Consider the following 57,010-nt stretch of genomic DNA (forward strand, 5'->3'; position numbering starts at 1 on the left):
TTCGCGTTAAGTTAGTATAAAGCTATTTCTATTACGCAGCTAATAATCATTATAGTTAGCCGTTAAAAAAAACAACGAAATCAGAACTGTTTTCGGAACGATGTAGGGGAGATGCCCGTGTTTTTGGTGAAGAACCGAACAAAATAGGCGTCGTCCTCGTAATTTAGGCTGTACGCAATCTCCTTGACCGACAAAGACGTGTGAGCCAAAAGGCGCTTGCTTTCGAGGATGATTCGGTTTTTGATGATGTCGTTGGGGGTGTCTTTGCTAAGTAATCCTATTTTTTTGCTGAGATTTTTGGGCGTGATAAAAAGCATATCAGCATAGTCGGCTACGGTATGGTGGGTTTTGTAATGTTGCTCCACCAACTTGCTAAATTTTCTCAAAAATTGCACATCAGCATGTTGTTCGTTTTCAGCCAATTGGTGTTGTTCCTTCCAAATCCGCGTGGACTTGAGAATAATAAGTTTGAGCAAAATTCGCAACATTTCTTCGGTGCTAGCATCGTCGTTTTCCATCTCATGTTGTATCTCCCTGATGACTTTTTGCATGTACGACGATTGGCTATCTCTTAGCTTAATGAAAGGTACTTCAAACACATTGTTGTACAAAATCCCGTCGCAAGCTACTTCTTGGTCGTGAATTTCGATGCAATAAAAGTCGCGATTGAAGTGCAGTAATATTTCTTTATTATGCTCACTTTGAGAGAATTGTATCACCACTTTAGGGTTGATAAAGAGCATTGCATCCGAGTCCAAGAGGAAATGTTGGAAGTCAACTTGGATGGCTGTGTTTTTGGGCAGAAAAAGAATTTTTATGTGCTCTTCAATGGATTGTAGGGCACTTTCGCTATCCAAAGAACGAAGGTTGCCAAATTGCTTTAATGAAAATTCTTTGAGCATCTATTTTAACGTTTATCGTTCTTTGGTGATAGCCTTCCTTTCCTCAACCGATTTTGAGTGAATGAATTTGGTCGTTTTTAATGTCGAACCGATACGTTAATACAAGTGGACTGCCAGGGAAAGTTCCTGAAATTTCCGCCTTTAACGTTTGGGTAGTTGCCGAATACTCCTGTGGCTGCATGACCGCTTTGTAGGTTTTGTTGGCTTTTTGTATCCAATTCCTGATTTCTGTTTTTCCTTTGTGCGTTCGTCCTTCGTCAAAAACGACGGCTGTTTCGGCAAAACAATTGGCATACGCAACGCTGTCAAAATTGTTTTGTGCTTTGATTAAGTTGGCTAGTACTGTTGGTAAATTACTCATAAGTGTGATTGATAATGGTTGATAAATGTTAAATCGTAGGAATAGTGCCGCCGTCGATGACAAATTCTGTGCCTGTGAGGTACTTAGCTCTTGGCGAAACCAAAAAACCGACCAGCTCGGCAACTTCTTCGGGCTGGGCGGGCCTGCCGAAGGGGATTCCACCCAAGGCATCCATGACGCTCTGGGTAGCTTGTTCAATAGAGCTGTTTGAACTTTCGGCGATGCGTTCCATCATTCTTACCGAGGAACTTGTCATAATCCAGCCAGGCGAAACTGTCAGTACCCGAACGCCTTTTGGGGAAACTTCGTTGGACAGGCTTTTGCTGTAATTGATTAGTCCTGCTTTGGCTGCGGCATAAGGTAAAGTCGAATCGTACAAGGGCAATTTGCCTTGAATGGAGGCAATGTGAATAATAACCCCGTTGCCGCGCGTTATCATTTGTGGTAAGAACCCTCGGTCTAGTCTCACGGGGGCGAGCAAATTGCTTTGGAGCGTTTGTTCCCAGTCATCGTCACTCAAAACGGCAAAGCCACCGCCTGGGGTTTCGGAGCCACCGAGGCTGTTGACCAAAATGTCTAGCCTGCCATATTTTGCTAATACCTCATTGACTATTTTTTGGGTTCCTGAGGACTGGCTTAAATCTGCTGAGATAAAATCCAGTGTTTCGTTGGGTGCTTCGGGGGCATTTCGTGCCGTGATTATCACGGTGGCTCCCGCCTTCGAGAGGCGTTCAGCGATGGCCTTTCCAGCTCCTTTTGTTCCGCCCGTTACCAAAGCAATTTTGCCCGATAGCTCGTTGTTGAAATTAAAATCCTGTTCCATCTGATTGTTTTTTGTGCAAATTTCAGACATACATTCAGGTGAAGCAATTACGGAAATACGATTCGGATAGGGATAAATTTTTCCCCTATTGTACGATTTGGAGCATAGGTCTAATTTTGTGGTATGTATGAAAGAAAAATTTTACCAAGCCTAAACTGCGGCTTAGACTTGATTGGCGAAGTACTATATGGCAAATGGAAAATCCGTTTGCTATGGTTTATCAGTGAGGGGCATCTACGGCCAAGCGAACTGCAACGCAAAATCCCCGATGCCACCAGACGGGTATTGAACATTCAGTTGAAAGAACTGGAAGACCACGGGTTGGTCACTAAAGAAATTTTTCCAGTTCTTCCGCCTAAAGTGGAGTACCGACTTACTGAGTTGGGTGAAACCATCATCCCCGTGATTTCAGCTTTGGGTCAATGGGGCGACACCAATGAAGCGCATTTACGGTCGGTTATTTTAAAACGACTGACGAACGAAAGCTAATTTCAGTCGTAGGGTATTTAATCTATTTGTAATAAATATTTTACCGAGTGTCGGCCGCCTCGATGGGTCTTTGTGGAGGGGCTTGTTTACTTTTTCTACAAAGGTTTCGCCTCTCCGAGGCTATTTGTTTTAATGCATCCAACCTTCAATTTATTGAATCCTTTTAAACTTCATTGTTTTTCCTAAAAGTGAAATACCCAAATACCCACGAAAATGAAGCTCATTTTCGGTTTTTAGTTTGGCATTTAAGCTGTAACTGTTGCCATCACTTGGGTTGTAGAGCTTTCCACCTTCGTATTCGCCGTCGTCGTATTTCAGGTTAGTGACATTGATAATACCTTGTCGCGGGCGGTTTTGTAAGGCTTTGTCAGGATTATTGGAGTCTTTTTTAGACGTTTTTCCGTCGGTTTCAAACATATTGGAAGCCCAAAGAAGCTTTCCGAAATATTTCCCGTCTTGCTTAAAGAGGTCAAACTTCAATTTTACATCGCCATCAATACTTTCCCATTGCCCGATTATCTTATCGGCGGGTTGCTGTGCAAAACTCACCACAGAAAGGAACAATAGTAGTCCCGCAAAAAATACCTTTTTCATCGTTATTAGTTGTTTTTGAGCTTTTTAATTTCTTTAAATTCACGGTGCCCAAAGTTTAATAAAACGTTGGGCATGAGCCTGCTGGCTAATTTGATAATGTTGATGGCAAAAGGTTTTAATTCCTTTTTGTCTTTTAGCAGACCATTAATCGCCACTTTTACCATGTCGTCTGCGTTCATCATCATGCTTTCGTTAGGCTGTTTTATCCAATCGTCTTGCAATTTTGTTTTTACTCCTGGAGGAATCATTTCAAATACCCTTACATTGGTATCTTCCAATTGTAATCGTAAGGATTGGGTGTAGGCGCGAACCCCTGCTTTGGTTGCGCTGTAAATGGGCGCTGCTGAGTAGCTCATAAAAGCAATACCCGATGAAACGTTGACAATTGCGGCTGATTTTTGTTTTAATAAATGGGGCAAAAACTGATGCACCATTTGAACGGTTCCTGAAAGATTAGTAGCAATTTCTCGGTTGATATTTTCCAAGTTCAATGACTGATCTTGTACGTCAATTAAACGCATCAAACCTGCGTTATTAATGATGATGTTGAGGTCGGGAAATTGTAGCGTAATTTCTTTGTATAACTTCTCAATATCCCTTGGATTACTCACGTCACTTTGGAACGTATGTACGTTGGGAAATTGCTTTTTTGTTTCGTTAAGTGCATCCAATTTTCTGCCTGTAACAATGATAGTTGCACCTAGTTCAGTCAATTGTTTTACAAATTCTAAACCGATTCCACTTGTGCCTCCTGTAATAAGGATTGTGCTGTTTTTTAAGTCCATTTTTTTGCGTGTTTTGTTAATGCAAAGGTCAGCACTAACCCGCAAAGGAATGTAGCTAAAAGTCGGTTTGTTGTAGTCAAAAAGGAAGGAGCTTTTTAAATAAAAAAAGCTATAAGGTTTCTACAACCTTATAGCTTTGGCAACGGAAAAATAAATCTTACAGATTTGATGCGGCCTGAAAAGCCAACTGCAAAGGCAGCGACCTTAAACGCTTACCCGTCAGGTCAAAAATCGCATTGGCGATGGCGGGTGCAATGGGAGAAAGCGGAGGCTCTCCAACCCCCGAAGGTACCTCAGAACCTTCGTGTAAAATGACTTCTATTTCGGGTGTATCGCTGAGGCGGACTACTTGGTAATTATGGAAATTGGTTTGTACAAATTGCCCATTTTCTACCGTGCCTTGCTCGTAAAGAGTCGCACTGATGGCCATCATGGTAGCACCTTCTACTTGCTGCCTGATACCGTCGGGGTTAATGATTTTGCCAGGGTCAATGGCCTGTGTCACTTTCACAACCTTAATGGCTCCATCGACGATTTTTACTTCTACCACCGCCGCCGAAACCGTTTTACGGTCGTCGCATACTGCCAAGCCGCGCCCAATCCCTTCCGACTTTGGCAAGTGCCAGCCTGATTTTTCGCCAATGATTTCGAGCAACTTTTTCCGACGAACCAACTGAGGTGTGTCGTCGCAGTGGTCGATTCGCAACTTCAGGGGATTAACGCCTGCTCTATGCGCCAATTCATCCATAAAACTTTCGATGGCGAACGTATTGGCAAACATCCCCACTCCCCGCCATATACTGGTTTCAAAGGGAAGGTTGTTGTGCCATACTGTGGTTTTAATGTTGGTGACATGGTACGGGCACCGCGCGCCGTGTCCTGCCACGATAAAGTCGGCACCCAAAATGGTTTCGGCAATAGCGGGGACGGAGTTAAATATCATCGGCCCCGTGGCAAGATGGTGTTCAAAAGCCAAAATTTTCCCCTCTTTGCTCACTTTCCCTTTTAAAACATGGTGGGTATTGGGCCTTACGTATCCGTTTTGAAACTCTTGCTGGCGGGTAGCAAGCAGGTGAACGGGCTTCCCGACGGCTTTGGATAGTTTGGCCGCCTCCACGGCGTTGCTCTTAAACGCCTTTCTGCCAAATCCGCCTCCCATGTACGTAGGCATAATGGCAACGTCCTCGGTGTTAAGGTCTAACGCCTCCGCAACGGAAGTTTGTAAATAGGCTGGATTTTGGAAAGAAGCGTAAAGCGTTATTTTGTTATCTTTATAATCAGCGACGACAATGGAAGGCTCTAAATTGCCATGAAAACCAATCGGCGTACGAAATTCGCCCGTTAGCACCTCATCGGTTACGCTGCCTGTGTCGCCATCGTTTTGGATATTAACCTCTTTGCCGTTCCCGACCGTTATTAATTTTTCGAGGTCCTTGGTAGAAACGTTGGGGTTGTAGTCCCACTCCGCCTTGATTTTCTCCACCGCCGTTTGGGTGGCGTAGCGAGACGTGGCTACCACGCCAATCCAGTTTGTTTCTTCCACGATTTTTAGTACGCCCGCCGAATTTTTTGCACTACTGGTATCTGCACTTTTGAGCGTTCCTTTCACATAGGGAGAATAAAGCATCGCGCCGTAAACCATATCAGGCAAGGTAGTATCAATGCCGTAAATCGGTTTGCCGAGGACTTTATCGGGCAAATCAATTCGTTTTTGTTGTTTTCCGACGTACTTGAACTGTGAAGACGGCCGTAACGCGGGTGTTTCGGTCGTTTCCCATTTGGTAATTTGTTTGGCCAAGTCGGCATACGATAATTGCTTATCACCTGCCGTCAACATTCCGTCTTTGGTGGAGATGGAAGCGACGGGAATATTCCACAATTTCGACGCCTGAAGTTTGAGGGTTTCTCGCAGGGTAGCGGCCACTTCTCGAATAGTGACATAAAAAGAAGAGGTGCTGTTGCTTCCCCCCGTATTTGAGAGAAGGCCGTTCAGAGAGTTGGCATGAACAACCTTGATTTTTTCCACCGCAATGTCCAGTTCTTCCGCAGCAAGCATGGCAAAACCCGTAAAAATCCCTTGTCCCATTTCGGCTTTGGGCGATTTTAGGGTAATGGTATTGTCGGCATTGACTTCAAACCATAGCTTATGGTCAAAGTTCGAGACATCCGCTGGAATTTCCATTTCGGAAGTGAAGTCACTTATTTTTCTTCTAATAGCTCCTTGTCCGAAATAGAGCAAGGCCAACGTTCCTGCCACACCTGAGCCAGAGATGGCCAAAAATTTTCTTCTCGAAAATCCCTTTTTAGGTTTTTTATCCTTGTTTTCCATCGTTTTTCAGTTTTGCCGCCAAAAGAATTGCTTTAATAATGCGAGGATGCGTACCACACCGACAGATGTTGGAAATGCCGTTTTTGATGTCATCGACTGTGGGGTTGGGGTTTCCTTCCAAAAGCTTAGCCGCTGCCATCATAAAACCCGATTGGCAGTAGCCGCATTGGGGGACTTGAACTTCCAGCCACGCTTGCTGTACGGGGTGCAGATGGGTTTCGTCTTCCGAAAGCCCCTCGATGGTGGTTATTTTTTTGCCATTGGCCATTTGGGAAGGATACGAACAGGAGCGGATTAAATCCCCGTCAACATAAAGCGAGCAAGCGCCGCACTGGGCTTTGCCACAGCCAAACTTTGTCCCTTTAAGCTGGGCTTCATCACGAATGAGCCAAAGTAAAGGCATGTCGGGCTCGACATCCAAAACCGTAGGCTTGTTATTGATGGTTAGTGAAAGTTGCATAGTGATTCAATTGAGAAGTCATTGTTTCTGCTTTTTTACCACGGCAAGTTTCAAAAAAATCAAAGCAATTATGTAGTTAAAAGGCGCAATCTTGTAGCCAAAAGGGAGATAGGAACTATTTTTATTTTCCGATAATCTCTTTTCGGTGTTTTACGCCCCACTCAGCCATGATTTGAATCAGCTCTTTGAACGAATTTCCGTATTCGGTAATGGCATATTCTACCGAAATAGGCTGGGTGTCTTTGACCGTTCTTGAAATTAATTTGTTCATTTCTAGGTCTTTTAACTCGCGGCTCAATACCTTCCCAGAGATACCGTCCACCAGTTTTAATAACTCGCTAAACCTTCTTGGACTAAAACAAAGGCAGGTAACGATGGAGATTTTCCATTTTCCGCCCAATACGTCCATAATGTCTTGAATAGCTCTCATAGAGGTGGTACAAACTTCATTGTCTGCCACGCAAGCGGCTGGTTTCTTAATTGTCACAAGCTGACTCATTGGTAAATTGGTAGATTAAAATAAACTATTACCTTATGACACAAAGTTACAAAATGTCATCAACTTTGCAGCGTACTTTTAAAAAAACACAGCAAATGAGTAACAAAGTTGTATTGATTACAGGGACGAATAGTGGGTTTGGTTGGTTGACCGCCAACACGTTAGCCGAATTGGGGCACAAGGTATATGCTACCATGCGAGATACCCAATCTAAAAATGCCGACAAAGCAAAAGCACTGGCACAGGTGGCCAATATCACGGTGCTAGACGTTACGCTGACGGACGATGCGAGTGTAAAAACTGCTATTGATTCAGTGATTGCCGCCGAAGGGCGAATTGATGTATTGGTCAATAATGCGGGTTTTGCGGCTTCGGGGGTAACTGAGAGTTTTACCACGACCGACGTGGAGGAAATGTTTGGACTGCATGTGGTGGCTTATTGGAGATTGATGAAAGCCGTTTTGCCCGTCATGCGTCAACAAGCCGATGGGCTCATCGTGAATATCTCAAGCGGTGCGGGACGGTTTGCGTTTCCGTTTATGACAGTCTATAGTGCCGCCAAATTTGGGTTAGAAGGGTTGAGCGAAGGATTGCATTACGAAGTAAAACCCTTGGGCGTGGACGTGGCGATTATTCAGCCAGGTGCCTTCCCGACCGATATTTTGCACAAAGTCAGAACGGGTTCTGATGAGTCGGTTGTGGCAGGATACGGCGCATTGGCAGAAATTCCGAATCAGATGGGGAACGGCTTGGCACAATTGTTCGAAACAACCAAACCTAATCCTCAAGAAGTAGCCGATGCCGTAGTAACGCTCATAAACCTACCCAAAGGCGAACGCCCCCTCAGAACGGTCGTTGACCCATCAACGGGCTACATCGTAGAAGCGGCCAACGAAGCAGTACAGGTAGAATATGAAAAAACAATTACCGCATTTGGCATGGGTTCTTTGTTAAATTAAGGCTTCGACGCCTTGAAACGGGTCAAGCAGCATACATGTTGCTTGGCCCGTTTTTGCTATAATTTTTGTCCCAAATAGAGTACGGATGCCTTAATGGATTGCTCTTTGAGGTGTAAAATCTTTTTGCGGTCTTCGTCTTTCATAAAATTTTGGAAGTCTTCGTGGGCGTCAAACTCTACCAGATGGATTTCATAAGGTGCTTCGATTTGCGCTTCAATAAAACTCTCTTTGGGTGGGCGTACCCTAAACAAAAGACGGCCATTGTACTTGGCGATGGTGGGGATGGCCACGCTTTCAAATTCATCAAAAACAGCCTCTTGGCCTTCAATGACGTAAATAAGTTGGGTGATGTGTATCATTTCTTGTTTTTTTATGGGCGTCTGCTACACTTTTAACCAAGTCGGAGAGTCTTCGGTTGGCTGGTTGACTCGAATTAAATGACCGTCTGGGTCGCTAAATTCAATGCTTGTCATCCCCAAATGTGATTTTTTGGGTTCGCTAAAGTTAATTCCATTCGCAGAGAGTCTTTCGATTACCTCTGGCAAATTGTCTGTCAAAAAACTTACAACAGCCGTATTGGGCGATAAATGGGTTGACGTATTAAAATCAATCCCTCCCACTCCCGACTGGAAAACGTTGAGTGCTGCTTGGTCAACCGAAGTCTTTAGACCTAAAATAGCGTTGTAAAATGATTTACTTTTGGCGGGGTCACTGGTGCCCAGCTCAATTTCGTGAAGTCTTATTTTCATTTTATTGGGGGTGATAGTATGAGGGGCAAAGCTGACTTATCACAAAGCGACTTGGGGTTAGGTTTTACTTTTACTCAAAAAAATAAGGGGATTTTGGGTAAAAAAAGAGTGGGTTTACCATTTTAATAGCAAATCTCCTCCACTCTTTTCTAAAGCCCTTCTTCCTACCAAATGAAAAACACTGTTTTGTTTCAGCGTAGCTCCTTCTTAGTCTGCACCGTGCTGTTATTGTATTCCCAAGGCTGTAACGTACCGCAAAAACAAGTAGTCTCCAAAGATAAGTTTGCCGACCACGTTCGCACTACCGAGTTTCGGACGCCCGAGCAAGAGCGCCGAGGCTTTACGTTGCCGCCAGGTTTTGAAATTACGCTTTTTGCGTCCGAACCCCAGATTGCCAAACCCATTAACATGGAATTTGACGACCGTGGACGACTGTGGGTTGCGCACTCGCTCGACTACCCCATGCCTGCGGTTTCGGGCGGAGGGAAAGATAAAATCACCATTTTGGAAGATACCAACGGCGACGGAAAAGCCGATAAATTTACTGATTTTCAGGATGGGCTCAATATCCCTATTGGCATCATGCCCGTAACCGACGGCGCTATTGCGTACAGCATTCCCAACGTCTATCATTTTACCGATGCCAACAACGATGGCAAAGCCGACCGCCGAAAAGTGATTTTGGGGGAGTTTGGCTACAAAGATACCCACGGAATGGTGAGCAATTTTGTGCGTGGGTTTGACGGTTGGATGCACTCGTGCCACGGTTTTACTAACACGTCCAAAATCGCGGGCACCGACGGCGATTCGGTGACGATGGTGTCGGGCAATACCTTTCGCTTTCGAACCGACGGCAGTCGAGTAGAACAAACCACCTACGGGCGTGTCAATCCGTTTGGATATGCCTACGACGAACGCGGGTTTTTGTACTCCGTCGATTGCCACTCAAAACCCATTTACCAGCTCATTAAAGGCGCTGATTATCCGCATTTTGGCAAGAAACCAACGGGAATAGGCTTTGGCCCCGAAATGATGAGCTATGAACTAGGCTCAACGGCACTTTCGGGCTTGGCCTATTACATTGGCGAGCAGTTTCCTGCCGAGTACCGCAACAGTTTTTACAACGGCGACGTGGTTACGTGCCGTATCAACCGCAACACCATTACCTACAATGGCTCAACGCCCGTAGCGCACAAAGAAGCCGATTTTTTGGTCAGTGACGACCCTTGGTTTCGCCCCGTGGATGTGAAAGTCGGCCCCGACGGAGCGCTCTATATTGCCGACTTTTACAATCGAATCATTGGGCATTACGAAGTGCCGCTCAATCACCCAGGCCGCGACCGCACCAGTGGGCGTATTTGGCGGATTACTTACAAAGGTGGCTCAGCCCAAACCCCTTTGAAAGATTGGTCAAAGGCGTCTATCGACGAGTTAGTGGCGGGGTTGGGTCATCCCCAGCTCAACGTTCGTCTAAAAATAGCGGATCGTTTGGTGGATGGCTGGAAAGAAAAGGCGATTCTGCCTGTGTCGCAGTTGCTAACCTCGCCTACGACCGATGCCAAGGTGTTTGTACAGGGTCTTTGGATACTTCACCGCTTGAACGCTCTGTCCGCTTCGGCATTGGACAAAGCCCTGCATCATCCTGACCCGCTGGTGCAAGTGCACGGATACCGCGTACTGGCCGAGTCGGCGGTCATTAGCGATGCCCATCAGGCGTTGGCCGTGGGAACATTGGCCGATAAAGACCCTTTTGTTCGTCGAGTAGCAGCCGAAGTTTTGACCCGTTTTCCTGCTTTGAAAAATATCGCTCCATTGGTGGATTTGTACCAACAAACCAACGACGAAGATTCGCATTTGAAATATACCACCCTGCTGGCTATACGTACAAATTTGGCCGCAAAAGGCATGATTCGTCAGGTGGCAAGCGCCAATTGGAGCGAGACCCAACGGGCCATTTTGTGCAAAGCTGCGGTGGACGTTCCCTCGCCCGAAGTGGCTTCTTTTGTTTTGGAATACGCCACCCAACACCCATTGCCCACCGACGAGTTGGCCAAGTACCTGGAATACACGGCTCGCTACACGGATGCCCCTGCGCTCAACGAAACCATTGGCTCTTTGGAAAAACGTTACGCCGATAACCACGAAACGCAGTTTGCGGCTTACAACGCGCTGCGAAGAGGGCTGGCGCAGGGAGGAAAAACGGTGACTAGCCGTATGCAAGAGTGGGGGACAACACTGGCAAAGCAGTATTTGGAACAACCGTCGGTGGAAAAAGAGACGGCGCAGCAAATGGCGCGTCGGGTGCAGGCGGCCGAGGTGGCGGGCGAGTTTAAAAGCAAATCGTTGGAGCCGTCGGTGCTTCGTTTGTTCAAAAATGCCCAAGCCGACGACCGAGTGCGGGTAGCCGCTGCCAGTGCGCTCATGAGCATGGATGCTTCCGCGTACACGCCGCTCATTGGCGGGGTGTTTTTGGAACGTTCGGAAAAGGTATCCTTGCGGGAAAAACTGGTAGGGGTACTGACGCGTACCCATACGCCCGAAGTAAACGGATGGCTGCGAAAAGGACTAAACGGAGGAGCGCGTAGCTTACAAGGGGTGATTGCGGCGGCGTTGGCCAACTCCGAGTCGGGCATTGACCAATTGCTCAATGCTTTAAAAGAAGAAGAAATCAACGTGGACGTGGTCAGGGAAGGAACGGTGAAAGAGCGCTTGGCGTCGAAGATGACCTCTAAGCAACAAGCGTTGCTCAACGAATTGACGGCGGGGAGCGCCAACGAGTTTGAGGAACGTCAACAACTGATTCAGGCGCGTTTGGCAGGTTTTGAGTCGTCGAAGGCAACGCTGGAGGCGGGCAAAAGTGTGTTTGTGCAAAATTGCAGTTCGTGTCACCAAATCAAAGGTGCAGGTGGGTTGATTGGCCCGCAGCTGGACGGCATTGGTAATTGGGGTAAAAAAGCCCTGACTGAAAAGATATTAGACCCCAATCGGAATATCTCAGAGGCGTTTCGGAATTATAACATTACGCTCAACAACGGCCAAACCATGACGGGACTTTACCGCCGCACGGAAGGGCAAACGATGATTTTTGCCAACAACGCAGGACAAGAATTTTCGGTAGCAAAAAACGACATTAAAGACTACAAAGCCTCCAAATACACCTTGATGCCCGACCAATTCAGGAACAGTATTTCTGAGAAGGACTTTTATGCACTTTTGAGCTTCTTGTTGAAAACGAAGTAGTTATTTGCACTTGGTTAGACATATTGAACGGATAGAGTTGGTGTTAATCCGTTCAATATGCGTTTTTTAATTTCTCTTTTGTTTCGGTTGTGAGCAACCGAAAGCACACATCGTTTGTTATGAGGTGTTGGTTATTTTTCCAAGGATGCCAATAAGTGGTCGAGTTCATCCAAGGTCGCCGTAAATCCTTCTTTGAAGCCCATTTCAATCATTTTCTCCATCCGTTCGAGGGAATCGTTGTAAATGATAATGCTGACTTTTGTCTTGCCGTTTTCTTCACTGAAACTATAATCCCAATCAGAACCCGGTAGCTGAGGGTTTTCGTCGGCATCCGCAAATGCGTTCAAGTACTTAAAATTGGTTTTGGGCGTGATGGAAGTATATTGCTGAACCGACCACATCATGTGCCCTTCGGGACTTACCATGGCATAAAATCTTCTGCCACCAACGGTAAAGTCCATTACTTTGGTTTTAGAGGCCCAAGGCTTGGGAGCCCACCATTGGTCAAGAATTTCTTGTTTGGTGAAGGCATCCCAAACTAGCGAAAGGTGAGCAGCAAATTCGCGGGTTATGAAAACCGTTTTAGCGGCTTTGTCAACGGTAAAGTCAAACAATAAATGGTTCATGTTTTGTATGTTTAATGGTTGAAAATAGGCTTTTTCGTTGGTTTAAGTTGGGAAACTAAACGGTTGCAAATTTATGCGCAACTTTTTGGTTTCGCAAAGTTTGTATTGAAAAAGATTAGGAGAAGTTGAGAGGTTGGAGAAGCCTTTGTTGAATTTTTGAAAGACCAAAGATAGGAAGGCAGACTTTACGTTCGCCCACTTCCCCGAAAAAACAAACCAACTGTGGGTAAAAAAGGAGGGGAGGGACACTTTAATTAAAAATTCTCACCCCTTTCTAAACTCCTTTTTCTCCCCAAAAATGAAAACGTATTCGTTGTCTCTAGCCTTTGGGCTACTTCTAGTGTGGATGAGCTTGCCTGCTTCTGCGCAAACCAACCGCCCCATCAAATTTCAAAAACAAGTGCTCACGAAAATGTTCTTCTCCGAAGGCGTAGCCGTGGGCGATGTCAACCGCGACGGAAAAAAAGACGTGTTGTCGGGGGCGTTTTGGTACGAAGCCCCCAACTGGAAACAGCACGAAATTGCCAAAGGCGATACATTTACGGTCAATGGTGGCTACAGCAATTCGTTTTTGAACTTTAGCATGGACGTCAACCAAGACGGTTGGATAGATTTTATTCGGGTCGATACCCCAGGCGAATCGGTGGTTTGGTACGAAAATCCCAAAAACAAAGCTGGACACTGGAAAGCCTATACCATTCACAAATCCATTGGGAATGAGTCGCCTGCGCTGTGCGATCTCGACGGTGACGGACGTCTTGATATCATCGGTAATGACCCCGAAGCCAAGCAAATGATTTGGCTCAAAGCTCCTTCCAAAAAAGGCGATACCGAATGGAAACGCTACGTGATTAGTACCGACAATATTGGCATTCACAAATATACCCACGGCTTGGGTGTGGTGGACATGAACGGCGATGGGCGGTTGGATGTGCTCATGCGTGAAGGTTGGTGGGAAGCACCTGCGGATCGTACGCAGCCAAATTGGACGTTTCATCGGGCTAATTTGGGGGAAGAATGTTCGCAAATGTACCTACTTGACGTCAATAAAGACGGCCTGAAAGACGTGATTAGCATGTCGGCGCACAAATACGGTATGTGGTGGCATCAGCAAGGCAAAGACGCGCAAGGAAATCCGACTTGGGAAAAACACGAAATTGGGAAGCTATTTTCACAAACCCACGGCTTAGCTTTGGCCGACATCAACAAAGATGGTAATCCTGATTTGGTGACGGGAAAACGCTATTTTGCCCATAATGGCAAAGACCCAGGGGCGTTTGAGCCTGCGGTATTGTACTGGTTTGAGTTTAAACCTGGCCCTAATCCAGCGTGGATTCCGCATCAAATTGACGATAACTCAGGCGTAGGGCTGCATTTGGTAGTCGAAGACATGAACCGCGACGGGTTGCTAGACATCATTACTGCAAACAAAAAAGGAGCCCACGTGTTTCTTCAACAGAAATAAATAAAACAGGTGCGTACAGGACAGAATTTTGAAAGAAGCTGTCGTATGTTTGTCGTATGAAAGTTGGTTTATTCATCCCGTGTTATGTAGATCAGTTTTACCCCAAAGTGGGTATTGCTACACTCCAATTGTTAGAGAAATTTGGTTGTGAGGTGGGGTATCCTGCCAACCAAACCTGCTGTGGTCAGCCCATGGCCAATTCTGGCTATGAACACCTGACGCATGATTGCAACCGCCTTTTTGTTCAAAATTTTGCTGATTTTGATTACATCGTGGGGCCGTCGGGGAGTTGTGTCTTGCACATCAAAGAACACTTGCACACCGAAGGCGAAGGTGAAGCGAAAGCGACGCACATCCGTCAACGGGTGTATGAACTGACGGAGTTTTTGACCGATGTGCTCAAAGTCGAAAACCTATCGGCGCATTTTCCGTATCGGGTGGGGTTGCACCAAAGCTGCCACGGGCAGCGCGGATTGCACCTTTCGCAGATGTCGGAGTTGGTAGCGCCTGCATTCTCAAAACCTGAAAAACTCTTGAGAATGGTCGATGGAATCGAATTGGTTCAACTCACACGTAGAGACGAATGCTGTGGATTTGGGGGAACGTTTTGTGTGGCGGAAGAAGCAGTTTCGGCGCGTATGGGTGTTGACCGCATCGAAGACCACATCAAGAACGGTACTCAAGTCCTGACGGGAGGCGATATGTCGTGTTTGATGCACTTGGAAGGCATCATTCGGCGCCGTGAGTTGCCCATCAAAGTAATGCACATCGCCGAAATTTTAACTGCGAATTAACCATGAATCACTCTGAGGCTGCTGATAAATTTAATAAAGACTTTGACCGCACTACCTGGCACGACGAAACGCTCTGGTGGGTGCGCCAAAAACGCGACCGAGCGGCGTTTGCCATTCCCGAATGGGAAGATTTACGCAACATGGCGTCGCAGATTAAACACAACGTACTGTCTAACTTAGACACGTACTTGATGGAGTTTGAAAAAAACGCCAAGGCCAACGGCGTCACCGTCCACTGGGCCGCCGATGCGCACGAACATAACCAAATCGTTCTTTCGATTCTGAAAGAGCAAGGCATTCAACAAATTGTGAAAAGCAAGTCGATGCTGACCGAAGAGTGTCATTTGAATCCTTTTTTGGCCGAAAATGGGGTTGAGGTCATTGATACTGATTTGGGTGAACGCATCGTTCAATTGGCCGACGAGCCCCCAAGTCACATCGTCATGCCCTGTATTCACTGGAAAAAAGAGGAGATTGGCGTCTTGTTTCACAAACATTTGGGTACGCCCGAAGGTTGCGCCGACCCATCTACGTTGACATTGGCCGCCCGCGAACACCTGCGCGAAAAGTTTTTGACGCGCCGCGTGGCACTGACGGGGGTGAACTTTGCTATTGCCGAAACGGGAGAATTTGTGGTCTGTACCAACGAAGGTAACGCCGACATGGGTACGCACTTGGCCGACGTCCACATTGCGTGCATGGGCATCGAAAAAATCGTCCCTAAACGCAAGCATTTGGGGGTTTTCTTACGGTTGTTGGCGCGTTCTGCTACGGGACAGCCTATTACAACTTATTCGAGTCATTTTGCCAAGCCCCGCGAAGGGCAACAAATGCACATCATATTGGTGGACAATGGCCGCTCTCGGCAGCTGGGACGGGAGGAGTTTCGTAACTCGCTCAAATGTATCCGTTGTGGGGCTTGTATGAATACCTGTCCTGTGTACCGTCGCAGTGGCGGACACAGTTACCACAATGCCGTAGCGGGACCGATTGGATCGATTTTGGCGCCCAATTTGGACATGACCAAAAACGCCGATTTGCCGTTTGCAAGTACGTTGTGCGGAAGTTGTTCAAATGTTTGTCCCGTGAAAATCAACATCCACGAACAACTTTACAGCTGGCGACAAGTACTTACCAAAAGCGGACATTCACCCACTGCCAAAACGATAGGGATGAAAGCAATGGCGGCGGTATTGTCTAGCCCATCGGTGTATCGTTTTTCGGGGAAAATAGGCCGTTTGACGTTGTCAAACACGCCGTTTGTGGTCAACAATTCCCTGAATCCGTGGTATAAACAACGCGAAATGCCAGAGCCTCCCAAAGAGTCGTTTGGCGAATGGTATAAAAAGAATCGGAAGTAAATTCTGCGGTTTGACTATCGCCTACGGTCTGACTATCGTCTGACCTTTGTTTGATGAAAATAATTTAAACAATCATTCCCCCATTGGGGGGCAGGGGGCTAAATAAAATGAGTCGTGAAAAAATACTGGCGGCCGTGGCCAAAAACAAACCCACGTTGACACCGCTACCAGATATACAAGATTTTGGGAATCCTTACAGCGATTTGGTGGCCCAGTTTACGTCGGTACTGACGACCATCGGTGGTACGGTGGTGGAAGCGCGCAGTTGGGAAGAAATCCAACAGTACGTTCAAACGCACTTTGCGGGACGGCGAATGGTTACCAACCTTGCACCATTGGCAGACATGGCCCAACAAAGTTGGCTAACGTCTGATCCTCATTCGTTGGACGACGTAGGGTTGGCCATTTTACAAGGACAATTTGCCGTGGCCGAAAATTCGGCGGTATGGGTTACAGAAGCCGAGATGGGGCAGCGCGTGACGCCTTTTATTGCTGAAACGCTGGCATTAGTGATAAAAAAATCGGCGATTTTGCCCAAGATGCACCACGCCTACGCCCAAATTGGTGCGGCCGAATACGGTTTTGGGGCTTTCATCGCAGGGCCTTCCAAAACCGCCGACATCGAACAATCGCTGGTCTTGGGCGCGCACGGCCCTAAGTCGATGGTGGCCTTTTTGATAGATTGAAAAAAAGGTGAAACTTTGCTAAAAGTGGCTTCCCGAAAGTGCATTAACTTTCGGGAAGTTTTTTTATACAAGCAATTCTTCATTCGTATGCGATTCTTAAAGATTCTTCTCAAAGTACTTGGCGTTATTTTATTGCTAATTGTCGCCTTGTTGGCCTGTATGATCGCCCCCGTCGATGATACGCCTTACCAACAAACCAGCTATTACCAAGACTGGAAAAACTCGGTAAGCGGTTTAACCTCCACTGTCACAGATGCTAGTCATAATTCCTCATCCGTAATTCCTAATTCATTAAAAGTCGGTTGGGCCAAAGTAAATTTTACGCCCAAATCTCCGACTCCTACGGCGGGTTACGGAGTGCGTCGCGGGGCCTTGTACAAATCGGTGCATGATTCTATTTACGTTCGGGCGGTGGTGTTTGACAATGGAAGTACCAAAGCGGCGATGGTGGTGGCCGATTTATTGATTCTTCCCCCCGCCGTGACTGAGCAAGTAAAAACCAAGCTTTCGGCTACGGGCATTCCGTTTGAACAAGTGTATTTTGGTGCTACCCACACCCACAACAGCATGGGTGGATGGAGTGGCGGCATTGTAGGCGAACTCTTTGGTGGAAAATTTAATCCCGACAATGTGAGGTGGGTGGCCGATGCCATCGTAAAAGCCGTGACTTTGGCACAAAAAGACCTAAAACCTGCTACGGTGGCCTATCATCAGTTGGCCGATACGGCAAAAGTACGCAATCGGGCGTTTGATGAAGGAACGATTGACCCGTTTGTGCGCACCATCCAACTCGTCCGCAGCGATGGGCAAAAAGCCTTGATTTGCTCGTACGCGGCTCATTCTACGATTACAAGTTCGGACAATATCGTTTTATCGCGTGACTACCCAGGTGTACTGGTCGATTCGTTGGAAAAAGGCGAAGCTAACTTTGCGGTATTTCTTTCGGGAGCGGTTGGAAGCATGGGGCCTAAGGTGGGTGTAGAGTCAGATTCGGATTGGGTCAAAGTGGCCACCGAAGCCGACAGCTTGGAGTCGGACGTGCAAAAACAATTGGCGCAACTGAAGCCTATCGAAAACCCTGCCCTGCGCATCGAAACGCTCACCATTCCGCTTCGCGAGCCTAATCCCCGCGTTACGTTGGGGTGGCGACTACGTCCGTGGGTATTTCACTGGGCGTTTGGCGATTTTCCCAATTACGTAAAAGCGCTACGCATTGGCAACGTTCTGATGGTAGGTTTTCCTTGCGATTTTTCGGGGGAATTGGTGGCAGAGATGAGCGCCTACGCCGAAAAAAAGGGGCTTAAATTGATGGTAACAAGCTTCAATGGTGGGTATATCGGCTACATCACCCCCGACAAATACTACGGCAGAGACACCTACGAAACCCTCACCATGAACTGGTTTGGACCTTTTAACGGAGCTTATTTTCAGGAAATTGTGCGGGATTTGGTGGATAAGATGTCGTAGGGGAAGCAAAAAAGATAAACGAGCAGGTTGTAAGCAGCCTTGGAAAGGTTGTCAAACCTTTCCAAGGTTCAATGCTACTTCTCAGGTCGGCGGTAGCGAATAGGATGGGGACTTTATGATTTAATCCAACTCATCCAATAGTTCTTTCAATTCTTTTTCAGAAATAGTACCTCTGACTTGCTTATCATAAATAGTTGGTAAAATAACTTCTTCATTGTCAGTAACAACATAAGTAATAATCCTTGCCCCTCCACTTTTGCCCTTACCCTTGCTTTTGATGGCTAATCGTATTTTATAACAATCTTGCCCTAACGGAGTACCAGGCGTTGGGTTTTCTTGAAGTTGTTCGCCCAATGTAGCTAATTCTTGCTTGAGTGAAGCATATTTTTTAATTAATGGCTTGGCTTACCTCTCAAAACTTCGGGCAGCTCTTACGCTATACATCCTCTAAAAATTCGGTCAAAGTTCTCAGTTTTATTTTGCCTTCACGGTGTAATTTGGCATCTTGCAAACCTTCTTTTATGTTAGCTTTTAGCTCTTTTTTACTCATAACAGCACTATCAGTATCTGCATCTGCTTCAATAAGCATCGAAGCCAATTTAGCTCTATCTTTTGGTGGCAATTGCCTTGCCAATTCTACCAACTGACTAAGCGTTAGTTGAATGTTGGCACTAAAATTTAGTGTTGTTTCCATTATTCTAATGAATAAGTTTTTTTGGCTTTAAAATCAGGAATAAGGGCATCAATGACCATAAAAAGCTGCTTACGGTCTTAACAATGGTCTCTATTCAAGTCAAAAATTATGTACAAGTATAGAACAAATCTTATTAGTTTGAAACATAATTAGCCTGTAAAATATTGCCAATTGTTTTTCAATTTGTGCTCCAGTTTATATACCAAACCTTGGTTTAGGACAAGCATGGAATTGTATTTCTAACGAACAAACAATAAACGAGCGAAGCGGATTGTAAATAACCTTGGAAAGGTTGAAAAACCTTTCCAAGGTTCAATGCTACTTCTGCGGTCTTTTATAACGAATAGGAGCTGGAGGCTCGGGTTTGAGCGTTACCCCTTGGGTTTTTAGCAAGTCTAACGCTACTTGCACCGATTTTTCGAGTTGCGGGTCTTCTCCCTTGGCCACTTTAGCGGGGTCTTGGTGTACTTCAATGTCAGGGGCAATGCCTTCGCCTTCTACCGCCCATTTTCCGTCCACATCATAAAAACCTCCGCGCGGAGCCACCATGCGCCCACCGTCGATAAACGGTGGCGTGTCCCACGTACCGACCAATCCGCCCCACGTGCGCGTGCCTACGAGTGGGCCTACCTTGGCTTGGCGAAACAAGAACGGCATCAAGTCGCCGCCCGAACCCGCGCGCTCGTTGACAATCATTACTTTAGGCCCCCACAAGCCCGACATCGGTGTCGTGAAAGGTTTATGGTCGTTAGCGCGGCTGTTGAAATATCCTTGCAGTTTTCGGGCCAATACGTCCACGATGTAGTCGGCAGCCGAGCCACCGCCGTTGTTGCGTTCGTCGATAACTGCCCCTTTTTTATCTTGTTGGGCAAAATAATAGCGGTTAAAATATTCGTAACCACCGTTACCCGTGTTGGGAATCCAAACGTAGGCCAATTGTCCCTTTGAAAGCTCATCCACCTTACGGCGATTCCCTTCCACCCAAGCCCGCGTGCGAAGCTGGGTTTCGTTGGCGACGGGCACCACCGTAAGCGATTTGGCCGTGGCCAAATCAGGCGTAGCATTGACCTTTATTTTGATTTGTCGGTTGGCCGTGCCTTCGAGCAAACTGTAAATATCCACGTCGGCCGTGAGCGGAATGCCGTTGATTTCCAACAAATAATCGCCTTCTTTTACGTCGATGCCAGGGCTAGACAGAGGCGCTCGCAAATCAGGGTTCCAGTTTTCACCCGTCAGAATGCGCTTGATGCGGTAAAAGCCGTTCACAATCGTAAAATCAGCCCCCAAAAGCCCCGCAGGGTTGTTGTTGTCGAGGGTTGGGAAATCACCTCCTGAGGTATAGGAGTGCCCCACGGCCACTTCGCCCCCCAAAATATCCACCACGTAGTTGAGGTCGGTGCGGTGGCGTACATGTTCTACCCAAGGCGAGTACCACTTATAGATGTCGTTCCAAGGAGCACCGTGTACATTGCTGACGTACAAGAAATCGCGCTGATAACGCCATCCTTCGCGGAAAATCTGCTTGTATTCGGCTTTTGGATCCACCCAAAGTTTCATTTCGCTAGTGTTGAGGCGACCGTCGCCCATTTTTGCCGTAGCGGCGGTTGCATTGGCGATTCCCCACGTGCCTCCACTGCGGTAAAGCAAGTTTTTGCGGTCGTGTGAGGTAATTGCTCCCTGAATTCCTTTCAAAAACTCTTCCCGTTTTTGGTCTTTCAAGGTGTATTTGTGCAGCGTAACGCCCGCTTGGTCAGGGACATTTTCGGTAAAAAATAAACTACCTTCAGGCCCTGCAATGATTTCGTCGTATTCTTTCAATGCTACTTTGGGAAGTGCCAAAATCCGCTGGTCGATGCCTTCTAGGTCAATTTTTACCAAAACTTCTTTTTTGGCTTCCGTGGGTTTTTCGTCTTTTTTAGGCTCGGTTTTGGTCTTCTCGTCTGTTTTAGCGGGGGTAGCTTCTTTCTTTTCTACTTTGGGGGCTTCTTCCTCGTCGCTTTTGGGCAAAAAAGGCGAAGGTTCACCTTTGGCCAGAATGACCATATACACGCCGCGCGTAACGGGGCGCTCGTACGAACTCATGTCGAGCCAACCCGTATTGAGGGCAAAGTTGGTACTGGCCAAAAAATACAGATACTTTCCGCTGGCATCCCACACGGGCGACATCGCATCTGACATCCCGTCAGTCAGTTGGTGACTAGCGCCTGTCTCGATGTTATAGACTTTGATGGCTTTGTATTGATTGTCCAAAAGGCGGGCGTAGGCAATCCATTTGCCATCAGGCGACCATACAGGGTTAAGGCTGCGGTTGGGATGGGCGTAGCGCTCGGTGTCTATCTTTTTGGGTTGTCCCGTTTCGGTATTTATCACCCATAAATTATAATCAGTGTCGGTGTAGGCAAGGTGTTTGTTGTCCGACGACCACGCGGGGCGGAAATAAAACGTAGGCGAAGGCAACGAAATCGCTTTGGGTTTTTGAAGCCCTTCTTGGTCCGAAACCATCAATTGATATTCACCGCTCGCGTCCGAAAACCAGGCTATTTTTTGCCCGTCGGGCGACCAAGTAGGATAACGGTCAGCCACGCCTGAACTGTGACTGATGTTGCGCCAGTCACCGTTTTCTTTGGGTACGGTAAAAATATCGCCACGGTATTCAAACAACGCACGCTTGCCCGTCGGAGACAGCGACGCATTGAGTAAACCTCCCGAACGTACGTCCTGCCAACGCGGTGCCGCCCACGTAAAATCTCCTTGAACGTTGATAACGAGCTGCTTGGCTTGTCCCGTTTGGGGGTCGAGCAAATGCAAATAGCCGCCTTGTTCATACACAATGCGGTCGTTGGAGGCGTCTAAGCTTTTTACATCAAAATCTTTGTGAAACGTTACCTGTTTGAGTTCGTTGGTTTTGGGATTAAACGACCATACGTTGTTGGCATAATCGCGTTCTGACAAAAAGTAAACGACGTTTTTGTACCAAACAGGGTCGGTATGGCGTTCGCGATCGGTTTGGGGAGTGGTTTTGAGCGAGAGCGTTTTCAAATCCACAATCCAAATCGGCTGCGATTGTCCGCCTCGGTAGTTGCGCCATTCGGGATCCCAAAAACCAATGGTTTGGTAAGCAGCCATTTGGCCATCGGGCGAGACTTCCCCCGCGTAGGCTTGCGGCATGGGAAGTTCTTCTTGGAAGCCTCCTTTAAAACTCACTTTTAATAATTTGGTTAGGGCCGTTGGGTAGCCGCTTCGTCCCGAACGAAAGACAATGCTGGCGCCGTCGGGTGTCCAACCTTGCACAGCATCTTCGCCTGGGTGCCACGTAAGGCGTTTGGGTTCACCGCCCGTGGCGGGCATTACATACACGTCGGTGTTGCCGCCGTACTGGGCCGAAAAGGCAATCATGCTGCCATCGGGCGAAAAATGCGGGAGCGATTCTGTGCCTTCGTGCGTGGTGAGTCGGCGGGCAGCGCCACCGTCGCGGTCGGCCATCCACAAATCATCGGCATAGACAAAGACCACGGAGCGGTCGCTGACGGTAGGCTGGCGCAACAGTCGTGTGCCTTGGCCAATGGCCGACACGCTGCACAAAACCCCCGCCGCGAGGGAGAGTAAAGAGGTTAGTTTCATAGAAAGTGGTTAGTAGGTTGTTGGAAAAATATACCTCAAAAATACGCTTTTCTCTTTGGGAAACGCAATCGGAGCATACACGATAAACGATTGTTGTTCAGCGGTTACCTGAATTCGGTAGCGACTGCCTTCAAAAATGCTTCGCTCTACCGTTGCCCAAATGCCTTGCGTGCCTTCGGTTTCGGTAATGATCAGTTGCTCAGGGCGAATCAGCAAGGTGTCAGACGGTCGGGGAGGAGTTCCAAAAAACTGCTCAAACGTATTGCGAGGCACAACATTGATTTCTCCCGTCAACTCCGCTACGTACTCACTGATGGGTTGTTGATATACTTCTTGGGGCGTGCCCATTTGTAATAACTTCCCTTGGTATAAAATCCCCATTCGGTCCGACAAACTGAGGGCATCGGGGGCATCGTGGGTGACAAAAATGCAGGCAGTCCCCGTTTCTTCGGCCAGTGTGCGGATGGTTTGGGTGAGGCGACGGCGGTTGGCAAAATCCAAGTGTGCAAACGGTTCGTCGAGGAGCAATACTTTGGCTTCTTCGGCTAGCGCGCGGGCAATAGCGGTGCGCTGTTTTTCCCCGCCCGACAGTGATTTTGCAGGTTTATCGGCCACCGTTTCTAAGTGGCAAAGCTCGATAAGCTCGTCCACCCGCTCGTCGCGATAGGCTTTTTGGTAATACCGAAGCGCGTAAGCAATGTTTTCCCGAACACTGATGGGCAACGATAGATTATAGTCTTGGTGGACAATTTTAATGTCAGGATGCCCAGGAATGAGCTGGTCGCTGGCAAGGCGTAATTTTTCGCCATTGAGCCAAATTTCACCTTCATCGGGGTCAATCAGCCCCGCTGCCAAACGCAATAACGTACTTTTTCCCGAACCACTTTCGCCCAAAAGGCCAAGAATTTCTCCTGTTTGAAGTTCTAGCTGAATGTCGGATAAAACCGATTGAGGTGGGTAGTTTTTAGAAAGATGACGTAATTCTAACAAAGAGTACATTCCGACGTTTAGTTTCTTTTGTTGGTGAACACAAAACAAGTTGATAAAATGCCATTTCTCCGAATTCTTCTCTTTTTGTTGGTTGCTCAACTGAGTTTCTCCCAAGGCATTCCACCGCAGGTACGTCGGGTGTTGTTTGTGGGAAATAGCATTACGTACGCAGGAAGTTACGTGACCGACATTGAAGCCTATTTTGTAACGCATTATCCGCAGCGTTCGATTGAATTTATCAACGTAGGGCTACCCAGTGAAACCGTTTCGGGGCTGTCGGAAGAAGGCCACGCGGGGGGACGTTTCCCCCGTCCCGATTTGCACGAACGCCTCGACCGTGTCCTCAAAGCCACCAAACCCGACTTGGTCTTTGCCTGCTACGGCATGAATGACGGTATTTATCTGCCGTTTGGGGAAGACCGTTTTCAAAAGTTTCGGGAAGGAATCGAGTGGCTGCACGAAGAAGTAGAAAAAACGGGCGCAAAAATTGTTCACCTTACTCCCCCTATTTTTGACGAATTGCGCGGAAAAAATGCAGGCTACGCTGCCGTCCTCGACCGTTATTCTGACTGGTTGCTAAGTTTACGAAAAACCAGAAAGTGGGAAGTTATCGACATTCATTACCCCATGAAAACCTACCTCGACGCCCACCGCAAAATCGACGAGCAATTTGGTCTTTCGGGCTTTGCTTTGGCCGAGGATGGCGTGCATCCTGGCGAGGTTGGGCACTGGATTATGGCCAAACAAGTGCTTTTGTATTTGGGTGAAAAACAGGTCGCTAAAGCGGGGACGCCCAAGAGTGCTTTACCCGACCGCCCCTCGTCGGAAGCGGTTTTTAAGTTGGTTCAACAACGCCAAACGCTGATGAAAGACGCGTGGCTGACGGCCACAAAACACCAACGCCCCGAAATGAAAGTAGGGCTTCCGCTGGAAGAAGCGCAAAAGAAGGCGGCGGAGATAGAGCAAGAAATTAGGGCATTGTTAAAATAAAAAAGAAGCCAAAACTTCGCCTTATCTCTATACAAATTTGGTTTTTATCGCTCTCTTTACCTGATTGGGTAGAAGAGTCACATTTCTTGTAGTAAATTGCCGTGTCAAACTAAAAACCAAACCCAAATGATTCGTCAATTACTCTACGGAGGAGTGGTGGCGTTGGTAGGAATGGCGTCCGTCAGTCAGGCGCAGACGTCCTACAACAATCACGCCCAACTTTCCACTCGTCTCAAAAACCTCTCCACAAAATACGCTGCCCAAGCCACCGTTAGCTCGATTGGCAAGAGCTCGGGCGGGCGCGACCTGTGGTTGCTTACGCTAGGAAAAGGAGATGCTACCAAAAAACCCGCCATTTTGGTCGTTGCAGGTTTAAACGGTACGCACTTGGCTGGAACTGAGTTGGCCATTCAAACGGCTGAAAAAATGCTTGCTTCTGCCAATGCCGATAGTATTGCTAAATTGTTGACTACCAAAACGTTTTATTTTTTGCCAAGCATGAATCCTGATGCCCAGGAGCAGTTTGCGGCAAAGCTAAAATTTGAACGTACTGGAAATGATACCAAAGCCGATGACGATCGCGATGGTCGCATCGACGAAGACCCGTTTGAAGACCTCAACGGCGACGGAATGATTACTTGGATGCGCGTAGAAGACCCAACAGGGTCGTTTGTTGCGAGCAAAGAAGACCCACGTATCATGGTGAAAGCTGACCCTACCAAGGGAGAAGTGGGTAAGTATTTGTTGCACAGTGAAGGTATTGACAACGACAAAGACCGCGTCTATAACGAAGACGGTCAAGGAGGTATCAACCCAGAGCGCAACTTTACATTTGACTATCAAATTTTCGTGACAGGCTCGGGCGAGTACGCTGCTTCTGAACCCGAAGTACGCGCCTTGCTTGACTTCTTGTACCGTGCTCCCAACATTTTTGCAGTATTGACTTTTGGGCCTAACAACAACCTCAGCGAAGCGCCGCGTTTTGATGCGTCTAAAGTAGCTCGTCGTATCATCACGGGGCCGCTATCTAAAGATGCCAAAGCGATGGAGCAAGTGTCGAAGTTGTACAACAGCCGCACGGCTATGAAAGATGCGCCAGCGATGCCACAAACCCGTGGGAACTTCTCGCAAACGGCCTATTTCCACGCGGGTCGCTACAGCTTTACTACCCCAGGTTGGTGGGTGCCTAAAATAGAAGCCCCACGCGACTCTACACGTCGTGGTACTGGCGCTGCTGCTCCTTCGGGTGCAGGGGCTACTCCATCAGGTGCCGCAGCTCCCGCAGCAGGTGGTGGCGGCGGTGGCCGAGCGGGTGGCATGATGGGCGGTGGTGGTGCGGCCGCTGCGGCAGCAGCCGCTGCTTCGGCAAGTGCTGCCAATGCAAGCGAAGACGATACTCGTTTCTTGAAATGGGCGGACAAAGAAAAGTTGACGGGCGTTTTTGTGGATTGGAAAGCCGTTCAACATCCTGATTTCCCTAACCAAAAAGTAGAAGTTGGTGGCGTAGCTCCATTTGTAAAATTGAACCCACCACTTTCTTATTTAGAGCCTGTTGCTGACAAACACCTCAAGTTTTTGTCGGGATTAGGTGCTCAAATGCCAGAAATTCAGTTGGTAAACGTAAAAACCGAATCACTTGGAAATAACTTAACCCGCATCACGGCTACGGTTATCAACAAAGGTTTATTGCCAACGTATGCCGAAATCGGTGATCGCGTTCGCTTTGTTCAAAAAGTAAAAACGGAACTCAAATTGGGTAGCGGCCAAGCGATTGTTTCAGGAAAACGTCTCAACCTTAGAGGTGCTTTGGGCGTAGATGAGTCAGAAGAATATACGTGGCTTGTGTCGGGTACTGGCAAACTTACGATTGAGGCTGGATGCCCAACCGCAGGCGTACAATCGACCGAAGTGACGTTGAAGTAAATTTGTTCCGCAAATCGTTAATCGAAATTTCCAATGAAAAAATACATAAAATCAATCATAACTGCTACGCTTTGCGCTCCCATGTACATGGGCGTAATGGCGCAAACAGCACCCAATATCGACGCTGACCTGACGGGAATGCGGGCGATTGGTTCGCCTGCCAATCCGAAAGTAAAATGGGCTTGGAATTACTACATGGATTACGCGGGTTTCAACAAACTTACCCAAGAGTTGGCCAAAGCGTATCCTGACTTGGTTAAATACGAATCTATCGGAAAGTCGTACCAAGGCCGCGAAATGTACGTCATCACCATCACCGATTTTAAGAGCGGCCGCCCCGAGTCTAAGCCTGCTTTTTGGATTGACGGGAACATCCACGCCAACGAGCTTCAAGGTACACAGTTTGCGATGTACACGGCTTGGTATTTGGCCGAAAGCTTTGGTAAAATGGATTTTGTAACGGACATGCTCAAAGGCCGTACGTTCTACATTTTGCCATCCTTGAATCCTGATGCACACGAAAATTTTATTTACAAAGCCAATACCACAAGTTCGTCGCGTTCGGGTATGATGCCATTGGACGATGACGGTGATGGCTTGGTGGACGAAGATTCGTACGATGATTTGGACGGTGATGGGCACATTGTGAACATGCGCCGCAAGTCGCCAACGGGACGTTATAAACTTGATCCTGATTTTCCTGAACGCATGATTTTGGCAAAACCTGACGAAAAAGGAGAATACGAATTGCTTGGTTTTGAGGGGATTGACAACGACGGCGACGGACGTGTCAACGAAGATAACCCTGGCGCGTACGACCCGAACCGCGATTGGGGCTGGGGCTGGCAGCCTGATTATATCCAAGGTGGCGCATTGTTCTACCCTGGAAGTTTGCCCGAAACGCAAAACGTGAAGAAATTTTTCTATTCTCACCCAAACATCGCAGGAGCACAAAGCTACCACAACTTTGGGGGAATGTTCTTACGTCCTCCTGGCGCGGAAGAAGATGCGATGTACGTTCCACAGTCGGACATCGCTGTGTATGATGTCATCGGAAAAACGGGGGAAAAGATGATTCCTGGGTACCGTTATTTTGTACTTTGGAAAGATTTATACACTGTTTATGGTGGCGAAATCGACTGGATTGGCCTTGGACGTGGGGTGTTTATGTTCTCCAATGAAATCAATACTGCGTACCGCATGTTTAACAAAAATTCAACCGAAAATAGAAATCAAAACGTTGAATTTGAAGAGTTTGATAAGTATTTGTTGTTGGGCGATAGCTACGTAAAATGGAAGCCATTCAAGCACCCACAATACGGTGATATTGAGATTGGTGGAACGAAAAAGAATTATATCCGTAACACCCCAGGTTTCTTGTTGGAAGAAGAAGGACACCGTAACATGGCCTTCACGATGTTGCACGCGTATCACATGCCTAAAATCGAGATTGTGGACATCAAGTCACGCGCTTTAGCCAATGGACTAAGCGAAGTAACGGCCACGATTCAAAACCAACGGGCTATCCCAACGCACTCAGCGCATGACCTTCGTTTCAAAATCGAACGTCCTGATTACATTACCCTGAAAAACGCGCAAGTAGTAGCGGGTATGATTGTGGAAAACGATGATTTGGGTCTTACGCGTGAGCAAAAATACAACCCACAAACGATTGAAGTCCCTAACCTTCCTGGTACGGTTGGTGGTGGCTTTGGCGGCGGCGGTGGGCCTTTCGGCGGCGGTGCTGGTGGTAATGCCGTGAAAGTTCGCTGGATCGTAAAAGGTAAAGCCGACAAATGGACGGTAGAAGTCGATAGCCGCAAAGGAGGGATCGTTTCTAAAACCCAATAAATACTGTCCCGATTGTAGGGAACGAGCAATAACTTTAAAAGCGGTTGACATCACGTCAACCGCTTTTTGTTGTGTCGAGGGTTGCTCATAACCCACGCCTATGTTGTTAGGGGTACATAACCCCGTCGCGCAAAGTAATCGGGTTGTGAGAAACCCTCACCACATAACCCTCAACACAGCACAACGTATTTATCAATCAACCAATTTTTACAATGAAACACTTTTGCTTGACGCTGGCTGCTCTTTTGATACATCTAACGCTTTTTGCTCAACAGTACGATTTGCTGATTCGAGGAGGAAAAGTAGTAGATGGGACGGGAAATGCGTGGTTTTATGCCGATGTGGCCATCAAAGACGGAAAAGTTGCAAAGGTAGGGAAGCTTCCTTCTGCCACGGCCACGCGCATTGTAGATGCCAAAGGTCTCATTGTTTGTCCAGGTTTTATTGATGTTCATACCCATATCGAAGAAGACGAATTTCGTGTCCCCACGGCTGATAACTTTATTTATGACGGTGTTACGACCGTCGTGACTGGAAACTGTGGCTTGTCGAACGTAGATTTAGGCCGTTATTTTAGGCAATTGGACAGCCTCAAAACTTCGGTTAACGTAGCGTCGATGATTGGCCACAACGACGTCCGCCAAGCCGTGATGGGTACCGTCAACCGCCCTGCCACGCCTGACGAACAAAAAAAGATGGAAGCCCTTGTCGAAAAAGCGATGAAAGACGGAGCCGCAGGGCTGGCAACGGGCTTGATTTACATTCCTGGGACTTTTTCGACTACCGACGAAATCGTGGGACTAGCGCGGGTAGCGGCTCGCTATGGCGGCGTGTATGCGTCGCACATTCGTTCGGAAGGTGATGACGTTCTCAAAGCCATCGAAGAAGCAGTGCTAATAGGCCGCGAAACGGGCATTCCTGTTCAAATTTCACACTTTAAAGTAAGTGGACAAAACAACTGGGGGCGCTCGAAAGAAACCTTGGCGGCGGTCGAAAGTGCGCGCCGCGAAGGCATCGACGTCACGATTGACCAATACCCTTATACCGCCAGTAGCACGGGTTTAACGACTTTGCTGCCGAGTTGGGCACTGGCGGGTGGGCAAGATTCTATCAAAGCCCGCGTGGCTAATCCTATCACGCACGAGCGGATGGTGAAAGACATGGTAGCCACCCTCAAACGCCGCCAACAAAAACATTTTACGTATGCGGTGGTGGCTTCTTACGACCCCGATCCGACGCTTAATGGGAAAAACTTAGAGGAAATTAATCTCCTCAAAGGGCGTAAACACAAAGCGGAAGCCGAGGCCGAAACCATTCTAGAATTGGTGCTGAAAGGCAACGCCAGCATGGTTTTCCACGGAATGGGTGATTGGGATGTGGAAAACATCATGCGTTATCCCCAAAATATGTTTGCTTCTGATGCTTCGATTCGGGTCTATAACTTTGGTGTCCCTCATCCACGTGGGTATGGTACCAACGCGCGCGTGCTGGGCTACTATGTTCGTCAAAAGAAAGTCATTCCCTTGGAAGAAGCTGTTCGCCGTATGACGTCGCTTCCTGCCCAAAAGTTTAGATTGCAAGGAAGAGGCTTGTTGCAATCAAACATGGAGGCAGATGTAGTGGTTTTTGACGAAAATACCATCATTGACGCCTCAACCTACGACCGCCCTCACCAGTATTCCAAAGGGATAAAATACGTGGTAGTGAATGGTCAATTGGTGGTGGATGAAGAGAAACACACGGGGCTTCGGATTGGAAAAGTGCTTCGATTGTTTAACTGATTGACCACTAACTAAATTGTTGTAGCTAGGATGGAAGAAAATTAGGAAATTCGCCTAATAAAATCTGAAGAGAAAATTCTTGTATGATACTTAGGCGATATATCGGAATCGTGCTCTGGGCGTTGGGAACGGTGGTGTGTGCTCAGAATAAAATGGTCGATAGCTTACGGCATTGGCTAGATACGCATCCAGCACTCGATAGTGCGCGGGTAGTGACCTTACACCGCCTTTCGTATCGGTTGTCAGAAATCGATCAAGCTGCTGCTTGGCGTTATGCCAACGAGGCCAATCAGTTGGCCAAACAGCTTAATAATCAGGTGAATTTGGGTCAAAGCTTTATCAATTACGCCATTTTGGAGTCGTTGGAAGGGAATTATGCCAAAGGACAAGAGTATTATTTAAAAGCCCTTCGACTGTTTGAACAATCGGGCTGGGAGCGGGGACAAGCGATTTGTTTGAATAACATTGCCGAAAATTATAAGTCGATGAATCAGCTTCCCAAAGCGTTGGAATATACTTTTAAGGCACTGGAACTGAACCAAAAGCAAGAAAAGCCCGAAAAACGAGGAATGGCCGTGAATCACGAACAAATTGGGGACTTGTATCGACGAATGGGACGTTATGAAGAATCGTTAAAATACCTCCAAAAAGGCTTGGTTTTGGCCAAGGATGCCGATCAAAATTATCAGATTTTGCCCCAAATTTTGCTCGGCATTGGCCGTAATTACAACCACCGCCGAGAGTTTAGTACGGCGCTCGACTACCTCAACCAAGCCATTGAACGAAGCCAAATTCACGGCGAAAAACTGCTTCAAATTCAGTGTTATCAAGAAATAGCCCAAACGTACCGACTGCAACAAAACTTTGAAAAGGCCAAAGAATATTTACAAAAGGCGTTTGAGACGGCGCAGGAATTTGGGTCGTTGGTTGAAACGGCCAAACTGAACAAAGAATTGGCCGCTTTGGAAGAACTGCAGGGAAATTTTCGCGAGGCGCTGGCTTATTTTCAGAAATATAAAGTACTCAACGATTCGATTGAACAAAAGAAAAATGTGGTGCGGGCGGAGTTGGTGGAATTGAAATACAACGCATTTGAAAAAGACAAAGAAAACCAACGTTTGAAGCAGATTAAGGCTGCTCAAGAGGCCGAATTACACCAAAAAACGGCATTGATTGTAGCTTTGGCGCTGATAGTGGTGTTGTTGATGGGCTTTATTGGTTATGCTTTTTACCAAAATCGCTTGAAGGAAATCCGAGATGCTCAGAAAGTTCAGGCTGAAACCATCCGCCAAATGCAATTGTCGGACAAAATTCGGACCCAAATTGCCCGCGATTTGCACGATGATTTGGGCGCAACCTTGAGCGGCGTCGCTATGCTGAGTCAGGCCGCCAAACGCCAAGTGAGAGAAACCGACAGTCAACTGCGGGAACTGCTGGATTTGATAAGCGTTAATTCCCAACGGACGGTTGCAACGATTCGCGATATTATCTGGACCACCCGCCCCATGAACGACAGTTTGGAGAGTATGTTGAACAAAATGAGAATTTTTGCCTCCGAAATGCTCGATCCCAAAGGGATAAATTACGAATTTTGTGTCGCGAACGACCTAGAAGAGTACAAACTCCCGTCGAACCAACAGTACAATTTCTATTTGATTTTTAAAGAAGCCATCAATAACGTCGCCAAATACGCCCAAGCCCGACACGTTTGGGTGCAAGTGTTCAAAGAAAACGACCGCCTGCATCTGCGTATCAAAGACGACGGCGTAGGCTTTGATAAAGAGGCGGTGCGGGGCAGCGGCAATGGCTTGTTTAACATGGAAAAACGAGTAGAAGAACTGGATGGGAACTTACTGGTGCGCTCGGCCATTGATGAAGGAACGGTGATTGCCCTTACGCTGCCCTTGGCGGCCTAATCATTGTTTCGTAACTATTTCAACCAAAAACGTGCCTGTGTTACTTCCCCTTTCGGCGGTGATTATTACCGTAAACCAAGAGAAAAAAATCGCTAAAACGATTGAAGCCCTCAAAACCCTGACCGACGACATCGTGGTGGTGGACTCAGGTAGCAAAGATGCCACCCGCACTGTGGCCGCAGCCTTGGGTGCGCGCGTGTTTGAGCGGCCGTGGCCTGGGTATTCGGAGCAAAAAAATTTTGGAAACGACCAAGCTAAGTACGATTGGATTTTGTCGGTGGACGATGACGAGGTCGTCAGCGACGAACTTGCAAAAAGTATTCGAGCGGCGTTTGCTTCGGAGCCGAAGGCCGACGCGTTTAATTTACCTTTCCGAACCGTTTTTGCGGGAAAACTCATTCGTTTTGGCGGCTGGAATCCCGAAGCCCACATTCGGATTTTTAACAAGAAAAAAATCCATTGGAACACCGACGCCGTCCACGAGGGACTCACCATTCGCCCTGAACATTCGGTTCAAAAACTCTCGGGATACGTGTATCATTATACGGTAGATACTTTGGAGCAGTTTGCCCAAAAGACGAACCGTTATAGTACGTTATTTGCCGAAAAAGGAGTAAAAGCAGGAAAAAAAGCAAGTTTTGTAAAGATTTACCTCAGCCCAGCCTTTCGCTTTTTAGTAGAATACGTGGTGAAATTGGGTTTTTTAGACGGGTACTACGGCTGGTTTATCGCCAAAGAAAACGCGCGCTATACGTATTTGAAGTATAAGAAGTTGGGGGAGGGGTAAAGTAGTTACTAGCGTAAATTAGTAAGTTTAGATTTGAAAGCGATTGTAAATTCACCTACTCTGAGCCAATTTACTTTTGGAAATGGTAGCTTCTTTAAGACTTTAAAATGCCCATCTTCCGAAACTATACAAACCGCGTCTGAAGCTACCGCACAATCTACAAACTTATCATCATCAGGGTCAGCTTTGATGGCTGACCAGCGATAATAACGAGTAATCAGTTTGACATTTGGTAAGTGGTCGAAGGTACTTAAAACTGTTTCAGAAACCTCGAAACCAAGTTTTTGAGTCATAATCTCAGCATATTCATCTAAAATATCAGTAGTTACGCAGAGAGTAATCGTGCCATCTAAAATAGCTCGAAAAATCCAATGCGTTTCAGAACGTCGAGAGATAGAAACCCACAGGATATTTGTATCTAGGACAATTTTCAAGAAGCTTTCGATTGACGGTTATGTTCTTTTAGAAAGGCAGCTGTGTCTTCAGCTTTCCAGCCGTTTTTATCCCAAACTTCATCGGCCAAATGGATAGCTTTTTCACTAAAATACGTAGCTAACATTTTTTGGATTGCAACCATATCTTCATCAGATACGTGCCTAGAGTAAACTCGTAATAGTTCTAATTGAATGTTACTTAATGTTGATGTAGTAGCCATTGCTTTACAGATTATGCTATGTTCTAAACAAACAAATATACTACTTTCTTATTTCTTAAAAAAAGCGTCAGCTGATTCAGAATCGGCTGACGCTTTGAGTGTATATCAACAAGAAATTACGCCTTCACAATCCAGCCAAACGGGTCTTCAGTTTTACCTGTGCGGAGGTCAGTTAAGAAAGCTTTTACTTTTGCTACAAAAGAGTCTTCGGTCACGGCAGGGAGTTCGTAATCCACGCCTTCGTAACCGATAACGCCAAACGGCGACACTACTACGGCTGTTCCAGCGCCAAAAGCAGCTTCCAAACGACCTTCTTTCAAAGCGTCGATTATTTCTTTTACCGCCACTTTACGCTCTTCGACTGGAATCCCCCAATGACGCGCAATGTCCACGATGCTCTTGCGAGTCACGCCGTTGAGGATAGTGTCAGAAGTAGCAGGAGTGATGAGTTTGCCATCCATGAAAAACATCACGTTCATCGTACCTGATTCTTCCACGTACTCGTGGTCGCGGGCATCGGTCCAGATGATTTGGTCGTAGCCTTGTTGCTGAGCCAAACGTGCAGGATATAACGAACCAGCGTAGTTGCCAGCGCATTTTGCATAACCTACGCCTCCTTCTGCCGCGCGGATGTAGTGTTGTTCTACTTTCACACGAGGAGGTTTTGAATAGTACTTGCCTACGGGGCTAGTGAAAATGATAAACTTGTACGTGTCAGAAGCTTTTACGCCAATGTACGCATCTGTCGAAAACATGTACGGACGAATGTAAAGCGATGTATCAGGAGCAGTAGGAACCCAAGCAGAATCCAAACGGAGCAATTCTGTGAGGCCGCCCATAAAAATTTCTTCTGGGATTTCGGGCATGCACATCCGTACGGCGGATTTGTTGAAACGCGCCCAGTTGTCCAATGGACGGAACATGAGCACTTCACCCGCGTCGTTTTTGTAGGCTTTCATACCTTCAAAAATCGCCTGTCCGTAGTGGAGAGAAGCAGTAGCAGGGCTGAGGCTGAGGTTGGCGTAGGGCACAATTTGAAGGTTAGTCCATTCGCCGTTGACGTAATCGGCGACAAACATGTGGTCAGCATAATGGCGACCAAATACCAAATTGTCGAAATCTACTTCATGGATACGCGAAGCTTCTACGCGTTGAATTTCCATGGCCAATGTGTCCGTTGTCATTGTAATTGGTGGTTTACTGTATAGAGATTGACTGAAATTAGTTGTCAATGCAAATATTTTTATTTTTCCTCGAAAACCCAAGAAAATCTTGATTTACTTATTAAATGGGGGGAAATTGACAAGGGGCAAGTTTGCAAGGAGCAAATAGGCAAGAGGCAAATAGGCAAGGGGCAAGTTTGCAAGAGGCAAAAAAGAAAAACTTGCTTTTTGCCCTTTGTTAATTTGCTTCTTGCCCTTTGCGAACTTGCCTACTTCTTCCGCCCAGCCCATTTAATTTCTTCTATCCCCAATTCTTGTGCCATTTTACGCGAAAGCACAAACAAATAGTCAGAAAGGCGATTTAAGTACCGAATGACCTCCGATTCTACTGTTTCGGCTTCGTTGAGGGCAATCACCAAACGCTCAGCTCGGCGGCATACTGTGCGAGCCACGTGCGCAAACGATACCGATTGATGTCCGCCAGGCAAAATAAACGCCCGCATTGGTTCTAGCTCGGTGTTCATTTCGTCCATGGCGAGTTCGAGGGCGGTAATGTCTTCTTCGTGCAGGTCGGGGATGAAATGTTTTTTGTTGTCGGGTTCCGAAGCCAAAATAGAACCAATTGTGAACAAGCGGTCTTGGATGTATTTCAAAAAATCGCGCCGAGCGGCGTTGACTTCTTGGTCGCGCACCAAACCGATGTACGAATTAAGCTCATCGACGGTACCATACGTATCAATGCGCAAGTCGGCTTTGCTCACCCGCGTTCCGCCCACAAGCGAAGTCGTGCCTTTATCTCCCGTTTTTGTGTAAATTTTCATAAGTAGTACGAGCGTCTCGCCCGTCAAAAAGATGATTCAAAAAGTAGAATATGGTATTCCAAACAACAAACTTACCCCAAAAAGGGTTTTAGGTACAAACGCTAAAGCTCAGTTAAACGATGGAAACCGCCTTTCAAATTGCCAATCTGTTGGTATTCCCGCAGTGGATGCTCATGATTTTTGCCCCCCAATGGAAAGGAACGCAATGGCTGGTCAAAAGTTATCTAGTGCCTGTGCTACTAGCTTGTATCTATGCGTATTACATTTTTAGCGGAGCACCGCTTGATTTTCAGGATTTTAGTAGTTTTTCTGGAATCAAAAATCTATTTGCCAAAGGGGGAGATACGGCGTTGTTGGCAGGATGGATTCATTACTTGGCCTTCGACTTGGTGGCAGGAAGTGCGGTGCTTCAAGATGCTAAGCAAAAAAATATCCCCCACCGTTGGGTGGTTTTACCGCTATTTTTCTGTTTTATGTTAGGGCCTGTGGGGCTGCTAATGTATTGGGTGGTGCGTTTGGTCTTGACTAAACAAGTTGCAGGTCAAAATTAGGCAGCTGGTGAATTGGATTCGTCGGTAGGGGTTGGTAGCTGAACTTTTTTGTAGATAACTGATAGAGGCAGTTGAATATTCAATGCGGGTAAATCAATTCGTTCGTTAATGTCACTGTAAAACTCTACATACCAGCGCTTTCCTTCACGGTTGAATACTTCGACCAAACATTCTTCTTGTTCAATAATTAAGTAATACTCCAACGTAGGTAGTTGGGTGTATTCGGCCAATTTCGTCACACGGTCGGTATTGATACTGCTTTCTGACAATACTTCTACAATGAAAATAGGCTCGGTTGCGTATTTTTTTTGATTGCCTGTTTCATGAAAAATAAAAAAGTCAGGGATGCGGAAAGCTTTCCCATTTTTGACTTGAAGTTTTACGGCATTTTGGACAAAAATAAAAGGTTGATCTTCTAAAAGATTTCCTAGGTAGCGGTGAATATTACCCGCAATCTGATTTGCTGCTACTGATTCGCCTGACATTTCAATAATTTCTCCGTTTACGTATTCAAAACGACCTTCATTTTTTTCGCAAAAAGCGAGATACTCTTCCACTGTATATAGTTTTTCGGCTACCCCTTGCATGGCTAGTAAGTTGATTTGTTCAAAAATACATCTTCTGTCTCAAAACTACAACTATTAGATTTTGCACCTTTTTGCCTTTTGTAAATGAACTCAGGGCTTGTTACCTGGCTACTTATCAGTGTCACTACAAACGGTGCAATCGCACTTTTCAGAATTAAATGGAACAGAAACTACGCAGCCAAGACTGGTTTGGCAAAGAAGGTAAAGACGGTTTTATTTACCGTAGTTGGATGAAAAACCAAGGCCATGCGCCGCATCAATTTAAGGGAAAACCTGTCATCGGGATTTGCAATACATGGTCAGAAGTAACGCCTTGTAACGCTCACTTTCGTGATTTGGCACAAAGCGTGAAAAACGGGGTGTACGAAGCAGGAGGCTTTCCTTTGGAGTTTCCAGTGATGTCGCTGGGGGAAACCTTGATCCGTCCTACGGCTATGTTGTATCGCAATTTGGCAAGTATGAGTGTCGAAGAAAGTATCCGTGCCAACCCGTTTGACGCCATTGTGCTGTTGACAGGTTGTGATAAAACCACTCCGTCGCTCATCATGGGGGCCGCGAGTGTCGATTTACCGACGATTGTATTGCCAGGTGGGCCGATGTTGGCAGGACGTTTTCAGGGCAAAGCCATTGGTTCGGGTACCGACGTATGGCGTTTTGCGGACGACGTAAAAACGGGTAAAATGACGCCCGAGGAGTTTGAAGAAGCCGAAAGTTGCATGAGCCGTAGTATAGGTCACTGCTCTACGATGGGAACTGCTTCTACGATGGCTACCATGGCCGAAGCGCTTGGATTGACGCTCCCAGGCTTGTCGGCGATTCCTGCGGCCGATTCCCGTAAAAAAATGAACGCGCACATGACAGGGATGCGCATCGTTGAGATGGCGAAAGAAAACCTGACGCTCTCAAAAATATTGACGCGCGAAGCGTTTGAAAACGCCATTATGGCCAATGCTGCCGTGGGTGGTTCTACCAACTTCGTCTTGCATTTGTTAGCCATTGCAGGACGAGTGGGGATTGATTTGACACTGGATGATTTTGACCGTGTAGGCTCACGGATGCCTTTTTTGCTGAACGTGATGCCTTCAGGAAAGTATTTGATGGAAGACTATTTCTACGCGGGAGGTTTGCAGGTGGTGATTAATGAGATAAAAGAATTTTTGCACAAAGATGTTATCACGGTCAATGGTAAATCGTTGGTAGAAAACTCAGAAAGCGCTAGAAACTGGAATCCAGATGTGATTGCTTCACGCGCTGAGCCAATTTTGGAAGAAGGAGGTATTGCGGTAATCAAAGGTAATTTATGTGAAAATGGTGCGGTGATTAAGCCTTCGGCGGCTTCGGCGCATTTGATGAAACACACGGGGCGTGCGGTGGTGTTTGAAACCATCGAAGACTACCACGCGCGCATTGATGACCCTGAGTTGGACATCGACGAAACTTGCGTAATGGTGCTCAAAAACGTAGGGCCAAAAGGCTATCCAGGGATGCCCGAAGTAGGAAATATGGCCTTGCCGAAAAAGATTTTGGACAAAGGTGTTTCGGACATGGTGCGGATTTCGGATGCGCGCATGAGCGGAACGGCCTACGGAACGGTGTTGCTGCACGCGTCGCCCGAAAGTGCCATTGGTGGTAACTTGGCTTTGGTCAAAGACGGTGATTTGATTGAAATCGACATTCACGAACGCTACATTCACTGGCACGTATCTGACGACGAAATCGCCCGCCGCCGCGCCGAATGGAAGCCGATTGATTTGGGCTATAACCGTGGTCACAACAAATTATACATCGAGCACGTGACGCAGTCGCACGAAGGCTGTGATTTTGATTTTCTCGTGGGTAAATCGGGTAGCGAAGTAAGCCGCGAATCGCATTAATTGTTCGGTTTCGGTAAAGTTTCCCCGCAGATAGCGCGGATTTAAAAAGCGCAGAGTTTCGCAGACTTTGTTCTGTGGAACTCTGCGCTTTTATTATTCAGCGAGTAAAAAACAGATACACTACCCCAGTGCCCACTGCATCATCCCTTCCTTTAGGGCGTAAGTCGTACTGCGTATGTGCTTGATTTGCAGGCTACGTAGTACGTGCGCAATCAGCACTACCCCTGGTACAATCATATCAACTCTCAATTCAATCATGCCAGGGATTGCCATGCGTTCTTCGCGAGGGAGGGTAGTAAGTAAATCGTAAGCACGGTAAAATTCGGCCAGGGGCAATTCAAAACTCGTCTGCGTAGGGGAGGGGAGTTGGCCTAATCGGTGCATAAAATCCATGTCAACGAGTGTATCAAACGAACCCGATGACCCTACTAATGTTTGGGGGGCATACTGATGGGCGGCGTTGACAAGAGGCAATAGTTGTTCTTGAAAATAGCTGTGCATTCGCTGAATCGCGGATGGGGAAATGGGGTCTGTCAAAACAAATTTCTCTAACAAACGCTGACCACCGATTTCAAAACTTTGCTTCCAAAATGTGCGCGAAGCATTCCCAATGATAAACTCAACGCTGCCGCCGCCAATGTCCATCAGCAGTGATGGAGCTTCGCCAAGATCAATGCCTAGCCGAACGCCTTCATAAATGAGCTCAGCCTCGCGAGCTCCGCTGATGACTTCGATAAGAATACCCGTTTCGCGGGCGACAATCTGACAAAATTCCGCTCCGTTTTTAGCATTGCGAATGGCACTCGTTCCTACTGCTTTCACGTTTTGCAGTAAAACGCCGTGCGCGTCGATGTGTTGGCGGAACAATCGTAGTACCGTCAACGCGCGCTCAGTCGCCTCTTCTGTAATTTGCCCTTGATTGATTCCAGCTTTCGCGATTTTAGTAGGAAGCTGTTCTTTGAAGCATTGTTGGAGGGTATCCCCTTGTTTTTCAACAATCAATAGGTGGAAGGTGTTGCTTCCAAGGTCAATAATGGCGTATTTCATGCCTGCAAGAATGTACTCAGGGGAGTGTTATGAATAAGTTGAAAGAAAAAGTACAAAGAAAATTGATTTTTTAAAAGGAGACACTTATTTTTGCACTCCGTTTTATAAAAAGAGAAAAAAACACTAACAAATATGTTGCTTATACAAGTTAAAGAAAACGAATCAATTGACAAGGCACTTAAGCGTTTCAAAAAGAAATTTGAAAAAACTGGTGTTTTGAAAGAGTTGCGTTCACGCTCGGCTTTTACGAAAAAATCTGTACAACGTCGCAAAGAAGTAATTCACGCAACTTACGTGCAGAAAATGCGCGAAAACGAAGTAATCTAAGTCGATATTCTTCCTTAGAAAATATACTTTAAGGCACTACGCTACGGCGCAGTGCCTTTTGTTGCTTCTATACATCTGCTTTCCGAAACAGCTTGACGTCTATCTTCTCCCAGACTTTGCCCGTTACGTAAGGGTCGTTTTGTAGCCACTCGTTCATTTGGCTTTCGGTGTCAAAATCAACGACCATCATCGAACCCATCATTTTCCCTTCGGGACTAAGCAAAGCGCCTCCCATTACAAAATGGCCACCTGCCTTTAAAATTTTAGCCCCCTCTAAATGACGCTCCCGAACCGACATGCGGCGCTCAAGGGCCTGCTCGTCGGTATAATCATAAGCATGTACTACGTAAAGCATATTGGTTAAGTTTAATAAATGTGAAAGATACGCATGTTGGAAGAAAGGAGTGAAATAAAAAAAGGTTAGAGAACAGGATGCTGTTACTCTAACCTTTTAAGAAGTGAACGAACTACCTTTTAGGCGTTATTTTCGGTCGAATTTTCTTCTTTAGATTTGCTATTCATGAACTCTTGGTAAACCGTTTCTCTTTCAAAAGGACGTTTGCCAATCAAGCGCTCTAGGTCGCTTTGGAACAAAATTTCTTTTTCCAAAAGCTCTTGCGCGATGATTTCAAGAGCAGCAAGGTGCTGGGTAAGAAGTGCCTTACTACGGTTGTAGGCTTCGTCAATGATTTTGCGAACTTCTTCGTCAATCATACGCGCAGTTTCTTCCGAATAAGGCTTGTTGAATGAGTACTCCGACTGTTTAGAGTCGTAATACGACATGTTACCGATTTTATCGTTTAAACCATAGACCGTAACCATGCTGTGAGCAAGTTTTGTTACACGCTCAAGGTCGCTAAGGGCACCTGTCGATACTTTTCCAAATACGACATCTTCAGCGGCGCGACCTCCAAGGGTCATACACATTTCGTCTAAAAGCTGTTCTGAACGGTACAAATACTGTTCGCGAGGTAAATACTGGGCATATCCCAAAGCCGTCATACCACGTGGTACAATCGTCACTTTGACCAATGGATCAGCATGTTCCAAGAACCACCCTGCTACGGCGTGACCTGCTTCGTGGTAAGCCACAATTTTCTTCTCGTCGGGCGAGATAATTTTGTTTTTCTTTTCCAAACCACCAATAACGCGATCCATCGCATCTTGGAAATCTTGCATTGTTACTTCCTCACGGTCGCGACGAGCGGCAATAAGGGCAGCTTCGTTACAAACGTTGGCAATTTCTGCCCCTGCAAAACCTGGCGTTTGGGTAGCCAATTTTTTAGGGTCAACGTCTGGAGATAATTTAATAGGTTTCAAATGCACCTTGAAGATGGCCTCACGACCAACAATATCGGGTTTGTCCACCGAAATCTGACGGTCGAAACGGCCTGGGCGTAGAAGCGCAGAATCGAGTACATCAGGACGGTTGGTGGCCGCCATAATGATGATACCAGAGTCGGTAGCAAAACCGTCCATTTCAACCAAAAGCGAGTTAAGTGTATTTTCGCGTTCATCGTTTGCGCCTGGCATACCACCACGGCCACGTGAGCGACCCACGGCGTCGATTTCGTCAATAAAGATAATACAAGGTGCTTTTTCTTTGGCTTGTTTGAAAAGGTCACGTACACGAGCGGCACCTACCCCTACAAACATTTCAACGAAGTCAGAACCAGAAAGCGAAAAGAAAGGTACACCTGCTTCTCCTGCTACAGCTTTGGCGATAAGGGTTTTACCTGTACCTGGAGGGCCTACTAGAAGAGCGCCTTTTGGGATTTTAGCACCAAGCTTTGTGAATTTGGTAGGGCTTTTGAGGTAATCCACGATTTCCATGATTTCCTCTTTGGCTTCTTCCAAACCAGCCACGTCATTGAAGGTAATCTTAACTTTATTTTCAGCGTCAAAGAGCGTTGCTTTTGAGCGTCCAATGTTAAAGATTTGACCACCAGGGCCACCTCCACCTGTCATGCGACCTAGCAAGAAGTACATGGCCAAAATCATAATGATAAGGAAGCCCCAAGTACCTAAGAAGCCTGTCCAGTCGCTTCGACGATCAAAATCGTAATCAATGGAATCACTGTCGGGTTTGAGTTTTTGAAAATCGTCCAAAAATTTGTCGGCCGATGTCACCTCAAACTGAAAGTGAGGCCCGCCGTTGTTGAAGTACGCCTTGTTATCAAAAAGAGCGCGGTATTTCGGATCTTCGAGGGCTTTGGTGTTAAGGGTTACTTCTACGTATTCACTATTAACGATAACGATGCTTTGCACTTCGTGCGCTTGCACCATCTTCTCAAATTTCTTTTGCGTAATGGGGCGAATGGCCGTATTGCGACTGAAAAAGGTGATTCCCAAAATCGCTAACACCAAGGCCGCAATAATCCATCCCTGATAGCCCGTACGGCGTGGATTGCGGTTGTTGGGGTTTAGCGGGTTGCCATTGTTTTCGGACATGATTATTTATTGAATTAAATTAACGGGTTTTGTGGTGTATTCGCCTGAATAGGTTTGGAGTGGTAGGTAACTACAAACGTATTATCAGACCAACACTATTTTTAAGGGTAATGTTCAATTAGGCGAACTCTTCCTCCACCAGTGTGATTTTGGCGTCACCCCAAAGTTGTTCGAGCCCATAAAATTCGCGCCGTTCTTTCTTGAAAACGTGAGCAACTACGTCCACATAGTCAATGAGTATCCACTCTTTGGCTTCTTTGCCTTCGCGCTGCCAAGGGTGTTCTGAGATAATTTTATATACCTCTGTCTCAATAGAATCGGCGATGGCATCGACTTGGGTGTCGGAGTTACCAGTACAAATTACAAAGAAGTCCGTAATGGCGTTTTTAATGTCGCGCAGGTCCATCACTACTACGTCCACTGCCTTTTTTTCCTGCATTCCTTTTACTACAAGATGGCACAGTTGTTCTGAAGATATACTATCTGATTTGCGTTGTTTCATGCGTTAGTCTTAAATTGCATCCCTAAAAATAAGAAATATTGTACAAAATTAAGTCCAAAACGCTTTTTATTGGAAAAAATTTGATTTATCTGCCAACTTGTCAGTCAACAAACGATGAAGCGGCGGATTTGGTGCGCCTTGGGCAGGGCTGGGAAGGTACTGTTGTCATAACTGACTTCCAAACGGCAGGCCGTGGGCAGCGCGGAAATCAATGGTTGGCGCAGGCTGGAGAGAACTTTATGCTCTCGCTCATTCTACGTCCTCATTTTTTGAGTCCATCTCAACAGTTTCGTCTCAACGTCGCCATTTCAGTGGGGATATACGAATTCTTTAAGCCTTATTTGGGAGAATCTCTTAAAATAAAATGGCCTAATGATGTCTATGTGGGCGAGCAAAAGCTGGGTGGAGTATTGATAGAAAATTCTATTCAAGGCGGCCGACTGGAAGCGTCTGTTGTGGGAATGGGGCTAAATATCAACCAACTTTTATTTGAAAACCCACGGGCTACCTCCTTGCGTAAAGCCACCCAAAAAGAATACGTGCGGGAAGAGCTTTTGCCCGATTTGTTGGCCTCGCTTGAAAAAAACTACCTGCTTCTTCGCAATGGCCATTTTGATGCTTTGAAGATGCGTTATTTACAAAGTTTGTTTCGTTATCAAGAACAACACAATTTTCGGCAGGCAGAAAACGTATTTACGGGGATGATTGTGGGCGTAACCGATGCAGGACTCTTGGCGGTTCAAATTGAGAACCGATTGGTGTATTTTGACTTTAAAGAGATTAGTTACGAGTTTGAGCGTTAAATTCGGTTGTAAGCAACCTCATGCACGTTTGTGAGTTAAATTCGGTTGTGAGCAACCTCATACACGTTTGGTTGTGAGCAACCAAACACACTGTATGAGCTTTATTGGTAAAAATAAATAGTTTTGATAGAATAAAATGGTAAATGTCAGCAAAAGATTGGTTAAAAAAATGGTTTGGGCAATCATGCCACTTTGCGCGAGCATGGGCGTGAGTTGTTCTTCTTCTGAATCCGATTATGTCCCCAAACCCAAAGGATTCCCTCGCCTCGATTTGCCTGCCCAAGTTTACCAACCGATGAAAGAAGACCATCCGTACTCGTTTGAATATTCAAAAAGTGCGGTGATATTGCCTGATACCTTTAGCGACGCCGAACCTCACTGGATATTTATTGCGTATCCTTCCCTGAAAGCCAGTATTCAGCTAACCTACAAACCTGTCCAAAACAATCCACAGCGCCTTGGTGGATTTATCAATGATGCCTATAAATTGGCTGGTCGGCACCAGATTAAAGCGACAGGGATTCGGGAACAAGTAGTAAAAACAAAGTCGGGGCAGCGGGCCGTGATGTTTGATTTGGAGGGTGATGTGCCAAGCTACGTCCAATTTTTTACCACCGATACCACCACCAACTACCTTCGTGGGGCGCTTTATTTTTCGGTAGCCGATAAGCAAGATTCGTTACAACCCGCCATCGACTACCTTCGCAAGGACATTGTTCACTTGCTGAATACCCTGAAGTGGAAGAAAAAAAACTAATACGCTAACCAGATCATACTCAGCATTCCGATAAGCATAACAAGTTTACACAAACTACTTAACGAACCAAATTCTTTTTTGGTGTCGGCGCGGATAAGACGATACACCAGCCAGCCAATGAGTCCAAGAAGCCCTACAAACATCCACGTCAATTGGGAGTTTTGTAGCCAATGCGCGGCCAGAAACAAACTGGGAACAAAAATTGCAATGAGCCCGTAAAGAAAGACCTTGGTGCGTCGAATTCCCCAAATGATAGGCAGGGTTTGACAGCCGTGGGAAGCGTCGCCGCGTACATCTTCCATGTCTTTGATGATTTCACGAATGAGTGAGATACCAAAGGCAAACAAGGCATACAAAATAACCAACGAGCGATTTTGGGGATAATAAACAGCTAGAATAATGAGGGAAAGACCCGTTAGAAGGGCAACAATAAAATTGCCAATGAAAGGTCGTTTCTTGAAATAAGAGGCATAGACCCAAAGAAGCGTGACCGACAGTACACTGAGCAGAAACACCCATTTATTCACCAATAGCCCTAAGCCACAGCCCAGAATATTAAAAGCTTGGTGGGTGGTCATGGCGACACGTCGCTTGAGGTATCGCCCAATGATGACGCGGTCGGGTTTGTTGATAAGGTCGATTTTGATGTCAAAATAGTCGTTGATGACATAACCTGCTGCCGCGACAAGTACGGTAGAAAGTGTAATAAGAAAAATCTCTTTTTCGAGCAGAATACTTTTCCAGTCGCTGATGGGGCCAATTAAAAACAGGCGGGTCATGTATTGCGTCAGGGCAATCATGAGTAAGTTAGGCCAGCGGATAAGCCGCATAAACCCAAACGAAATGTCTTTGATGGTAAGGCGGCGTTTCACAAATAGGACGAATTATGGGTTGGTGGATGTTTTCAAAGCTGTATGCAAAACAACGGATAAGTTAGATGCGTTTCGGGACTTCACAAAATCTTTATACAGAATGTGGAGAAAAAATTGCATTTTTTTTGTTGTGCCGAATAATACCTCAACTAACTCCCCGTCCGCGAATGAAAATCGGAATTGTTTGTTATCCAACATTTGGTGGTAGTGGCGTAGTCGCTACTGAACTTGGAAAGGCGCTTGCTGCCGTCGGACATCAGGTTCACTTCATCACTTACTCACAACCTACGCGCTTAGATTTTTTCAGTGAAAATATTTTTTACCACGAAGTTCATATTCCCAACTACCCCTTGTTTCAGTACGCCCCGTACGAGTCGGCGCTGTCGAGCGCGATGGTGAACGTGGTGAAGACCGAAAAACTGGATGTTTTGCACGTGCATTATGCCATCCCGCACGCCTCAACGGCCTACATGGCAAAGCAAATTCTCAAATCTCAAGGCATTCATATCCCCGTCATCACGACTTTGCACGGAACCGACATCACGCTCGTGGGCAAAGATCGCTCGTACGAACCCGTGATTACGTTTAGTATCAACCAATCGGACGGTATTACGTCGGTGTCGGAGTTTTTAAAACAAGCTACCTACGATTATTTCCCCATCACCAAAGACATTGAAGTGATTCCTAACTTCATTGACTTAGATCGTTTTAAGAAACAGAAAAAAGACCATTTCAAGTTGGCAATTTGTCCCAACGGTGAAAAGTTGCTGGTGCATACCTCCAATTTCCGAAAGGTAAAACGGATTGAAGACATTGTGTTGATGTTTGAAAAAGTACGCCACGAAGTACCCAGCAAATTACTGTTGGTGGGTGATGGCCCCGAACGTGCCAAAATAGAAAATATGTGCCGTGACTTGGATTTGATGCAATGTGTTCGCTTCTTGGGGAACTTAGATGCGATTGAGGAAGTACTTTCGGTGGCCGATTTGTTTGTAATGCCCTCTGAAACAGAGAGTTTTGGCTTGGCAGCGTTGGAGGCAATGGCTTGCGAAGTTCCTTTGATTACATCCAACGCAGGTGGATTGCCAGAGTTGAACGTGCAAGGTGTCACTGGTTTTATGAGCAACGTGGGCGACGTTGAAGACATGGCAAAAAATGCAGTTTACATTTTACAAGACGAAAATTTGCCTCGTTTTAAAGCCAACGCATTGGCCCGGGCCAAAGAATTTGAGTTGGCGAATATTTTGCCACAGTACGAAGCCTATTATGAAAAAGTAGTGGCCGAAAGTCTAAGCGCATTAGAACCATTGGAAGCATCAACCGACCGCCCAATGCGTGAAGTATTGGTAGGTAAACACTGAGGAATCAATAAACAAAAACCATGAGAAAAATTGTATTACCGTTGGTGTTACTGGCTCTTTCTTTAGGAGCTTGTACGCGCTATTTTGTAGGAAAGCCCGTTAAGCTTCAGCCGATTGCAATCAGTGACACCGTCACTGCACCGTCTTCAGCTTTGTCACAAACGGTGGATAAATACCTCAAACCTTACCACGACACTTTGGATGCCCAGATGACGGCAGTGCTGACGACTTCACCTCGTCGGCTGACAAAAGGTACGCCTGAATCAGAATTGGGGAATTTGATGGCAGATCTTTTTCGGGAAATGGGACAAGAACGTTTTGGTAAACCCATTGACGTGGCCGTGACCAACAACGGGGGAATTCGTACAGACTTGCCTCAAGGAAATATTACCCTTGGAAAAGTATATGAAGTAATGCCTTTTGATAACGATTTGGTGGTGCTTACGCTTTCGGGCACAACCATGCAAAAAGTGGTTGACTATTTGGCACAACGTAAAGAACCGCAGTCGGGTCTGAAACTTGTTGTTGACAAGGCGACTAGCAAACCAAAAGAAGTGCTGATTGGGGGAAAACCGCTTAATACGGAGCAAACTTATACGCTCATTACGAGCGACTACATGGCAATGAGTAGTGACTTAGCTCCTATTGTGAAGAATAATAAGGGGTATCAAGCACTCAACTACCTCATGCGCGATGCGATGGCGGACTATCTGCGCCGAAAAGGAAAACAAGGGCAGTCGATTGACCCTAAAAAAGACGGCAGAACGACCGTCGTTGAGTAAGTAGTCATATTTGAATCAACTTGTTGCTTTATCATTATCATGCAAAGACGTATATTTCTTCAACATATTTTTGGGGCCACGGGAGCAGTAGCTTTAGGGTCGTTACCTTTTGAAACATGGGCGTCGCCTCAGGCAAAAGAAGTTAAAATCACTATTTTACATACCAACGACCAACACAGTCGCCTAGAGCCATTTCCAAAAGGCGACCGCATGGCGGGGCGCGGTGGCGTGGTGAATCGGGCGCGAATTTTGAGCAAGATTCGTTCGGAAGAACAGAACGTGTTGCTTTTTGACGCGGGTGATATTTTTCAGGGAACGCCTTATTTTAATTTCTATAAAGGTCGTCCCGAAATCGAATTGATGAGCCAAATGGGCTACGACGCTGTGACAATGGGCAACCACGATTTCGACGGTGGACTCGACCTGTACGTGAACCAAATCAAGGCGTATGCCAAGTTTCCTGTGCTGGTAGCGAATTACGATTTTGCGGGGACGTCAATGGAAGGCTTGGCGCAGCCGTACAAAATTTTCAACGTTAAAGGTGTGAAAGTGGGCGTTTTTGGGATTGGAATTAGCCCCGATGGCTTAATTCCGCAGAAACTATTTGGTGGAACCAAGTACCTCGACCCCGTAAAAACTGCGAACGAAACCGCCGCGATGCTCCGCAATGAAAAGAAGTGTAGTTTGGTGGTTTGTCTTTCGCATTTGGGATATAAAATGAGTGATGGTGAAATGTCAGATTTAGTGATGGCACCGCAAACCAAAGACATCGATCTGATTATCGGAGGACATACGCATACGTTTTTAAACGAACCTACAATACTCAAAAATCAAGCAGGAAAGTCGGTGATTATCAACCAAGCAGGTTGGGGCGGTGCAAGCCTTGGACGTTTGGATTTTAGATTTGACCGCGTTTCTAAAAAAGTCTATTTCGAAAGTCAAGCCGTACCTGTCCAATAATGGTGTCGCGGGTATTCATTCGTGCGGGTTCTACAAACGTTGCGCATCTCCGATGCTTGAAAATGATGTTCATCTGTGCAGCAGGTTTCTCAAAACCTGCTGACTACAAACGTTGCGCATCTCCGATGCTTGAAAATGATGTTTATTCGTGCAGCGGGTTTCTCAAAACCCGCTTATTACAAATGTTGAGCATCTCCGATGCAAATCCTGCTTATTTTGTTGGTCAAAATGACTCAATGAGTTGAAATAAAGTAAATTGTTTTTTCTAAAAATTAGAATTTTACGTCTTTTTGTCTTATAAATCCTTTGTTTTAAGTCAAAAGTGTATTTTGCGAAAAAACAAAAAAACACTGCGGCTTATCAAGCTCTTTTCACCAAGTTTTCCTTATGACATTCGACAATCAACTCAGAGTATCGTCCGAGGTAGGGACGCTTCGTAGATTGCTTATTCACAGCCCCGACCGTGGTTTGGGTAAAGTTGTTCCCTCTAAAGCGCAGGACTGGCTTTTTGAGGACATAGTTCACCTCGATACCATGCGTCGCGAAGAGTACGATTACTATGTCAAAATCTTGCTCTATTTTCTGGATCCTGAAAAAGTACGAGGAAAAATAAAAGAGATAGATGCGGACCCTAAGCGTTTGTTCTACAAACCAGGAAGTCCCGAATATTTTAACTCTGATAAAGTCGTAGATATACAAAAACTGTTAGCGGAAATCCTTGAAGACGACGCCATTCGGGTAAAACTCATTGCTTCTATTTGTGCTGTCGAACGTTGTTCGTTTCGGATTCAGGAAAAACTCAAAGAATATGACCCAATTGAGTTAGCGAAAATCCTGATTTCAGGCTCTTTACCTGACCGTCACATGATTTTTGCCCCGCTGCCCAACTTCATTTTTACGCGTGACATTGGCATTGTAATTAATGACCATGTGCTACTTAACAAACCCGCGAAGACGGCCCGTACGCGGGAGTCGTTGTTGACCCAATATATCTTTTTTTACCACCCGCAGTTTGAAAGTTATCGCAATAATATCATCGAAATTCCTGACAATGAACACCATTTCTTACTGACGGAAGACGAGCTTAAAAGTGATTATCTCCGATCTACGCTCGAAGGAGGCGACGTGATGATGGTCGCGCCAAGGCATTTGTTGATTGGATGCAGCGAGCGTACGACCTTGTACGCAGCCCAGCAGGTGATGAAATCTTTGTTTGAACGTAACGTGGTGGACACCATTACCATCGTGAAAATCCCTAAAAAAAGGGATTATATGCACATCGACACGGTTTTTACGCAAGTAAAACGCAACGTCTGGGTATTGCTAGGTTCGATTGCTCGTCAGGGCGATGAAGCCAAAAAACGAGATGTACTCCACTTTTTTGCCCCGAAAGAAGACCCCGACCGTTTGCAAATCATGCAATTCAACAAAGGCTGGGAAAACAAACCTACTGAAATCGAGAATTTGGAAGACTTGTTGACTGACATCAGCAAAAACGACTTGGGTTGCAATGAGCCCGTGGAGTTTATTTATTCGGGAAACAACGAATTCCCGTTTGGCGCCCGCGAACAATGGACCGACTCCTGCAATTTGTTGGCGCTTAAAGATGGCGTGGTGATTGGCTACGACCGCAACGACAAAACCCTTGAAGCATTTCGGGCCAAAGGCTTCCGTACGATTCGGGCCAAAGATCTATTGGAAGAATTTGAAGCAGGAATTTCATCGCCCGAAACGATTCAAAATACATTCATTATGCTTCCTTCAGCCGAGCTTTCGCGGGCGCGAGGTGGTTCACATTGCATGAGTTTACCGATTTTGCGGGACGGATTTTAAGCACCCTGCCTTTTTGATTCATTGGCTTTATCATTAACTTTAGGATAAAATCAAGCAAGTTATGATTACTACACTGGTTCAGACTGACGTATTACCAACCGATCTTCAAACAGTCGAAGCGTTTGAAAATTGGCAGCGCCAACACGTGGTGGAAGGTAGTTTTGAGTTTTTAGATGGTAAAATCATTCAAAAGGAGGCTATGAAACAAGATGAGGCTTTTATTGCCAATTTTTTATTACGTGTTTTTATACAAACAACCGCATTTCAAAAAGGGGATGTATTATTACCAGAGCTAGATTCTTACGTAAGCCAAACCCGCAAGCGAGTGCCTGATTTGACCTATTTTACTGCGGATGAAATCAAACAAATGCGGCAAGGAGCACGAATAAAAACGCGATTTGCCATTGAAATCTTGTCGGATTCGGAGTCGTTTGAAGATGTGATTGAAAAAGTACAGGACTATTTCGACGCAGGAGGAGAGTTGGTATGGTACATTGCGCCAAAACAGCAAAAAATATACGTCTATACTAATCCTGATGAATCAAAAGCGTACAAAGGAAACGACTTGATTGTGGCTACACCCGTCGTCTCCGATTTTCAATTTGAAGTTTCCCAATTATTTTCCTAAAAATCAGCAACGAGAGATGAGCAGTATGTCGTACAAAATGCAACCTCAAGCCACCACGCACATTATGATGATTCGGCCTGTGCGTTTTGGGTTTAATGAAGAAACGGCCGAAAGTAACGCGTTTCAAGACGCTGCCTTGGCTGCGCAAACCAAAGACAGTGCGCAACAAGATGCCTTGGCCGAGTTTGAAAACATGGTAGCACAACTCACAGCCGCAGGCGTGGATGTGATTACGTACGAGGATACGCCTGAACCTTATACGCCCGACTCTATTTTTCCAAATAATTGGATTTCGTTCCACCAAAGCGGCAAGGTGATTTTATACCCAATGCAAGCCGAAAATCGCCGTTTGGAGCGTCGTATGGACATTGTTGAGGGCCTGAAAGAGCATTTTCAAGTGGATGAAGTCATTGATTTGACCCATTTTGAAAAGGAAGGAAAGTTCTTGGAAGGAACGGGAAGTATGGTGCTCGACCGTCGGTATAAAATAGCGTATGCCTGCCTTTCACCACGTACGCATCCCGAGGTTTTGGACGCATTTTCGGAAGCGACTGGCTTTAGCGTTGTGAAATTTAACGCGGCTGATGCCAACGGAAAGGCAATTTACCATACCAACGTCCTTATGTGCGTAGGTGACGCGTTTGCGGTAGTTTGTTTACAAGCCATCACCGACCCCGACGAGCGCCTGTACGTGCGCGAAGAGCTTGAAAAAACGGGCAAACAAGTGATAGAAATTACGCTGGAACAGATGAACAGCTTCGCAGGAAATATGTTATTGGTATATAACAAACGTGGCGAAAAACTGCTCGTGATGTCCACGCAAGCGTTTGAGTCATTGACCGCCAAACAGCGTGATGAACTCGATGATTATGCTGTATTGCTCCACTCCGATTTGTCAATTATCGAAAGAAATGGCGGTGGTTCTGCGCGCTGCATGATGGCCGAAGTGCATCTTACTGAGAAATAAGTCGTACCTTTGTGGCTTATTACGATGAATAAGCCACATGAAATTTGACGAACTAAATCTGAACAAATCCCTGTTGAAATCCCTTGATGACTTGGGTTTTACGACGGCAACAACCATCCAATCGAAGGTTTTTCCAGTCGTGATGTCAGGGAAAGATGTATATGGAATTGCACAAACTGGTACGGGAAAGACCTTTGCGTACTTGTTGCCATGCTTGCGTCTGTTTCAGTTTTCCAAAGAGAAATCTCCGCAATTAGTGATATTAGTACCCACCCGCGAGTTGGTGGTGCAGGTCGTGGAGTCGGTAAAACAGCTAACGACCTACATGAACCTACTCGTGGTGGGTGTCTATGGAGGGGTAAATTTTAAACCCCAAGTGGCTGAGGTGTCCAACGGCGTTGATGTGCTGGTTGCTACGCCAGGCCGACTGGTCGATTTGCTGTCGAGCGGGGTGGTAAAGCCAAAGAATATCAAGCGATTAGTGCTCGACGAAGCCGACGAAATGCTCAACTTAGGGTTTCGAGCGCAGTTGAAGTTAATTTTGGATACCCTGCCCGAACGCCGCCAAAACCTTCTTTTTTCGGCTACCATTACCGACGAAGTAGAAGCGTTGATGAACAGCTACTTTGAAAGCCCCGTGCGGGTGGAGGCGACCCCTGTAGGAACACCTTTGGATAATATTTACCAAACGGCCTACGATGTTCCCAATTTTTATACCAAAATCAATTTGTTGACATTGCTTCTTGGTCACGACCCCGACATGACAAAAGTGTTGGTGTTTGTGGCAACCAAGCAATTGGCCGAGTTGGTGTACAACGAATTGTCGGTAGAATTTGGCGAAGAATTAAGCGTTATTCACTCAAATAAAGCCCAAAACCAGCGTTTTGAGGCCGTTAATCGTTTTGAAAAAGGCGAAGCACGTATTTTGGTGGCGACCGACGTGATTGCGCGCGGCTTGGACATTGCCGAAGTGTCGCACGTCATTAATTTTGACATGCCTGAATTTCCCGAAACGTACATTCACCGCATTGGCCGTACAGGGCGGGTGGATAAAAAAGGCGTGGCCATTAGTTTTATTACCGAAAACGAGAAAGAACAGCAGTTGGAGGTAGAAGTGCTAATGCAGCAAGAAATTCCAATGCGGCCGTTGCCCAAGCACCTCGAAATTTCGGATGAACTGATTGAGGATGAAAAACCGAAACAAATGATGAAACTGCCGCAAGTCAAGATTGCGTTGAGCGAATCGTTTGGGGGGGCGTTTCACGAAAAATCGGAGAAAAACAAAAAAGTAAACGTGCGCCGCGACCATGCCAAGGAAATGATGAAAAAGTACGGCAAACCCATCAGAAAAACGCGCCCTAATAATGGGTAATAGCTCACGGCTGTGTGCTTCTGGTTGCTCTTAGACGTGCCTCTGGTTGCTTACAACCAGAGGATGTGAGATGTGTTTCTGGTTGTGAGCAACCAGAAGATTAAAAAAATAAGCCTCTCTATTGACATGTATGGAGAGGTTTTTATATGTTTGTAGTGTATTAGTTAAATAGTACACTAAATCTCAAAGATTCCATGATTCATTTAGACGCTATTTCGTTCAGCTATGAAAAGAAACCCCTGTTTTCGGGGTTGACAATGCACTTGCAGCCAGGGCATATTTATGGGCTTTTGGGGGCAAACGGGGTGGGAAAAACGACTTTGCTCAAGTTACTGGCAGGATTGGTTTTCCCAAAAGGAGGGATGTGCAAGGTGTTGGAGCAGGAGCCACGCCACCGCAAGCCTTCGTTGATGAGTCAGCTGTATTTTGTGGCCGATGAGCCTCATTTGCCGCACGCAACGGCGGCGCGGTACGCGGATACCTACGGCGTTTTTTACCCAAATTTTGACAAATCGCTGTATTTGGAGTACTTAAAAGAGTTTCAAGTCCCTGCCGAACAGGTCTTTTCTAAACTGTCGTTTGGGCAGCGGAAAAAGGTGGTCATCAGCTTTGCATTGGCGACCAAAGTGCCGCTGGTACTCATGGACGAACCTACCAATGGCTTGGACATTCCTTCAAAAAGTACCTTCCGAAAGTTGGTAGCGGGGGCCATGACCGACGAACGCTGCATCGTGATTTCGACCCACCAAGTGCGCGATTTGGATAGCTTGATAGACGCCGTTTTGATTCTTCATCAGGGCAAAATCGTTTATAACGAAGACCTCAATGCCTTGGCCGCCGAGGCAACCGCGCAGCCCAACCTCGAAAGTTTATTCCAAGAAGTCATTCAATTCCACTAATGATGAACGATACGTTTGACCTTCGCCGATTTGGGTGGTATGCCCAGAGAGAGTTACGCGAAAACTGGAAAGCCTATGCGTTGGGTTTAGTCGGAATGGTGGCATTAATGGCCTTTTTCATCTACTCAGAAAGAAGTAAAGTGCCAGAAAAATATCGGGCGCTTCCCATTGACATCTACCCTTCGTTGGTGATAACAATGGGTATGATGGTATGGGTAAGCAGTGGATTTAGCCTGAGAGGTTTTTCGACGGCAGACGAACGTTTTGGGACGTTGCTTTTGCCCGTTTCCAACCTTGAGCGTTTGCTGTATGCGTGGTTGGTGTCGCTACCCGTGCCGATGTTGGTTTGTGCGTTTGTGTGGAAAATAAGTTGGTTGCTAATCATTGAACAATGGAAACAAGACATTCCTACCTTAAAAATCAACACTGATTTTGCCTACTGGGCCGACGCTTCTTACTTTTCTATTTTTATCTTGACGGGTTCGGCGGTTTTTATGCTGGGTGCAATGACCCTCGGCAAACTCAATTTCCTCAAAACGATGGGAGTTTTATTGCTCGCTGGCGTTGCGGTACTTCAATGGGGGCAAGGGTATTTGTTGCGTGCGATGTTTCCTGCCGAAGGGTTGCGACAACCTACGCCCGCGCCTTGGGTACCTCCAACGATTACGGTGCGTAGCCCAGAAGGTATTTCGGTCGAACGTATTCACTCTGTGTATGAGAACCTTTATCAGTTTTGGTGGGTACTATGTTTACCGATTTGTTTGTACGTTATCGTATTTCTAAAAATGAAAGAACGAGAGGGGTAGAGGATTTTAAAACAAATTAATCTTATTGATGATGAATGACCTATTTGATATTCGACGTTTCGGACTCTATGCCCGAAAAGAGTTTCGTGAAAACTGGAAAGTGTATGCGCTGTTTGCCGTAGGCATTGTGGTAATGCAGCTGGTATTCATTTATTTATTGTGTAAACCGCTAGAGAATAAATTTTATTATAACCAGTTGAAAGGGTATGATTTAAACCCTTTTGCTGGGCTTTTTAACTCTGCCGTAATAGCCACCTGGATTTCAGGAAGCTATGCTTACTCTTATTTTTCTTCTTCTTCCAAAACTTTTTCTTCTCTAACATTGCCCGTTTCCCCCTTAGAACGATTTTGTTTTGCTTGGCTTCTTACTATCCCTTTAAGCTTGATCATAACGGCTATTTTATGGCGAGTGACTTGGTTATTTACAACCCCATTTGTTCTTTCGACCTTTCCTAAAGTAAGCATTGTAATGGATTATTCGAAGGCATTTAGGAATGTAGTTCAAACAAGTTTAGCGATTGGAGTTTTCGGCATTTCGGGAGCGTTTATGTTGGGAAGTTTGGTTTTTAGGAAATATAGCTTTTTTAAAACATTGGCAATTGGGTTAGGAGCGATATTACTTCTCTATGCGTTTCAACAAAATGTACTAACAGCAATTTTACCAAATGCCGATAGAGTGGAAACCTACCCTTATCCAGGTTTTATATATGCAAGTGTAAGAACCATTTCCAAGCTTCATATCCAATTTGGTTCGACCCTTGAATTGCCCTACCTCATTTGGTGGGTGTGGTGTTTACCTGTCATCTTGTGGGTAGCGACGTACTTGAAAATCAAAGAAAAAGAAGTTTAACAGCCATGAATTTTCATAACCAAATCCCGATTTATCTGCAAATCGCTGAACACATCGGCGAGCAGATTCTGACCCAACGTTGGAAACCCGATGACAAAATTCCGTCCATTCGGGAATTAGCAGTACAATTGGAGGTAAACCCCAATACGGTGCAGCGTACTTACGATTTTTTGCAAACGCAAGAGGTGATTTTTACCAAGCGTGGGTTGGGGTATTTTGTGGCACCTAATGGCGAACAAAATTACCTCAATTGGCGCAAGGAAACGTTTGTACAAAACGAACTACCGATTTTTTTTAAACAAATTCGCTTACTAAAAATGAGTTTTGAAGAACTCGAAAAACGATTTTACGAATATGAAACCATCTAATCTATTGCTAACCGTGGCCGTCGTTGTGACGCTGGTCGTTCAGGCGCTTTTAGTGTTTGGGTACAAGAGTGCCTATTTGGAACAACTGACCGCCAAACAAGAAAAAGCGCATACGATTTTTGAAGCATTTCGAATTGAAAATAAGCCAATTAAAGTATTGAGAGCCAAAGGTATTCGCTTTGTGTTACATCTAGGAGAAGAAAAACAAGGCTTTCGTCACGATTACCGTCGGGTAGGTTTTGGTTATAGTAAGAGGGGAGACACGCTCGAAATTTCAGCCGTAACGGGACGGCAGGATGATGTCGATTTTTGTGAGTTGTATTTTTCTGAAATGCCCGCGATTGAGCTGTATGATTCAAACGTCAGTATCGTTACTACCAAGCCCATGCAGGCGTCGCTTTTGGTGAAGAAAAATAGCGTGTGTGCGCTGCAAAAAGGGACGTGGGAAAAGCTAGACACACGGGTAGAAGATACTTCTAAACTCCGATTGGCAGAAGGAAGCGAAATCAGCCAGTTGACGGTGAGCTTGGCAGACAAAGCAGGATTGGAGGACGCGGGAGCAACGGTGAAAAAAATTCGATTGGCTTCTCAGTCCGATAGCAGTGAGGTAACACTTTCGGGTAAATCACTGA

At 46.2% G+C, this 57,010-nt stretch carries 56 protein-coding genes (1 of these 56 cut by a window edge); 31 read left to right on the forward strand and 25 right to left on the reverse strand.

Going from position 1 to position 57,010, the window contains the following annotated elements; all coding sequences use genetic code 11:
- Positions 1-80: 80 nt before the first annotated feature.
- Genes DTQ70_RS29390 through DTQ70_RS29400 form a run of 3 tightly spaced genes read right to left on the reverse strand, consistent with a single transcriptional unit; the run spans position 81 to position 2,086 of the window.
- Entirely contained in the window at positions 81-902 is an 822-nt protein-coding gene (locus DTQ70_RS29390) for a helix-turn-helix domain-containing protein (RefSeq protein WP_122934113.1), read from the reverse strand.
- A 43-nt stretch (positions 903-945) separates the two neighbouring features.
- The gene (locus DTQ70_RS29395) at positions 946-1,263 is read right to left on the reverse strand and encodes a nuclear transport factor 2 family protein (RefSeq protein WP_122934114.1); all 318 of its coding nucleotides are present in this window, start codon (positions 1,261-1,263) and stop codon (positions 946-948) included.
- 28 nt (positions 1,264-1,291) lie between these two features.
- Positions 1,292-2,086 (reverse strand): SDR family oxidoreductase, encoded by a 795-nt coding sequence (locus tag DTQ70_RS29400; protein WP_122934115.1) that lies wholly within the window; start codon positions 2,084-2,086, stop codon positions 1,292-1,294.
- A 123-nt stretch (positions 2,087-2,209) separates the two neighbouring features.
- Between DTQ70_RS29400 and DTQ70_RS29405 the strand changes: the two genes are divergently transcribed.
- Positions 2,210-2,575, forward strand: coding sequence for a helix-turn-helix domain-containing protein (locus DTQ70_RS29405; protein WP_122934116.1), 366 nt, complete (start codon positions 2,210-2,212; stop codon positions 2,573-2,575).
- A 150-nt stretch (positions 2,576-2,725) separates the two neighbouring features.
- Here the strand turns inward: DTQ70_RS29405 and DTQ70_RS29410 are convergent, their stop codons facing one another.
- From DTQ70_RS29410 to DTQ70_RS29430, 5 genes are all read right to left on the reverse strand, one after another.
- Positions 2,726-3,169: a DUF2147 domain-containing protein gene (locus DTQ70_RS29410; RefSeq protein WP_122934117.1), complete on the reverse strand. Its 444-nt coding sequence runs from the start codon at positions 3,167-3,169 to the stop codon at positions 2,726-2,728.
- Positions 3,170-3,174: 5 nt separating this feature from the next.
- Entirely contained in the window at positions 3,175-3,954 is a 780-nt protein-coding gene (locus DTQ70_RS29415; RefSeq protein WP_122934616.1) for an SDR family oxidoreductase, read from the reverse strand.
- 157 nt (positions 3,955-4,111) lie between these two features.
- Entirely contained in the window at positions 4,112-6,283 is a 2,172-nt protein-coding gene (locus DTQ70_RS29420) for a xanthine dehydrogenase family protein molybdopterin-binding subunit (protein ID WP_122934118.1), read from the reverse strand.
- A complete protein-coding gene (locus DTQ70_RS29425) occupies positions 6,267-6,743 on the reverse strand; it encodes a (2Fe-2S)-binding protein (RefSeq protein WP_122934119.1) in 477 nt (158 codons plus the stop codon). The genes DTQ70_RS29420 and DTQ70_RS29425 overlap by 17 nt, the downstream gene beginning before the upstream one ends.
- Positions 6,744-6,864: 121 nt before the next feature.
- Positions 6,865-7,242 carry a helix-turn-helix domain-containing protein gene (locus DTQ70_RS29430; RefSeq protein ID WP_229600037.1) on the reverse strand — a complete coding sequence of 126 codons (378 nt, stop codon included), beginning with the start codon at positions 7,240-7,242 and terminating at the stop codon, positions 6,865-6,867.
- Between the two features lie 95 nt (positions 7,243-7,337).
- Here DTQ70_RS29430 and DTQ70_RS29435 point away from each other — a divergent pair, with 95 nt between their 5' ends.
- A complete protein-coding gene (locus DTQ70_RS29435; RefSeq protein ID WP_122934618.1) occupies positions 7,338-8,201 on the forward strand; it encodes an SDR family oxidoreductase in 864 nt (287 codons plus the stop codon).
- A 56-nt stretch (positions 8,202-8,257) separates the two neighbouring features.
- Here DTQ70_RS29435 and DTQ70_RS29440 read toward each other — a convergent pair whose 3' ends face one another.
- Both DTQ70_RS29440 and DTQ70_RS29445 read right to left on the reverse strand, forming a co-directional pair.
- A complete protein-coding gene (locus DTQ70_RS29440) occupies positions 8,258-8,560 on the reverse strand; it encodes a DUF1330 domain-containing protein (RefSeq protein WP_122934120.1) in 303 nt (100 codons plus the stop codon).
- 24 nt (positions 8,561-8,584) lie between these two features.
- A complete protein-coding gene (locus tag DTQ70_RS29445; RefSeq protein ID WP_122934121.1) occupies positions 8,585-8,950 on the reverse strand; it encodes a VOC family protein in 366 nt (121 codons plus the stop codon).
- Positions 8,951-9,121: 171 nt separating this feature from the next.
- On the opposite strand from DTQ70_RS29445, the gene DTQ70_RS29450 reads away from it, so the two are divergent.
- Positions 9,122-12,190, forward strand: coding sequence for a PVC-type heme-binding CxxCH protein (locus DTQ70_RS29450; RefSeq protein WP_122934122.1), 3,069 nt, complete (start codon positions 9,122-9,124; stop codon positions 12,188-12,190).
- A 131-nt stretch (positions 12,191-12,321) separates the two neighbouring features.
- Here DTQ70_RS29450 and DTQ70_RS29455 read toward each other — a convergent pair whose 3' ends face one another.
- On the reverse strand, positions 12,322-12,816 hold the full coding sequence (locus DTQ70_RS29455) for an SRPBCC domain-containing protein (RefSeq protein ID WP_122934123.1): 495 nt from the start codon (positions 12,814-12,816) through the stop codon (positions 12,322-12,324).
- Positions 12,817-13,114: 298 nt separating this feature from the next.
- On the opposite strand from DTQ70_RS29455, the gene DTQ70_RS29460 reads away from it, so the two are divergent.
- From DTQ70_RS29460 to DTQ70_RS29480, 5 genes are all read left to right on the forward strand, one after another.
- Complete coding sequence (locus DTQ70_RS29460) at positions 13,115-14,281, forward strand: VCBS repeat-containing protein (protein WP_122934124.1); 1,167 nt, start codon at positions 13,115-13,117, stop codon at positions 14,279-14,281.
- A gap of 56 nt (positions 14,282-14,337) precedes the next feature.
- Positions 14,338-15,075, forward strand: coding sequence for a (Fe-S)-binding protein (locus tag DTQ70_RS29465; RefSeq protein WP_122934125.1), 738 nt, complete (start codon positions 14,338-14,340; stop codon positions 15,073-15,075).
- A gap of 2 nt (positions 15,076-15,077) precedes the next feature.
- Complete coding sequence (locus tag DTQ70_RS29470) at positions 15,078-16,436, forward strand: lactate utilization protein B (protein ID WP_122934126.1); 1,359 nt, start codon at positions 15,078-15,080, stop codon at positions 16,434-16,436.
- Positions 16,437-16,543: 107 nt separating this feature from the next.
- Positions 16,544-17,122 (forward strand): LUD domain-containing protein, encoded by a 579-nt coding sequence (locus DTQ70_RS29475; protein ID WP_122934127.1) that lies wholly within the window; start codon positions 16,544-16,546, stop codon positions 17,120-17,122.
- A gap of 87 nt (positions 17,123-17,209) precedes the next feature.
- On the forward strand, positions 17,210-18,589 hold the full coding sequence (locus DTQ70_RS29480; protein WP_122934128.1) for a neutral/alkaline non-lysosomal ceramidase N-terminal domain-containing protein: 1,380 nt from the start codon (positions 17,210-17,212) through the stop codon (positions 18,587-18,589).
- A 120-nt stretch (positions 18,590-18,709) separates the two neighbouring features.
- Here DTQ70_RS29480 and DTQ70_RS29485 read toward each other — a convergent pair whose 3' ends face one another.
- The 4 genes from DTQ70_RS29485 to DTQ70_RS29500 form a co-directional block, all read right to left on the reverse strand.
- Entirely contained in the window at positions 18,710-18,943 is a 234-nt protein-coding gene (locus DTQ70_RS29485) for a hypothetical protein (protein ID WP_310588013.1), read from the reverse strand.
- 82 nt (positions 18,944-19,025) lie between these two features.
- Positions 19,026-19,283, reverse strand: a complete 258-nt coding sequence (locus DTQ70_RS29490) for a hypothetical protein (protein ID WP_122934129.1) — start codon at positions 19,281-19,283, stop codon at positions 19,026-19,028.
- Between the two features lie 318 nt (positions 19,284-19,601).
- Positions 19,602-22,904, reverse strand: coding sequence for a S41 family peptidase (locus DTQ70_RS29495; RefSeq protein WP_122934130.1), 3,303 nt, complete (start codon positions 22,902-22,904; stop codon positions 19,602-19,604).
- Positions 22,905-22,913: 9 nt separating this feature from the next.
- Positions 22,914-23,903 carry an ABC transporter ATP-binding protein gene (locus DTQ70_RS29500; protein ID WP_122934131.1) on the reverse strand — a complete coding sequence of 330 codons (990 nt, stop codon included), beginning with the start codon at positions 23,901-23,903 and terminating at the stop codon, positions 22,914-22,916.
- 48 nt (positions 23,904-23,951) lie between these two features.
- Between DTQ70_RS29500 and DTQ70_RS29505 the strand changes: the two genes are divergently transcribed.
- The 6 genes from DTQ70_RS29505 to DTQ70_RS29530 all read left to right on the forward strand — a co-directional run bounded on the left by DTQ70_RS29505 (position 23,952) and on the right by DTQ70_RS29530 (position 33,142).
- Complete coding sequence (locus DTQ70_RS29505; RefSeq protein WP_122934132.1) at positions 23,952-24,884, forward strand: SGNH/GDSL hydrolase family protein; 933 nt, start codon at positions 23,952-23,954, stop codon at positions 24,882-24,884.
- Positions 24,885-25,010: 126 nt separating this feature from the next.
- Positions 25,011-26,807: a M14 family metallopeptidase gene (locus tag DTQ70_RS29510; protein ID WP_122934619.1), complete on the forward strand. Its 1,797-nt coding sequence runs from the start codon at positions 25,011-25,013 to the stop codon at positions 26,805-26,807.
- Positions 26,808-26,840: 33 nt separating this feature from the next.
- The gene (locus DTQ70_RS29515; protein WP_122934133.1) at positions 26,841-28,658 is read left to right on the forward strand and encodes a M14 family metallopeptidase; all 1,818 of its coding nucleotides are present in this window, start codon (positions 26,841-26,843) and stop codon (positions 28,656-28,658) included.
- Between the two features lie 212 nt (positions 28,659-28,870).
- Positions 28,871-30,439 (forward strand): amidohydrolase family protein, encoded by a 1,569-nt coding sequence (locus tag DTQ70_RS29520; RefSeq protein WP_122934134.1) that lies wholly within the window; start codon positions 28,871-28,873, stop codon positions 30,437-30,439.
- Positions 30,440-30,522: 83 nt separating this feature from the next.
- Complete coding sequence (locus DTQ70_RS29525; RefSeq protein ID WP_122934135.1) at positions 30,523-32,355, forward strand: tetratricopeptide repeat protein; 1,833 nt, start codon at positions 30,523-30,525, stop codon at positions 32,353-32,355.
- A gap of 31 nt (positions 32,356-32,386) precedes the next feature.
- A complete protein-coding gene (locus DTQ70_RS29530) occupies positions 32,387-33,142 on the forward strand; it encodes a glycosyltransferase family 2 protein (protein ID WP_229600038.1) in 756 nt (251 codons plus the stop codon).
- An 8-nt stretch (positions 33,143-33,150) separates the two neighbouring features.
- Here the strand turns inward: DTQ70_RS29530 and DTQ70_RS29535 are convergent, their stop codons facing one another.
- The 4 genes from DTQ70_RS29535 to DTQ70_RS29550 all read right to left on the reverse strand — a co-directional run bounded on the left by DTQ70_RS29535 (position 33,151) and on the right by DTQ70_RS29550 (position 35,781).
- Complete coding sequence (locus tag DTQ70_RS29535; RefSeq protein WP_122934136.1) at positions 33,151-33,576, reverse strand: putative toxin-antitoxin system toxin component, PIN family; 426 nt, start codon at positions 33,574-33,576, stop codon at positions 33,151-33,153.
- A complete protein-coding gene (locus tag DTQ70_RS29540; RefSeq protein WP_122934137.1) occupies positions 33,573-33,797 on the reverse strand; it encodes a hypothetical protein in 225 nt (74 codons plus the stop codon). Before DTQ70_RS29540 ends, DTQ70_RS29535 begins: the two co-directional genes overlap by 4 nt.
- 116 nt (positions 33,798-33,913) lie before the next feature.
- Positions 33,914-34,981 carry a branched-chain amino acid aminotransferase gene (locus DTQ70_RS29545; RefSeq protein WP_122934138.1) on the reverse strand — a complete coding sequence of 356 codons (1,068 nt, stop codon included), beginning with the start codon at positions 34,979-34,981 and terminating at the stop codon, positions 33,914-33,916.
- A 248-nt stretch (positions 34,982-35,229) separates the two neighbouring features.
- Positions 35,230-35,781: a cob(I)yrinic acid a,c-diamide adenosyltransferase gene (locus DTQ70_RS29550; protein WP_122934139.1), complete on the reverse strand. Its 552-nt coding sequence runs from the start codon at positions 35,779-35,781 to the stop codon at positions 35,230-35,232.
- A gap of 119 nt (positions 35,782-35,900) precedes the next feature.
- On the opposite strand from DTQ70_RS29550, the gene DTQ70_RS29555 reads away from it, so the two are divergent.
- Positions 35,901-36,332, forward strand: a complete 432-nt coding sequence (locus DTQ70_RS29555) for an ABA4-like family protein (protein WP_122934140.1) — start codon at positions 35,901-35,903, stop codon at positions 36,330-36,332.
- On the opposite strand, the gene DTQ70_RS29560 is transcribed toward DTQ70_RS29555, so the two are convergent.
- Entirely contained in the window at positions 36,329-36,919 is a 591-nt protein-coding gene (locus tag DTQ70_RS29560; RefSeq protein ID WP_122934141.1) for a Uma2 family endonuclease, read from the reverse strand. The genes DTQ70_RS29555 and DTQ70_RS29560 overlap by 4 nt on opposite strands.
- Before the next feature lie 158 nt (positions 36,920-37,077).
- Here DTQ70_RS29560 and DTQ70_RS29565 point away from each other — a divergent pair, with 158 nt between their 5' ends.
- Positions 37,078-38,793, forward strand: coding sequence for an IlvD/Edd family dehydratase (locus DTQ70_RS29565; RefSeq protein ID WP_122934142.1), 1,716 nt, complete (start codon positions 37,078-37,080; stop codon positions 38,791-38,793).
- A 120-nt stretch (positions 38,794-38,913) separates the two neighbouring features.
- On the opposite strand, the gene DTQ70_RS29570 is transcribed toward DTQ70_RS29565, so the two are convergent.
- A complete protein-coding gene (locus DTQ70_RS29570) occupies positions 38,914-39,840 on the reverse strand; it encodes a phosphatase (protein WP_122934143.1) in 927 nt (308 codons plus the stop codon).
- A gap of 132 nt (positions 39,841-39,972) precedes the next feature.
- Here DTQ70_RS29570 and rpsU point away from each other — a divergent pair, with 132 nt between their 5' ends.
- Positions 39,973-40,167 carry a 30S ribosomal protein S21 gene (rpsU, locus tag DTQ70_RS29575; RefSeq protein ID WP_028522494.1) on the forward strand — a complete coding sequence of 65 codons (195 nt, stop codon included), beginning with the start codon at positions 39,973-39,975 and terminating at the stop codon, positions 40,165-40,167.
- 67 nt (positions 40,168-40,234) lie between these two features.
- On the opposite strand, the gene DTQ70_RS29580 is transcribed toward rpsU, so the two are convergent.
- The 3 genes from DTQ70_RS29580 to rsfS all read right to left on the reverse strand — a co-directional run bounded on the left by DTQ70_RS29580 (position 40,235) and on the right by rsfS (position 43,120).
- Positions 40,235-40,522, reverse strand: coding sequence for a YciI family protein (locus tag DTQ70_RS29580; RefSeq protein ID WP_122934144.1), 288 nt, complete (start codon positions 40,520-40,522; stop codon positions 40,235-40,237).
- 119 nt (positions 40,523-40,641) lie between these two features.
- Entirely contained in the window at positions 40,642-42,618 is a 1,977-nt protein-coding gene (gene ftsH / locus DTQ70_RS29585) for an ATP-dependent zinc metalloprotease FtsH (RefSeq protein WP_122934145.1), read from the reverse strand.
- A gap of 118 nt (positions 42,619-42,736) precedes the next feature.
- Entirely contained in the window at positions 42,737-43,120 is a 384-nt protein-coding gene (gene rsfS / locus DTQ70_RS29590; protein ID WP_028522491.1) for a ribosome silencing factor, read from the reverse strand.
- A 38-nt stretch (positions 43,121-43,158) separates the two neighbouring features.
- On the opposite strand from rsfS, the gene DTQ70_RS29595 reads away from it, so the two are divergent.
- Positions 43,159-43,923 carry a biotin--[acetyl-CoA-carboxylase] ligase gene (locus tag DTQ70_RS29595; RefSeq protein ID WP_122934146.1) on the forward strand — a complete coding sequence of 255 codons (765 nt, stop codon included), beginning with the start codon at positions 43,159-43,161 and terminating at the stop codon, positions 43,921-43,923.
- Positions 43,924-44,092: 169 nt separating this feature from the next.
- A complete protein-coding gene (gene gldD / locus DTQ70_RS29600; RefSeq protein ID WP_229600039.1) occupies positions 44,093-44,680 on the forward strand; it encodes a gliding motility lipoprotein GldD in 588 nt (195 codons plus the stop codon).
- On the opposite strand, the gene DTQ70_RS29605 is transcribed toward gldD, so the two are convergent.
- Entirely contained in the window at positions 44,677-45,552 is an 876-nt protein-coding gene (locus DTQ70_RS29605; protein ID WP_409050422.1) for a geranylgeranylglycerol-phosphate geranylgeranyltransferase, read from the reverse strand. The genes gldD and DTQ70_RS29605 overlap by 4 nt on opposite strands.
- Positions 45,553-45,719: 167 nt before the next feature.
- On the opposite strand from DTQ70_RS29605, the gene bshA reads away from it, so the two are divergent.
- From bshA to DTQ70_RS29670, 12 genes are all read left to right on the forward strand, one after another.
- Positions 45,720-46,913, forward strand: a complete 1,194-nt coding sequence (gene bshA / locus DTQ70_RS29610) for an N-acetyl-alpha-D-glucosaminyl L-malate synthase BshA (protein ID WP_122934147.1) — start codon at positions 45,720-45,722, stop codon at positions 46,911-46,913.
- Between the two features lie 20 nt (positions 46,914-46,933).
- On the forward strand, positions 46,934-47,695 hold the full coding sequence (locus DTQ70_RS29615) for a 5'-nucleotidase C-terminal domain-containing protein (RefSeq protein WP_122934148.1): 762 nt from the start codon (positions 46,934-46,936) through the stop codon (positions 47,693-47,695).
- A 39-nt stretch (positions 47,696-47,734) separates the two neighbouring features.
- Positions 47,735-48,655: a bifunctional UDP-sugar hydrolase/5'-nucleotidase gene (locus tag DTQ70_RS29620; protein WP_122934149.1), complete on the forward strand. Its 921-nt coding sequence runs from the start codon at positions 47,735-47,737 to the stop codon at positions 48,653-48,655.
- Positions 48,656-49,042: 387 nt separating this feature from the next.
- Positions 49,043-50,488 (forward strand): arginine deiminase family protein, encoded by a 1,446-nt coding sequence (locus tag DTQ70_RS29630; RefSeq protein ID WP_122934151.1) that lies wholly within the window; start codon positions 49,043-49,045, stop codon positions 50,486-50,488.
- Positions 50,489-50,549: 61 nt separating this feature from the next.
- On the forward strand, positions 50,550-51,116 hold the full coding sequence (locus DTQ70_RS29635) for a Uma2 family endonuclease (protein WP_122934152.1): 567 nt from the start codon (positions 50,550-50,552) through the stop codon (positions 51,114-51,116).
- Between the two features lie 37 nt (positions 51,117-51,153).
- Positions 51,154-52,083: a citrulline utilization hydrolase CtlX gene (gene ctlX, locus DTQ70_RS29640; protein WP_122934623.1), complete on the forward strand. Its 930-nt coding sequence runs from the start codon at positions 51,154-51,156 to the stop codon at positions 52,081-52,083.
- Between the two features lie 37 nt (positions 52,084-52,120).
- Positions 52,121-53,455: a DEAD/DEAH box helicase gene (locus tag DTQ70_RS29645; RefSeq protein ID WP_122934153.1), complete on the forward strand. Its 1,335-nt coding sequence runs from the start codon at positions 52,121-52,123 to the stop codon at positions 53,453-53,455.
- 194 nt (positions 53,456-53,649) lie between these two features.
- On the forward strand, positions 53,650-54,354 hold the full coding sequence (locus tag DTQ70_RS29650) for an ATP-binding cassette domain-containing protein (RefSeq protein ID WP_122934154.1): 705 nt from the start codon (positions 53,650-53,652) through the stop codon (positions 54,352-54,354).
- On the forward strand, positions 54,354-55,160 hold the full coding sequence (locus DTQ70_RS29655) for a hypothetical protein (protein WP_164490266.1): 807 nt from the start codon (positions 54,354-54,356) through the stop codon (positions 55,158-55,160). The genes DTQ70_RS29650 and DTQ70_RS29655 overlap by 1 nt, the downstream gene beginning before the upstream one ends.
- 28 nt (positions 55,161-55,188) lie before the next feature.
- Positions 55,189-56,010 carry a hypothetical protein gene (locus tag DTQ70_RS29660; protein ID WP_164490267.1) on the forward strand — a complete coding sequence of 274 codons (822 nt, stop codon included), beginning with the start codon at positions 55,189-55,191 and terminating at the stop codon, positions 56,008-56,010.
- A gap of 5 nt (positions 56,011-56,015) precedes the next feature.
- Positions 56,016-56,378 carry a GntR family transcriptional regulator gene (locus tag DTQ70_RS29665; protein ID WP_122934157.1) on the forward strand — a complete coding sequence of 121 codons (363 nt, stop codon included), beginning with the start codon at positions 56,016-56,018 and terminating at the stop codon, positions 56,376-56,378.
- On the forward strand, positions 56,365-57,010 hold the 5' portion of the coding sequence (locus DTQ70_RS29670; protein WP_122934158.1) for a hypothetical protein. It continues 14 nt past the right edge of the window; the window shows 646 of its 660 coding nt (coding positions 1-646); it begins with the start codon at positions 56,365-56,367; its stop codon lies off the right edge, out of view. Before DTQ70_RS29665 ends, DTQ70_RS29670 begins: the two co-directional genes overlap by 14 nt.

It is taken from the genome of Runella sp. SP2, from assembly GCF_003711225.1.
In the GTDB taxonomy this organism is placed as follows: Bacteria; Bacteroidota; Bacteroidia; order Cytophagales; family Spirosomataceae; genus Runella.

Bases quoted from the DNA above. Each gene is read 5' to 3' on its own strand.
- DTQ70_RS29390 (WP_122934113.1), bottom strand. From the start codon at position 902: ATGCTCAAAGAATTTTCATTAAAGCAATTTGGCAACCTTCGTTCTTTG.
- DTQ70_RS29395 (WP_122934114.1), bottom strand. From the start codon at position 1,263: ATGAGTAATTTACCAACAGTACTAGCCAACTTAATCAAAGCACAAAAC.
- DTQ70_RS29400 (WP_122934115.1), bottom strand. From the start codon at position 2,086: ATGGAACAGGATTTTAATTTCAACAACGAGCTATCGGGCAAAATTGCT.
- DTQ70_RS29405 (WP_122934116.1), top strand. From the start codon at position 2,210: ATGTATGAAAGAAAAATTTTACCAAGCCTAAACTGCGGCTTAGACTTG.
- DTQ70_RS29410 (WP_122934117.1), bottom strand. From the start codon at position 3,169: ATGAAAAAGGTATTTTTTGCGGGACTACTATTGTTCCTTTCTGTGGTG.
- DTQ70_RS29415 (WP_122934616.1), bottom strand. From the start codon at position 3,954: ATGGACTTAAAAAACAGCACAATCCTTATTACAGGAGGCACAAGTGGA.
- DTQ70_RS29420 (WP_122934118.1), bottom strand. From the start codon at position 6,283: ATGGAAAACAAGGATAAAAAACCTAAAAAGGGATTTTCGAGAAGAAAA.
- DTQ70_RS29425 (WP_122934119.1), bottom strand. From the start codon at position 6,743: ATGCAACTTTCACTAACCATCAATAACAAGCCTACGGTTTTGGATGTC.
- DTQ70_RS29430 (WP_229600037.1), bottom strand. From the start codon at position 7,242: ATGAGTCAGCTTGTGACAATTAAGAAACCAGCCGCTTGCGTGGCAGAC.
- DTQ70_RS29435 (WP_122934618.1), top strand. From the start codon at position 7,338: ATGAGTAACAAAGTTGTATTGATTACAGGGACGAATAGTGGGTTTGGT.
- DTQ70_RS29440 (WP_122934120.1), bottom strand. From the start codon at position 8,560: ATGATACACATCACCCAACTTATTTACGTCATTGAAGGCCAAGAGGCT.
- DTQ70_RS29445 (WP_122934121.1), bottom strand. From the start codon at position 8,950: ATGAAAATAAGACTTCACGAAATTGAGCTGGGCACCAGTGACCCCGCC.
- DTQ70_RS29450 (WP_122934122.1), top strand. From the start codon at position 9,122: ATGAAAAACACTGTTTTGTTTCAGCGTAGCTCCTTCTTAGTCTGCACC.
- DTQ70_RS29455 (WP_122934123.1), bottom strand. From the start codon at position 12,816: ATGAACCATTTATTGTTTGACTTTACCGTTGACAAAGCCGCTAAAACG.
- DTQ70_RS29460 (WP_122934124.1), top strand. From the start codon at position 13,115: ATGAAAACGTATTCGTTGTCTCTAGCCTTTGGGCTACTTCTAGTGTGG.
- DTQ70_RS29465 (WP_122934125.1), top strand. From the start codon at position 14,338: ATGAAAGTTGGTTTATTCATCCCGTGTTATGTAGATCAGTTTTACCCC.
- DTQ70_RS29470 (WP_122934126.1), top strand. From the start codon at position 15,078: ATGAATCACTCTGAGGCTGCTGATAAATTTAATAAAGACTTTGACCGC.
- DTQ70_RS29475 (WP_122934127.1), top strand. From the start codon at position 16,544: ATGAGTCGTGAAAAAATACTGGCGGCCGTGGCCAAAAACAAACCCACG.
- DTQ70_RS29480 (WP_122934128.1), top strand. From the start codon at position 17,210: ATGCGATTCTTAAAGATTCTTCTCAAAGTACTTGGCGTTATTTTATTG.
- DTQ70_RS29490 (WP_122934129.1), bottom strand. From the start codon at position 19,283: ATGGAAACAACACTAAATTTTAGTGCCAACATTCAACTAACGCTTAGT.
- DTQ70_RS29495 (WP_122934130.1), bottom strand. From the start codon at position 22,904: ATGAAACTAACCTCTTTACTCTCCCTCGCGGCGGGGGTTTTGTGCAGC.
- DTQ70_RS29500 (WP_122934131.1), bottom strand. From the start codon at position 23,903: ATGTACTCTTTGTTAGAATTACGTCATCTTTCTAAAAACTACCCACCT.
- DTQ70_RS29505 (WP_122934132.1), top strand. From the start codon at position 23,952: ATGCCATTTCTCCGAATTCTTCTCTTTTTGTTGGTTGCTCAACTGAGT.
- DTQ70_RS29510 (WP_122934619.1), top strand. From the start codon at position 25,011: ATGATTCGTCAATTACTCTACGGAGGAGTGGTGGCGTTGGTAGGAATG.
- DTQ70_RS29515 (WP_122934133.1), top strand. From the start codon at position 26,841: ATGAAAAAATACATAAAATCAATCATAACTGCTACGCTTTGCGCTCCC.
- DTQ70_RS29520 (WP_122934134.1), top strand. From the start codon at position 28,871: ATGAAACACTTTTGCTTGACGCTGGCTGCTCTTTTGATACATCTAACG.
- DTQ70_RS29525 (WP_122934135.1), top strand. From the start codon at position 30,523: ATGATACTTAGGCGATATATCGGAATCGTGCTCTGGGCGTTGGGAACG.
- DTQ70_RS29540 (WP_122934137.1), bottom strand. From the start codon at position 33,797: ATGGCTACTACATCAACATTAAGTAACATTCAATTAGAACTATTACGA.
- DTQ70_RS29545 (WP_122934138.1), bottom strand. From the start codon at position 34,981: ATGACAACGGACACATTGGCCATGGAAATTCAACGCGTAGAAGCTTCG.
- DTQ70_RS29550 (WP_122934139.1), bottom strand. From the start codon at position 35,781: ATGAAAATTTACACAAAAACGGGAGATAAAGGCACGACTTCGCTTGTG.
- DTQ70_RS29555 (WP_122934140.1), top strand. From the start codon at position 35,901: ATGGAAACCGCCTTTCAAATTGCCAATCTGTTGGTATTCCCGCAGTGG.
- DTQ70_RS29560 (WP_122934141.1), bottom strand. From the start codon at position 36,919: ATGCAAGGGGTAGCCGAAAAACTATATACAGTGGAAGAGTATCTCGCT.
- DTQ70_RS29565 (WP_122934142.1), top strand. From the start codon at position 37,078: ATGGAACAGAAACTACGCAGCCAAGACTGGTTTGGCAAAGAAGGTAAA.
- DTQ70_RS29570 (WP_122934143.1), bottom strand. From the start codon at position 39,840: ATGAAATACGCCATTATTGACCTTGGAAGCAACACCTTCCACCTATTG.
- rpsU (WP_028522494.1), top strand. From the start codon at position 39,973: ATGTTGCTTATACAAGTTAAAGAAAACGAATCAATTGACAAGGCACTT.
- DTQ70_RS29580 (WP_122934144.1), bottom strand. From the start codon at position 40,522: ATGCTTTACGTAGTACATGCTTATGATTATACCGACGAGCAGGCCCTT.
- ftsH (WP_122934145.1), bottom strand. From the start codon at position 42,618: ATGTCCGAAAACAATGGCAACCCGCTAAACCCCAACAACCGCAATCCA.
- rsfS (WP_028522491.1), bottom strand. From the start codon at position 43,120: ATGAAACAACGCAAATCAGATAGTATATCTTCAGAACAACTGTGCCAT.
- gldD (WP_229600039.1), top strand. From the start codon at position 44,093: ATGGTTTGGGCAATCATGCCACTTTGCGCGAGCATGGGCGTGAGTTGT.
- bshA (WP_122934147.1), top strand. From the start codon at position 45,720: ATGAAAATCGGAATTGTTTGTTATCCAACATTTGGTGGTAGTGGCGTA.
- DTQ70_RS29615 (WP_122934148.1), top strand. From the start codon at position 46,934: ATGAGAAAAATTGTATTACCGTTGGTGTTACTGGCTCTTTCTTTAGGA.
- DTQ70_RS29620 (WP_122934149.1), top strand. From the start codon at position 47,735: ATGCAAAGACGTATATTTCTTCAACATATTTTTGGGGCCACGGGAGCA.
- DTQ70_RS29630 (WP_122934151.1), top strand. From the start codon at position 49,043: ATGACATTCGACAATCAACTCAGAGTATCGTCCGAGGTAGGGACGCTT.
- DTQ70_RS29635 (WP_122934152.1), top strand. From the start codon at position 50,550: ATGATTACTACACTGGTTCAGACTGACGTATTACCAACCGATCTTCAA.
- ctlX (WP_122934623.1), top strand. From the start codon at position 51,154: ATGCAACCTCAAGCCACCACGCACATTATGATGATTCGGCCTGTGCGT.
- DTQ70_RS29645 (WP_122934153.1), top strand. From the start codon at position 52,121: ATGAAATTTGACGAACTAAATCTGAACAAATCCCTGTTGAAATCCCTT.
- DTQ70_RS29650 (WP_122934154.1), top strand. From the start codon at position 53,650: ATGATTCATTTAGACGCTATTTCGTTCAGCTATGAAAAGAAACCCCTG.
- DTQ70_RS29655 (WP_164490266.1), top strand. From the start codon at position 54,354: ATGATGAACGATACGTTTGACCTTCGCCGATTTGGGTGGTATGCCCAG.
- DTQ70_RS29660 (WP_164490267.1), top strand. From the start codon at position 55,189: ATGATGAATGACCTATTTGATATTCGACGTTTCGGACTCTATGCCCGA.
- DTQ70_RS29665 (WP_122934157.1), top strand. From the start codon at position 56,016: ATGAATTTTCATAACCAAATCCCGATTTATCTGCAAATCGCTGAACAC.